Below are 56,599 nucleotides of genomic sequence, written 5' to 3' on the forward strand. Positions count from 1 at the left end.
TCAGGGCAAAGACAATCTGTTCTTCGGTGAATCGTGACTTTTTCATCGGCACAACCTCCACTCAGGGGGAGTGTTTATCATGCCGGAATTCTGTTTCTGAATGGAGCAGGATTTTGGGGTAGGGTCAAAGTGAAAGAGTTGTCCTTAGAAAAGGATGATTTGATTTTTATCCGCTCAAATGGAAGCCTTGGTATAGTTGGTCAATGTACTTTATTACGGCGAACTTTAGTTGATCATGCTTATGCTGGTTATTTAATTCGTGCAAGAATATTTAATAATGCTGTGTGTGCTGAATATATATCATTAATGATGAAGACAGATTTTATTCGCGATCAAATAGAGAAACCGATCAGAACAACTACGGGGGTTAAGAATATTAATTCTTCTGAATTATCAAATTTAAAATTAGTCCTTCCGCCTATATCAATGCAGAAGATGATTGTAGAAAAGATGGATGCTTTTTTGAGTTTTTGCGAATCACTCAAATCTCGCCTGCAATCCGCCCAGCAAACCTAGGCTCACCTAGCGGATGCGCTTACCGACGCAGCATTAAACTAAGGAACAGACGATGCCGGTTCATCATGATATCTGGCGGGTGGGGGAAAAACTCAGCCGCTAACCATCAGCAAGCTGCCTAGTGAGCAGTTGCTAGAGAAGATGATTTTAAACGATCCTACTACAATGGATTGCCGTACCGACAATAGGCAGTATGGTTCGTCCTTTAGCCTTACGGCATCAACCTTGTTTCACAGCCAGCATGGGTAAAATTCCGTTGGGTAAAATATTTTACTCGTTATTTACCCGCGATGGGGTGCGGCTGTCAACGAACTAATGCGAACTGCGGCGGACGATGATTTTAGATGAGCGCTGGAACCTAAGGGGGTTTGCGAACTAATACGGAAGGTGGCGAACTGTGAAATGGTGTCCCCTGCAGGAATCGAACCTGCAACTAGCCCTTAGGAGGGGCTCGTTATATCCATTTAACTAAGGGGACACGGCGGGCGCAGTATACCCATTTTTACGCTTGGGTTTAAGAGGTTATTGGCCTGATCGTCTGAAATGTAACCGGTTTTCTCTGTTTTTAGCCCATTTCTTGCCGTTAGCCGCCCATCAATGTGAGTTTGCGGCAGAAGCCAGGCGCTTTGGTGAAGGGCGAGCGGCAGGAGCGAGGTATGTCACAGTGCCCCACAGCTGCCGCCGTGGTATCAAGGAGTTGTCTGGTTCTAAGGGGTTAAATTAAAAAGTTTTGCTGCATCTTGCTAAAGTCGGCGTCGGTAAAGCCTAATTCCTGCTTGATGTAACCCGCAACGCTACCAGATTGTTGTTTCATGGTGTTGAACACCTCAACAATAAAGGATTCGCGCGTATCAATCAGCGTATGCAGGTAATCAAGTACATTTTGGTTGCCGGTTATTTTACGGTAGGCGGCCATTTTTACCTCGTTGCGCGCCATCCGGTTGGCCTGGGTTAGCATGTAATCGGCAATAATGTCATCCTCTGAAACCCCCAGCATGGATAAAACCAATAAAGCGCCATAGCCCGTGCGGTCTTTGCCCCCACGGCAGTGCTGAATATGTGGGCTGTTGTCTTTATCTAACAACACCTCAATCATGGTCTTAAACGCTGTTTTAGATTTGTCACTGGTCACGAAGTGTCTGTATTGTTCTAAAACCTGTGCGCCTTGCCCATTGATCAGTTCTGCAGGGATATCACGCATAACGCTTTCGATCAGCATGCGATCTTCGTCACTGGGCTCGGCGGAAAACTGGGCCGCCAGCTCTGCGGTTTGTGCCGCCGCATCCAGGTGATAGGTTCTTTTCTCACCAACTGAGTCGTTGGGGCTTTTGGCAATCTCATTGGCGCTGCGGTAATCAATAATGGTCTGAATCTGCAACGATTCGATGTATGCCACGGCCTGCGGGCTGAGATGGTGTAAATGGTTCGAACGGTACAGCATTCCCCATTTTACTTGTTTGCCGCCAGCACCCACGTAGCCGCCAAAATCCCGGAAGTTATTTAATCCGCCAACGGGAAGGGTTCTTTCTGCGGCAAGATAAGTTTGGCCTCCCTGCTCGATAATAAAATAAACGCGCTGTTCGGCCTTTAACGGATCGTCCAATAAATAGGGGCTAGTGGCATTGTCCGTAATTAAATAGCGTTCCTGACTGTTGGCATCATTATCTTTTGTCCAGTATAGCGACACCGGGCCTGCATCTGAATTAAAGCTTATCTCAAGTTGGGTCTTGTTTTTTCTGCTGACGGATAACTGAATCTTCGAATTCATCACTATTCCCTTTAACTTAAAATGCCAAACATGGAGCAAATGACGCCGAACACCATCATTGCAATGATGAGTGACACCGTATATTTTCCTTTAAACCTTTTGACCAGGAAGAATATGCCCAAGGAAAACAGTAACGTCAGCAGGTTAGGTGCAACCTTGTCAAACATCTCCTGGACTTTTATCGACTGCTCGCCAACGGCGATCACCAAGGGGGTCGATATCTTGACGGTGGTGGCTATCAGCGAGCCTAGCACCATCACGCCCACCACGTTGGCTACGTTTGAGATGCGTTGAATAATATTCGAGTTTTTCGACTGCTCGATTAAATCCACGCCCTTGTTATAGCCATAATGGATAAAGAAATATTTCGAGCCGATATTGACCAGGTTGAAGAGAATAAACATCAGTATCGGGCCGATAAGATTACCCTGCAGGGCAAATGCGGCACCGATACTGCCGCAGATCGGCAGCCAGGTGAATTTCAACAGGCTATCGCCTAAACCAGCCAGCGGGCCCATTAAACCTGCCTTAACAGAAACTACCGCTTCTTTCTCTTCTTCTGTGGTTTTTTCTTCCAGCGCGGCGGTAACGCCCAAAATTAGTGCGCCGGTGTTAATCTGTGAATTGTAGAATTCCAGGTGCCGCTTCATGGCCCGTACGCGCGTTTCTTTATCGGCATCGGCGTACAACTTGTCGAGCACCGGGATCATGCAATGCGCAAAGCCAATAGTTTGCAGCTTCTCATAGTTATATGAGAATGACATAGTCTGAATATTCCAGAAAATACGGTTTAAATCGGCCTTGGTCAGCTTTTTATCCTGAGTGGTGGGGCTCACACCATGATATGAAATTGTCTCGTTCATAAGTCATACTCTTCTTCAGTGTCCGTTGCGGTCGCTTTGCTCTTTTCTGGTGCTGGAGTATTCATGCCGTTGGTATAAGCCATGTCGTAAAGCACGGCAAAGGCCAGGGCGATAAAGGTAATCGGGATAATCGGCAGTTTTAAATAGGTGGTCAGAATAAAGCCCAGCAGGAAGAAGAACCACATCCGGCCCTTTAACAGCATCAGCAATAAGATACACACGCCGATGGCTGGGATCATTTTAGAGGCCACGCCCATGCCGGTTAAAATGCTGGCCGGTATGGCTTCTAACACTTTACTGACCAGGTCCCCGCCAAAGTAGATTGCCAGGAAGCAGGGAACGGCACGGATCAAGAACCACAGCGGCGTCGAGAAATAGTGGACCTTGACTAGGCCTTGATAGTCCCCCGATTGAATCGATTTCTCCGCCCAGACGTTTAAGAAGCTGGCAAAAGAACGCCAGACGATCAGTAGTTGCTGGCAAAGAATAGAGACCGGAACCGCCAGTGCGATACCCGCGGCAATACCGCCTTTGGAGGCGATACCCAAAGCGACACCGATGATCGATCCCGCAATAATATCGGGAGCTGAGTAGGCGCCTACGTTACCGATGCCCATCCACATCAGTTCAAGCGTGGCACTGATCGCCAACCCTTGAACCATGTCCCCCATGATGATGCCCGCTACCGTGCCGGTTAACAGCGGCCGCCGCAGCATTTGTGGCCCTACGTCATCCATTGAGCAGATACCTGCCCAAATGGCCACCAAGATTGCTTCCATTAACATCGTTGTATCCCCCAGCGATTACGTAAAATTTACCTAATCAATCGATCAATGTTTTCAGTTCCACAATGGGATCTTTCGGCACCATTTGTATTTCTACCGCAATATTTTTGGCAATCAGCGATTTAAACGCCTGCTCTTCTTCTGGTGTTACCGCAACGGCCCGTGAAAGGCTCTTTCTGCCTTCCTGCATTCTCATGCCACCCACGTTCAGCTTGTCGATTTTCAGCCCACCTTCTACCAGTGCGTGGACATCGACACTGTTGGTAAACAGCAGCATGGTGCGTCTTTTAATTTCTGCCTTTTTCAGTACATCGATAAACTTCTGTACGCCAAACACCTGAACCTTTAATTCAGGTGGTGCTGACATGGTGATCACCGATTGCTGAACGCTATCACCGGCAACCTTGTCATTAATAATCAGGATCTGTTCAATATCATGGTTTTTAACCCACGTGGTGATCACCTGGCCGTGAATAAGGCGATCATCAATTCTGGCTAAATTAATTGGCATGGTATTTTTCCTTAAAGTTCGGTTGACTGTTCCCGCTCAGCTTGTAAAATCTTCCCAACGTTGAAGCAACTATTTGGAAAAACCTCCTCGATAACGGTTCCAATCTCATTTAATGACAACTCGCGATTGCTGAAAACTTCAAGCAGGGTCGGAATATTAAAACCGCAGAATAACAACACGTCATCATGGGTTAACAACAGCTCGCAAGACAAATTACACGGCGAGCCACCCATCATATCCACCAGGATCACCACTCCGTTGCCCTGGTTAATCGATTTATAGGTATCAAATAGCGTGACGCGCGCATCACTGATATTGGTGTCTTCCTGAATGGAAACCACCGCAACGTTGTCTTGCTTACCGATCAGCATCTCGGCACAGGTCAGCGCACCTTGGGCAAAGGGGCCGTGGCTCACTAATATGACAGGGATCTCAGCTTGCATCGTCTCTCCTGGATAATTCTTTGTGTAACATTGTTACTTTGTGTGTTTTATTTTTTAGTAATACTATTACCTTTAAATTGAAATGGACACCATGAGAAGTGGATTTTCTGCGTTCTGAGAAGCCGATCACCCTTTGGTGGTTAATGCTGCCTGGAAGGCTGGCTTTGGCTTGAGGAGGAGATGGGGAGCAAAGATGAGGAATAGGCAGGGGCGAAAGTGCGGATTGTATGAGCGGGCGCAGCATGCAGCGCCCCGTTTTAATCTGGCGAGGGTATGTGACCTGGTTAAGGCTTGTTGTTTTGGTTGTAAAAACGTTCAGCGCGGGTTTGGGTTTGCTTTAATAAACGCTCGTCGTACTGCTGGATAAACAGGTTAGTCACCAGCATGTTGATCACCGAAAGCTGGGAAATCTTGGAGCGGATAGGGATCAGGCGGGAAACGCTTTCCGTGGAAATGGTATGCAATAACACATCGGCCAAGCCAGAGATGCGGCTTTGGCCCATTTTGGTGATGGCGATAGAAGGGACACCCAACTGCTGTGCCAAGGTCAGCAACTTGACCCCATCCTGATTTTCACCGGAGTGGGAGATAATGATCAGCAGATCGTGTTTATCCAGCGTATTGACGATGCTAAATTGAATGCTGTAGTCCAGGTGGCAGCTCACGTCTTTCTTTATCTTGATCAACTGGTATTCGAGCTCTTTACCTACCAGTCCGCTACTGCCTGCACCGTAGATCACCACTTTATTGCTATTTCTTATGAGCTCATTGGCTTTGGCCAACTGCTCGCTATTCATCATGGCGTGGGTTTCATCAATAGAGGATTTTTCTATCAGGTGAATTTTACCGTTCACCGTTTCTATTGAGTCATCCAGATTAATGTCTTCCTGCAACACGTTATCTTGTTTGCTGGAACCTGAGGCGGTGATCAAATCGATTTTAAGGTCGCTAAATCCCTGATACCCGAGCTTATGACAGAGACGTAGGATGGTGGTAGTGCTGACGTCGTTAGCTTTTGCCAGCGTCTGGATACTCATATTTTTTAGCGACTGTTTATTCGCAATAATATAGTCGGCTACGCCACGTTCTTTAGCCGATAATCCGTTGCTGACTTCTCTAAGTTTTAAGTCGAACATCTAACACCTTTCGCCGGGTAAGAATGTTATTCGTTGTTTATAATACAATTTCGCACCAACCTTATCAAACGGCGAATCGGTGCGGCGGCAAGTCTTTCTAGCTATCCGTATTCTCCTTGGGCTTTTTATCCTGCTGAGCCTTCAACCGTTCTGCCTTGGCCTTGTCACTCATATCGTTACGGATCTGCGCATGGCTGATCAGCGCGAAGATAAAGCTGCCGCCGATGATATTGCCCGCCAACGTCGGGATGGCGAACGGGTAGAAGAACTCCTGCCAAGGGAGTGCGCCGCTAAACACCAGGTACAGGATCTCGACGGAACCGACCACGATATGGGTCAGATCGCAAATCGCCACCAGGTAGGTCATCAGTACGATCACCCAGATTTTGGCAGCCCTGGCCGAAGGGAACATCCACACCATCGTGGCGATGATCCAACCCGCCAGGATGCCGTTGGCAAACATCTCTCCCGGGGTGTTATGCATGATTTCCTGTGACAAGCTGGTGAAGGCCGCACGGGTATTCTCATCAAAAATAGGCATATAGATAAATGCCAGCGCGGCCAGGCCACTGCCGAGCAGATTCCCCAACAGCACTATCCCCCATAGGCGGAACAGAATGACGAAGTTCTTCGGCGTCGGTTTATGCATGATGGGCAACACTGCAGTGACGGTGTTTTCCGTAAACAGCTGCTGGCGAGCCATGATGACGATGATAAAGCCGAAGGTATAGCCGATATTCTCGATAAAAAATCGGCTTGGGTCGTCCGGTAGCCGTGCGTGAAAAATTCCTTTAGCTGCCAGAGAAGCCCCCATCGACAAGCCGGCGGCCAAGGCTGACAGCAATAGCGCCAGCCAGTCACGCTCCAGTTCTTTCTCCCCCTCCATGCGGATTTGTTCATGCACGGCAGCGGCGCGCGAGGGCAGTTTTTCCTCATCGACCTCAATGGTGGATTTGCCCCGATCGTGCTCTTCGCTTTCGACCTTGACGCTGTTTTCATCGCTGTTGGCTGGACGATCTGGTTTTGTGCTCAATGGTCATTCTCCTATTGGCTGATAACTAAAGCGTAGTTGCTGATGGGGCGAAGGAAAGTGCGCCGGAAAAATGATGAAAAAGTAACGAAATTTTAACGTTGATGATTTTTTCTACGCAATTTTGATCTGATGCGCAATATTACCCCTAATGGAGTACATCCAAGCCAGGCTGCGGGCTACGAGCGCACTGTGGCTTATGCTATGATTCGCTATCCCAAAGAAAAATATGAGTCCTCCATGCTGGAAGCCAAAAATCTTAGTTGTGTACGAGATGAACGAACTCTGTTTGACAGGTTGAGTTTTTTGGTGAGCCCGGGCGACATTATTCAGGTGGAAGGCCCTAATGGCGCTGGCAAAACCAGCTTGCTGCGTATTTTGGCCGGGTTGGCGCAGCCAGACGCAGGCGAAGTGCTGTGGCAGGGCGAAAATACGCGCCATCGCCGTGAGCAATATCATTTGGACCTGCTGTTTCTGGGGCACCAGCCAGGGATTAAATCCATGCTGACCCCGTTTGAGAATTTGCAGTTTTACCAGGCGGTTAGCCAGTCATCCGATCGTCAGGCCATCTGGCAGGCGTTGGAGCAGGTAGGCTTGGTCGGTTATGAGGATTTGCCGGTGGCGCAGCTTTCCGCCGGGCAGCAGCGGCGCGTGGCGCTGGCACGGCTCTGGCTCAGCAAATGCCCGCTGTGGATCCTGGATGAACCCTTGACGGCCATAGACAAGCAGGGCGTGTTGGAGCTGACCGCGCTGTTTGAGCAACATGCGCAACAGGGCGGTATGGTGCTGCTAACGACGCATCAAGATTTAACCGGTACACGGCAGGCGGTAAGGAAAATTCGCCTGACACAGACCAGCGCGGAGATCGCCTGATGTTCTTCATCATACTGCGGCGGGAACTGAAAATTGCCTTTCGTAAAGGCTCCGAGATCGTCAACCCGCTGTGGTTCTTCCTGATCGTGATCACGCTGTTTCCGTTGGGCGTTGGGCCAGAACCACAATTGCTGGCGCGTATTGCGCCGGGGATTATTTGGGTAGCGGCGCTGTTAGCCTCGTTGCTTTCGCTGGAGCGATTGTTCCGTGATGACTATCTGGATGGCTCATTGGAGCAGCTACTGTTATTGCCAACGCAACTGCCAATGACGGTGTTAGGCAAAGTGTGTGCTCACTGGGTAGTGACCGGGTTACCGTTGTTGATCCTGTCGCCGTTGGTGGCGCTGCTGCTGTCGCTGGATGTGAATACCTGGATGGCGATGGCGCTGACCCTGCTGCTGGGCACCCCAACGCTGAGCCTGATTGGTGCTATCGGGGTGGCGTTGACGGTGGGGCTACGCAAAGGCGGCGTGCTGCTGAGTTTGCTGGTGCTGCCACTGTATATTCCGGTACTGATTTTCGCTACCGCGGCGATAGATGCCGCCTCGATGGGGATGCCGATCGACGGTTACCTGGCCATCCTGGGCGCGATGCTGGCGGGCAGCATCACGCTGGCACCTTTTGCCACCGCAGCTGCGTTGCGTGTAAGCGTACACTAGCTGGAAATTTAATCGCGGATGAATGCCTATAAGAGCTTTTCCGTGCGCAAGACTTTCGCCGTTCTGCCATCAGGGAGCGGTTACTGAATGATTTCTTACCGTGAGCAATGACGATAATGTGGAAATGGTTACATCAATTTGCCAAGCCGGAACGGCTGTACCATGTCTGTGGCCGCTTTGTCCCCTGGTTGGGGATAGCGGGCGCCATCTGTCTGCTGATCGGCTGGGTGTGGGGCTTCGGTTTCGCACCTAAAGATTATCAACAGGGTGACAGCTTCCGTATCATGTACATTCATGTTCCGGCGGCCATCTGGTCGATGGGCATTTATGGCTCGATGGCGATAGCGGCGTTTATCGGCCTGGTCTGGCAGATGAAAATGTCCGATACCGTGGTCGCGGCCATGGCTCCGGTTGGTGCGGTGTTCACTTTTATTGCTCTGGTCACCGGATCTGCCTGGGGCAAACCGATGTGGGGCACATGGTGGGTGTGGGATGCTCGCCTGACCTCGGAGCTGGTGTTGCTGTTCCTTTATATGGGCATCATTGCGTTGTATAACGCTTTCGACGATCGCCGCCTGGCCGGACGAGCCGCCGGTATTCTGGTGCTGGTAGGGGTGATCAACATTCCGATTATTCACTTTTCGGTCGAATGGTGGAATACCCTCCACCAGGGCTCAACCAATATGCAGCAGAGCATTGCGCCAAGCATGCGTTACCCGCTGCGTTGGGCGATCTTCGGTTACCTGTTGTTCTTTATTACGCTGACCTTGATGCGCCTGCGCAATCTGATCCTTTTCCAGGAACGTCAGCGCCCTTGGGTCGCCGAATTAGTTAGCAAGGAGCGTCAGTCATGAATGCTGCATTCAGTTCCTGGCAGGCGTTTTTCGCCATGGGCGGTTATGCGTTTTACGTTTGGTTGGCCGTGGCCGTAACCCTGCTTTCCCTGTTGGGGCTACTGGTCCACACCCTGTGGCAGCGTAAGCAGTTACTGGCCGAAGTCAGCCGCCAGGCGTCGCGTGAACGGCGGATCCGCCAGTCACAACAGTCAAAGCAATCCGCGGCCACACCGCAGCCTGTTAACTCGCGGGAGAAATCACAGTGAATCCACGTCGTAAAAGCCGCCTCTATCTGGTCATTGTCGTACTGATTGGTGTCGCGCTCACCGCCACGCTGATGCTGTATGCCTTGCGCTCCAATATCGACCTGTTCTACACCCCGAGCGAGATCCTGCAAGGCAAGGGTGAAAAGCATGAAAAACCGGAGGTGGGCCAGCGCCTGCGTATCGGTGGCATGGTGATGCCTGGCTCGGTCAAACGCGATCAGCAAAGCCTGCAGGTGAGCTTCAAGGTATATGACGCCCGCGGGGCCATCGAAGTAACCTACAACGGGATTTTGCCGGATCTGTTCCGTGAGGGGCAGGGCGTTGTGGCACAGGGCGTGCTGGGGGAAGGTAATGTGGTCAACGCGCGTGAAGTGCTGGCCAAACACGATGAAAAATATACGCCACCAGAAGTCGCGGATGCCATGAAAGAGAATCATAAAAGCCCGGCCGCTACCTATAGCAGTTCGCCGGACGGGGGCAACAAGTCATGATGCCGGAACTTGGAAGTTTTCTGCTGTGCCTGGCGTTGGCGATTTCGTTGCTGCTGAGCATTTACCCGCAATGGGGAGCGGCGCGCCAGGATACGCGCATGATGGCGGTAGCCCGCCCGTTAACCTATGGCATGTTTATCGCCATCGCCCTGGCATTTGCCTGCCTGGTGTATGCGTTTATTACCAATGATTTTACCGTCTCCTATGTAGCCGCCAACTCCAACACCAAGCTACCGGTGTATTACCGCATTGCGGCAACATGGGGGGCGCACGAAGGTTCCCTGCTGCTGTGGGTGTTGCTGCTGAGCTGCTGGTCACTGGCGGTTGCCATGTGCAGCCGTGCAATGCCGCAGGATGCCGTGGCGCGTGTGTTGTCGGTGATGGGGATGATCACCGCCGGGTTCTTGCTGTTCATCATTATGACCTCCAACCCGTTTACCCGCACCTTGCCGAGTTTCCCGATCGACGGGGGCGACCTTAACCCGCTGTTGCAGGATATCGGGCTGATCTTCCACCCGCCGTTGCTGTATATGGGCTACGTGGGTTTCTCGGTGGCCTTTGCCTTCGCCATTGCCTCACTGATGGCCGGGCGGCTCGATACGGCCTGGGCTCGTTGGTCGCGTCCGTGGACTACGGCGGCCTGGGTCTTCCTGACCATGGGCATCGTGTTGGGGTCAGCGTGGGCTTACTATGAGCTGGGCTGGGGCGGCTGGTGGTTCTGGGATCCTGTCGAAAACGCCTCCTTTATGCCATGGCTTGCCGGTACGGCCTTGATGCACTCGCTGGCGGTCACCGAAAAACGTGGGGCCTTCAAAGCCTGGACGGTGCTGCTGGCGATCACGGCCTTCTCCCTGTGTCTGTTGGGCACATTCCTGGTGCGTTCCGGCGTGCTGGTCTCCGTCCACTCGTTTGCCTCCGATCCGGCGCGTGGGATGTTTATCCTCGCCTATCTGGTGATCGTGATTGGCGGCTCGCTGTTGCTGTATGCCGTGAAGGGCGGGCAGGTGCGTAGCCGGGTGCAGCATGAAACCTTCTCGCGGGAAACCTTCCTGCTGGGCAACAACGTCCTGCTGATCGCCGCCATGCTGGTGGTGTTGCTGGGGACCTTGTTGCCGTTGGTGCATAAACAGTTGGGGCTGGGCAGTATTTCCATCGGCGAGCCTTTCTTCAACACCATGTTTACCTGGTTGATGGCACCGCTGGCGCTGCTGCTGGGCATCGGGCCGTTGGTGCGCTGGCGTCGTGACGAACCCACCAAGCTCTGGCGTCGCCTGGGCGTGGCGCTGGTGATCATGCTGGTGCTGTCAATCCTGCTGCCTTGGCTGCTGCAAGACAGTATCGTCGGCATGACGGTGGTTGGGCTGATCATGGCCATCTGGGTGATCCTGCTGACTCTGATGGAGCTGCATGAGCGAGCCACCCATCGCCACGGATTCTGGCAGGGGCTCAGGCACCTTTCCCGTAGTCATTGGGGCATGGTGTTAGGCCATCTGGGCGTGGCGGTCACGGTGATCGGGATCGCCTTCAGCCAAAACTACAGCGTTGAGCGTGATGTCCGCATGAAAGCCGGTGATAGCGTGGAAATTCACGACTATCGCTTCATCTTCCGCGACGTTCACGATATCCGCGGTTCAAACTACACCGGCGGTGTCGGGATTATCGATGTCACCCGCAACGGTAAGGCAGAAGCCACCCTGCATGCGGAAAAACGTTATTACAGCGTGGCGCGCAGCATGATGACGGAGGCCGCCATCGACGGTGGCCTGACGCGCGATTTGTACGCCGCGTTGGGTGAAGAGTTGGACGATGGCTCCTGGGCCGTACGGCTTTACTACAAACCTTTTGTCCGCTGGATCTGGTTCGGTGGGGTGTTTATGGCGATCGGCGGCGTGCTATGTATTCTTGATCCGCGCTATCGCATGAGCAAAAAACTCAAACGTGAAGCCAAACAAGGGGGGCAGGCATGAACCGCAAACTGTTATTTATTCCGTTAATCCTGTTCCTGCTGTTGGTGGTGGCTTTGTTGGTACAGCTGACGCGTAACGCCGGCGGGGAAGATCCCACCATGCTGGAGTCTGCGCTGATTGGTAAACCGGTGCCGACCTTCAAGCTGGAATCCCTGGAACATCCAGGTAAAACCTTCGATCAGGCGGTGCTGCGCACGGGCAAACCGATATTGCTGAACGTGTGGGCGACCTGGTGCCCCACCTGCCGGGCAGAGCACGAGTATCTCAATACTCTGGCGGCCAAAGGCATCCGCGTAGTCGGGCTAAACTATAAAGACGATCGCCAGAAGGCGGTGGTGTGGCTCAATCAGTTGGGTAACCCTTATGCGCTGAGCCTGTACGACGGCGACGGCATGCTGGGGCTGGATCTCGGCGTGTATGGCGCACCTGAGACCTTCCTGATCGACGGTGAAGGCATTATCCGCTACCGCCACGCCGGGGACATGAACGAGCGTGTCTGGCAGCAGGAAGTGTTACCGCTGTACCGTAAATATGGGGGCGACGCATGAGGCTGATAACCTTACTGGTGGCGGCATTGCTAAGCTGGAGTGCTGCTGCGGCTATCGATACCTACAAATTCAATTCGGTGGAGCAGGAACAGCAATACCGTGAGTTGACCGAACAGTTGCGCTGCCCTAAATGCCAGAACAACAGCATTGCCGATTCCAATGCCATCATCGCGGCGGATATGCGCACTAAGGTGTATGAGCTGATGATGCAGGGGCAAGACAAGCAGCAGGTCATCGACTATATGGTGGCGCGCTACGGTAATTTTGTGACCTATGAACCCCCGGTGACGCCAGCAACCTTGATCTTGTGGGTCGGGCCGCTGCTGTTTGTGCTGATTGGCGGGGCGGTGGTGATACTGCGCACTCGTCAACGGCGGGCGGGCGTAGTCAACGAGGAATTCTCCGAGCAGGAGCAGCAGCGTCTTGCGGCGTTGTTGAAAGAGACTGACAGGAAGAAACCCTAATGGCTTTTTGGCTGATAATTATAGTGCTGTTGGTCGGTGCGAGCGCGTTGCTGGTCGTGCCTGCGATGCGCCAAGGCAAAGAAAGTACGGCGGCCAGCCGCGATACGCTCAACAAGGCGTTCTACCAGGATCGTCTTGACGAGCTGGCACAAGATGAAGATCAAGGGGTAGTTGCGGAACGCCCGGAGCTGGTCAAAGAGCTGCAACAGAACTTGCTGAACGATATTCCTGGGCAACCGGATGAGCAGCCTGCACGGCCTATCAATCGTTGGGCTTTAGTGCCTGGCGTGATGGTGTTGGTGGTGGTATCGGTTGGCTTTTATCTGAAAACCGGCGGTTTGGCTCAGGTTATGGCCTGGCATCAGGTAGAATCCCAAATGCCGGAACTGCGTGCGCGGGTGGCGAATGAGCGTGCCCAACCGCTGAGTATGGAAGAGATCGCCCGTCTTGGCTTGGGTTTACGCACCTCGTTGCAGGACGATGACAGGAACCTGAACGACTGGATGATGCTTGGCCGTGTCGGGATGGCGTTGAATAATGCCACCACCGCGACCCAGGCTTTTGCTCGAGCTTACAGCCTGGATCCGAGCAATATGGAAGTGCGCCTGGGCTATGCTGAAGTGCTGACGCGCTCGGGCGATCCGGAAGACAACAAGCAGGCCACCGCAATGCTGCGCACCATGGTGGCAGAAGATCACACCAACGTGCGTGTACTGAGCCTGTTGGCGTTCAACTCCTTTGAGCAGGGCGATTACCAACAGGCGATCGGTGCCTGGCAGGTAATGTTGAAACTGTTACCTGCCGATGACCAGCGTGTTGCAGTGATAAAGCGCAGTATTGAACAAGCAAAAGTTCAGGTGGGCGCAGAAACTGTTAAACTCTCCGTCACTGTCACGCTGTCGCCAGAGGCGGCAAAAGCATTACCACAACAAGGAACGCTGATCGTTTCGGTTACCGATGGCACCAACCCGGTGCCGGTAGCGGTCAAGCAATTGCCACTGAGTCGTTTCCCGCTATCATTCACATTGGATGACAGCAACGCCATGATGCCTGAGCGGCTGCTCTCGGCTCAGCAGAAGGTGAAGGTGCACGTCAGGCTGTCACAGGATGGTTTGGCAACGCCACAGGCGGGCGACTGGTTTGGCGATAGTACGCTGCAAGCCTATAGCGGCAAGGAACAGGTCAGCGTTCAGATAGATAAACAGGTTCCCTGATAAAAAAGAATCCAAGGGTTTTCATGGAGATAAATATGAACTTTCGCCTGACTGGGCTGGCTTTCGCAACGGTGTTATTGGTAGGCTGTGCCAGCTCGCCTGGTGACGATCCGCAAGGGCGTTCCGACCCTCTTGAAGGGTTTAACCGGGCGATGTTTAACTTCAACTATAACGTGATGGATCCCTACGTGCTGCGCCCGGTTGCGGTGGCATGGCGTGATTACGTCCCGATGCCTGCGCGTAATGGCTTGAGCAACTTTACTTCCAACCTGGAAGAGCCGGCCAGCATGGTGAACGAATTTCTGCGTGGTAACCCTTATCAGGGCATGAAGCACTTCAACCGTTTCTTCCTCAACACCCTGTTGGGGATGGGCGGGTTGATCGACGTGGCCAGTATGGCTAACCCGAAACTGGCGCGTGAAGAACCACGCCGCTTCGGTGGCACCTTGGGGAACTACGGCGTAGGTTACGGCCCGTATGTCCACTTACCGGTCTACGGAAGCTTCACTATTCGTGAAGACGGTGGCGATTGGGCGGATAGCGTTTATCCGGTGCTGAGTTATCTCACCTTCTGGATGTCGGCGGGGAAATGGGTAGTGGAAGGGGTTGAAACCCGTGCTCAACTGCTGGATTCCGATGGGTTGCTGCGCAACTCTTCCGATCCCTATGCGATGGTGCGTGACGCCTATTTCCAACGCCATGACTTCCTGGCGAATGGCGGGGTGCTCAAGCCGCAGGAAAACCCGAATGCCAAGGCGATCCAGGGCGATCTGGACGAGATCGACTCCGCCAACTAAGGATTGTTCTTTCAAATTATCCTGTGGTGAATACCGTTTGAAAAAGGATCCCGGAAGTGTAGGGATCCTTTTTTATTTATGTAAATGATAATCATTTTTATTGATGATTTTCTGGGATGGCGCGGCAGTAAATGCTAAAATCTGCGCCAGGCGACTGCCGCTGGTGACTTGGAAGGCAGAGCCCGTGGCTTGGGAACCGGCTTGTGTGGCACAAGGAACGTTTATAGCGGATTGCAGCATCATCTTTACCGCGTTTTGTACCCTCTTTCCTGCCGGTTTTCTGCTGCCGCGATATTTTCGCTGTGATGCGCACGGAGAACGCCAATATGGACCTACTTTCTTCAGGCAATGCCCCTTTCTTGATCGCTCTGCTCCTGCTGCTGTTTATCGGTGTGCTGGAAACGCTGGCGGTGTTTCTCGGTGCTTCCCTTTCCAGCCATTTCGATGCGGCTATAGACTCCCATCCGGATATTACCCTGGGTGAGAACGTTTTCGCCCAGGGTCTGAGCTGGCTGCATATCGGGCGCTTGCCGCTGCTGATCATCATCGTGCTGTTTCTCGGCGGTTTTTCACTGAGTGGCCTGATACTGCAATGGCTGGCAGGCGGTGAACTACCGGTGTGGCTGGCGGTGATCGTTGCCTTTATCGTCGCTGTGTTCAGCGTACGCTGGTGTGGCCGCGGCATTGCTCGCTACTTGCCACGTGACGAAAGCAGCGCCGTTTCCACGGACAGCTTTATTGGCCGGATGGCAATCATGACTGGCGCAACGGCCACGGCTGGCTCCCCGGCAGAAGCCAGATTGACTGACGAGCACGGGCGTACCCATTATATTTTGATCGAGCCGGATGAGGCGGACGCCGCCTTTGTGCGTGGAGCCAAGGTGCTGGTTACGGCGCGCATCTCCGGTTCTCGCTTCAGCGGTAGCGCCAACCCTTGGCCGGACCTGCTGTGAACGCGGTTTTAACGGAATTATTTTGATAATACTGATGGAGAGGTAGCCCTAGTGATAATTAGTGATGGTCTTACGTTTTGGGGTTCGATTGCGGGTGGTATCTTTGTCGTCCTGCTGATTATCGGACTGATTTTTTCACGTCTGTATCGCCGCGCTTCGGCGGAACAGTCGTTGGTACGTACCGGTCTGGGCGGTCTCAAGGTGGTGCTGAGCGGTGGTGCCATCTCCCTGCCGGTGTTTCATGAGATTGTTGAAATCAACATGAAGACCCTGAAGCTGGAGGTCAGCCGTGCCATGCACGACAGCCTGATCACCAAGGACAGAATGCGCGTCGACGTGGTGGTGGCATTTTTTGTCCGCGTGCAACCGACCATTGAAGGGATCTCCACTGCCGCACAGACTTTGGGCCAGCGTACGCTGTCACCGGAAGATCTGCGCCAACTGGTGGAAGACAAGTTTGTTGATGCCCTACGCTCCACCGCAGCGCAGATGACCATGCAAGACCTGCAAGATACGCGCGAAAACTTCGTGCAGGGCGTGCAGAGCACTGTATCCGAAGATCTGGCGAAAAACGGCCTGGAGCTGGAAAGCGTATCGCTGACCAACTTTAACCAGACCTCGAAAGAGTATTTCGATCCTAACAACGCCTTCGATGCCGAAGGGCTGACCAAGTTGACGCAGGAAACCGAACGCCGTCGTCGCGAGCGTAACGAAGTTGAGCAGGACGTGGAGGTCGCCGTACGCGAGAAAAACCGCGATGCCATGGCACGCAAGCTGGAGATCGAGCAGCAGGAAGCCTTCATGTCGCTTGAGCAGGAGCAGCAGGTCAAGACCCGCAGCGCCGAGCAAAGCTCCCGGATCGCCACCTTCGAAGCGGAGCGCCGCCGCGAGGCCGAACAGAGCCGCATCTCCGCCGAGCGCCAGATCCAGGAGGCGGAAATCGAGCGTGAGCAGGCGGTACGGACCCGTAAGGTAGAGGCGGACCGTGAAATCCGCGTCAAAGAGATCGAGCAGAATAAAGTCACTGAAATGGCCGCCATCGAGCAGAAAAAAGTGACGGAAATCGCCGAACAGGATAAGGCCATCGCCATTGCTGCCAAGTCCGAGCAGCAGTCCCAGGCTCAGGCGCGCGCCAATGACGCGTTGACCGAAGCGGTGAAAGCGGAGCAAAACGTGGAAACCACGCGCCAGACTGCCGAAGCCGATCGTGCCAAACAGGTTGCTCTGATTGAAGCCCGTCAAGGGGCGGAAACCGAGGCGATGCAACTGACGCTGAAAGCCCGTGCGGAGAAAGAGGCCGCTGAACTGCAGGCCGCTGCCATCATTGAACTGGCCGAAGCCGCACGTAAGAAAGGCTTGGCAGAGGCGGAAACCCAGCGTGCGTTGAACGAAGCGGTCAACATGCTTTCCAGCGATCAGACCAGCCTGAAGTTCAAACTGGCACTGCTGCAGGCACTGCCGGCGATCATCGAGAAGTCCGTTGAGCCGATGAAGGCCATCGAAGGCATCAAGATCATGCAGGTGGATGGGTTGAACCGTTCTGGCGGTATCGCAGGGGCGACGGCGGCTTCGGTCGGCGGCGGCAACCTGGCCGAGCAGGCGATGTCTGCCGCGCTCGCCTACCGCACGCATGCACCGGTCATCGATTCCCTGTTACAGGAAATCGGTATCAGCGGTGGTTCATTGCAGGCGTTGACCGCTGCTTTGCCGCAGGCGCAGCCAGTTGCTCCGGTGGCGGAGCCTGGCGCTGTAGTCGTTCAAGAAGAAATTACGGAACAAAAGCCGGAGTCGTATGCTCCGTCGACTGAGCACAGCATCACGACGGTAAGCCTTTCCTGAGTTACGACTGGATGGGGTTAATAGAATAAAAAACGGCGGGATAATCCCGCCGTTTTTACGTTTCTGTCCAGGAAAACAGATTAGAAACGGTAGTTGAAGCCAGCACCGTACAACCAGGCTGAACCCTTCGATTCGAAGGTATATGGGCCTTCTTTGATGGTGACTTTCTGGCCGTGCATGTAGGACACACCCACGTCGACAGAAGCGTCTTTATTGAACGCGTAAGTGGTACCGGCGCTGATCCAGGTGCGATCCTGATCCGGGATTGAGATAGAGCGGTTTTGTGCCGGAACCGGGCTATCATCGAAGGCGATACCGCCACGGAAGGTCCAGTTATCGTCGTAGAAGTAGGTGGTACCCAGCGCGATACGGTAAGCGTCACGGAAGCCTTCATGCTTCTGGAACAGCGTTTTGCCGTTGCTGTCTGTTGCTTTCAGCTCCTGGAACTGGCTCCAACTGGTATAGGCCATGCTGTAGTGGATCGCCCACTGCTGTGCCACTCGGTTATACCCGGAGACCTCCCACATTTCTGGCAGGTTCAGGGTCAGAGAACCCGGGACGTTGTTACCGTCGGTCCCCATTGGCAGGCCAAACTGCCCCAGCAGGCCGTTATAGGCGGAAGGCAGGCTGCTGCGGTAGTCACCGTCAAAGTCGATTTTCACTTCAGAGCGGTAGGTGAAGCCGTAACGGTTTCTGTCGTCTACTTGATACAAGATGCCAGCGTTCCAGCCGTAGCCCCACTTGTTACCTTCCAGATGAGAGATCTGAGTATCGGCAGGGATCCTGGCTACCTGGCCAGCCAGCGCCGGAGGCAATTTGCCGGAGCCTGCCAGCAGCAGTGGTAAATCGCCGGCGAAGCGATCGATCTTGGCTTTGGCATACACTGCATCGAAGCCCAGACCGAAACTGAATTGTTGGTTCAGACGGTATGCGAGGCTCAGGTTGAGGTTTGCCGTGGTCAGGTCGGTAGTCCCGCCGACGGAGCCAGCGGTGTAGCCTTCGTTGTATTCGGTGGCCAGGCCATAGTTGCTGGTCACAGAACCGCCAACGGCCCATTGGTCATTCAGCGGTTGGATGTAGTGCAGGTTGGGTACCCAGGCGGTCGGGGCAATGTTCTTCGCATCCAGGCTGCGGCCTGAAGGTGAGGTGCCGGTAATGTTAACGTCTGGGTCAATAAAAACGGCGCCCGCAGAGAAAGAAGGGCGGTCAAACATCATCATGGTCGCCGGGTTACGGCTTGCTGAGGCTGCGGTATCCGCCACTGCGCCTTCGCCAGAATAGGCTCGCCCTAAACCAACTGCCGAGAACTCGTTCAGCTGGAATCCTGCGGCATACACGTTCGAAGAAATAATTGCCACTGCAGCTGCGAGAGCTGATTTAGTGAATAGGTTTTTCTGGCTCATGACCAAAACCTCATTTTATGTGTTTATTATTTAAACAATGTTACACAAAGTAACATGGAGCGCGCGATTGTAGGGTCCGTTATCAATCTGACAAATCAGACCAGTGGCTGAATTATAGGTCCGACCTGTTAAGATGTTGCAAGTTTGTTTTTGAAATATTTCCAAATTGATATCAGAAAAGAGATCCACATAACAAAAAACGACCGATACATAACAAAACTCTTATGTTTTTTTACCAGGTGGCGATTTAGTTATGTGATTTCCGTCACTTAAAATGCTTACAAAAAGTAAGGCTAGTGATTGGCAAGCCCGAGGAGTAAAATAAACACAGAATTTTGTTTATTTGCGCCAGATCATAAATGGCTATTTGGGCGAGCGTAACTGCGGCCCGTGAGGAGATTTCAACTATGTCAGATGCAATCAATAAATGTAACGCTCAGGAAACTGCGGCCTGCTGCTGTGTCGATGTCGGAACCGTGATGGATAACACCGATTGCACCGCTTCCTACAGCCGAGTGTTTGCCAATCAGCAAGATGCAGAGCAAACCCTGGCAGCACTGACTGAAAAGGCGCGCGGCGTGGAGTCCGATCCTTGTGACATCAGCAGTAGCATTAAACCGGTTGACGGCGGCGTGCAACTGGATGTGGATTTCACCTTCTCTTGCCAGGCAGAAACCATGATCTTCCAGCTCGGCCTGCGTTAATCCCGACCCGATCCCGTAGGGGCGTACTATGCGCCCCTGCTGGTATCCGCACCGCTTTACCCCCTACCAGAAAGTTGCTCCCGCTCTCAGTTTTCACTTCTGCCGGTTTGCCAAATGTAAACATTTGGTTAACAATGACCTCATCAGGTCAGACCTCTTTTTGTCCGTTGTATTGACGGCCTCTCTTCAGGAGCGTTTATGAGTAAGGCATTGCCGCTGGTTACCCGTCTCGGCGACCGTATCGCCATCGTTCAAGGGCTGCGCACCCCTTTCGCCAAGCAGGCTACCGCTTATCACGGTATACCTGCGGTCGATCTTGGCAAGACTGCGGTGAGCGAGCTGCTGGCGCGTAGCGGCATCGATCCCGCCCTGATCGAACAACTGGTATTTGGCCAGGTGGTGCAAATGCCTGAAGCGCCGAACATTGCGCGGGAAATTGTGCTTGGCACCGGCATGAGCGTGCACACCGATGCCTATAGCGTTTCACGTGCCTGTGCTACCAGCTTCCAGGCGATTGCCAACGTGGCGGAAAGTATCATGGTGGGCAGCATCAGTGTTGGCATTGCCGGTGGGGCGGATTCTTCCTCCGTGCTGCCGATTGGCGTTAGCAAGGCGCTGGCTCGTACGTTGGTGGACGTCAACAAGGCCCGCACGCTGTCGCAGCGCTTGAAACTGTTCAGCAAGCTTAAGTTCCGCGATCTGATGCCGGTTCCTCCCGCCGTGGCGGAATACTCTACCGGCCTGCGTATGGGGGATACCGCCGAACAAATGGCGAAAACCCATGGCATTACTCGCGAGCAGCAGGATGCTTTGGCACACCGCTCGCATCAACTGGCCGCCAAAGCCTGGGAACAGGGGCTGTTGCGCGATGAAGTGATGACCGCCTATGTGCCGCCCTATAAAACCCTGCTGGCCGAAGATAACAACGTCCGCAAAGATTCCAGCCTGGAGTCTTATGCCCGCTTGAAACCGGCATTCGATCGCCGCCACGGTACCGTCACGGCCGCCAACAGTACGCCGCTGACCGATGGTGCGGCAGCGGTGCTGATGATGAGTGAGTCCCGCGCGAAAGAACTCGGCCTGGAGCCTCTAGGCTACCTGCGCAGCTTCGCTTTTGCCGCCATTGATGTCTGGGAGGATATGCTGCTCGGCCCTTCCTATGCTACCCCGTTGGCGCTGGATCGTGCGGGTATTACCCTGGCCGATCTGACCCTGATCGATATGCATGAAGCCTTTGCAGCACAAACGCTGGCCAACCTGAAAATGTTCGCCAGCACCGAGTTTGCCCAGCAGAAGCTGGGGCGTGAGCAGGCGATCGGCGAAGTGGATATGGAAAAATTCAACGTGTTGGGTGGCTCTATCGCCTATGGCCACCCGTTTGCCGCGACCGGCGCACGCATGATTACCCAGACGCTGCACGAGCTTAAACGGCGCGGTGGCGGTCTGGGGCTGGCCACCGCCTGCGCGGCTGGGGGATTAGGTGCGGCGATGATTGTGGAGGTGGACAAATGAGTTTCGAGAACGCATTGCACGAACAGCGTGCCAAGCCTTCGGCATTTCATCTGACCTTGCGCCCGGACAATATTGGCGTGATCACCATCGATGTGCCGGGTGAGAAGGTGAATACGCTGAAGGCGGAGTTTGTTGAGCAGATCAACGACGTGCTGCTCAAGGCGCAGCAGCTTGCCACCCTGGAAGGCTTGGTGATCCTCTCCGGCAAGCCAGATTCCTTTATTGCCGGTGCAGATATCACCATGATTGCTGCGTGCCATACGGCCCAAGAGGCACAAACGCTGGCGAAGAAGGGGCAGAGCACGCTGGCACAGATTGCCGCGTTCCCAGTGCCGGTGGTTGCCGCCATTCATGGTGCTTGCCTTGGGGGCGGGCTGGAGTTGGCTTTGGCTTGCCATAGCCGCGTCTGTTCGCTGGATGACAAAACGGCGCTCGGCCTGCCGGAAGTCCAGTTAGGCTTGTTGCCTGGCTCTGGTGGCACCCAGCGCTTACCACGCCTGATTGGTGCCAGCAAAGCGTTGGATATGATGCTGACGGGCAGACACGTTCGCGCGGGTCAGGCGCTGCGTATGGGCCTGGTGGACGAGGCCGTACCGCAATCTATTCTGCTGCAAACCGCCATTGAGCGTGTGAAACAGGGCTGGAAGTCGCGCCGTGCGTTACCGTGGCAAGAACGCCTGCTCAACGGTCCGTTAGGCAGAAGCCTGCTGTTCAGCATCGTGCGCAAGAAGACCCTGGAGAAAACCCACGGTAACTACCCGGCAGCGGAGCGTATTATTCAGGTGGTGCGCACCGGTCTGGATCAGGGTAGTGCCAGCGGCTATGAAGCGGAGGCCCGCGCCTTCGGTGAACTGGCGATGTCACCACAGTCTGCTGCATTACGCAGCCTGTTCTTTGCCTCTACGGCGCTGAAAAAAGAGCGTGGCGGGGATGCTCAGCCCCATGAATTACAGCGCATCGGTGTTCTTGGCGGTGGTTTGATGGGCGGCGGTATTGCCTGCGTCACGGCGACTCGCGGTGGGTTACCGGTGCGCATTAAAGACGTGAATGAGCAGGGGATCAACCATGCGTTGAAATACACCTGGGATCTGCTGGGCAAACGGGTACGTAGCAAACGCATGCGTCCGGCAGAGCGTCAGAAACAGATGATGTTGATTTCCGGCAGCACCGATTACAGCGGTTTTGAACGGGTCGACATCGTGGTGGAGGCGGTATTTGAAGATATCGCGCTCAAGCAGCAGATGGTGGCCGATATTGAACGGTATGCCGCGCCGCATACCGTATTCGCCTCCAACACCTCATCATTACCGATCGGCCAAATCGCGGCGCAGGCAGCCAGGCCGCAGCAGGTTATTGGTCTGCACTACTTTAGCCCGGTGGATAAAATGCCGTTGGTCGAAGTGATCCCGCATGCCACTACCAGCGAACAAACCATTGCCACTACCGTTGCTCTGGCCCACAAACAGGGGAAAACGGCGATCGTGGTCGCCGATCGCGCTGGTTTTTACGTCAACCGCATTCTCGCCCCTTATATTAATGAGGCGGCGCGCTGCCTGCTGGAAGGCGAGCCGATCGAATCGGTGGATAAGGCTTTGGTCGATTTTGGTTTCCCAGTGGGCCCCATCATGCTGTTGGACGAAGTGGGTATCGACGTTGGCACCAAAATTATCCCGATCCTGACGGCGGAACTGGGGCCACGCTTTGCCGCTCCAGCGGCGTTCGACGCAGTGCTGAAAGACGGCCGCAAAGGGCGCAAGAATGGCCGTGGTTTTTATCTGTACCCGGCCGAGGGCAGCAGGGCACGCCAGAAGCGCAAGAGCGCAGACAGCAGCATCTATCCACTGCTGGGTATCACCGCCAAGGCGCATATTCAACATGCGGTGATCGCCCAACGCTGTGTGATGATGATGCTCAACGAGGCGGCGCGTTGCCTGGATGAGGGCGTTATCCGCAGCGCCCGCGACGGTGATATCGGCGCGGTATTTGGCATTGGCTTCCCGCCGTTCCTGGGTGGCCCATTCCGCTATATGGATGAGCTAGGCGCGGAGAAAGTGGTAAAAACCCTGCGCTATCTGCAACAGCAATACGGTGAATATTTTGCTCCTTGCGAACGCCTGCAGCGCATGGCTGAGCAGGGGGAACGCTTCTATCCGCAAGGCAGTTAACCAGCATAGCGGCCCGGTTTGCGCTACAGTTTGAGAAGGAGCCGCACTGTGATCGCCATCACTCCTTGCAATCAGGGTAATCCCGGAAGCTGTACAGGCAGATTGGGGAGGGGTAACGTAGCGTTTTGGTGGGTGGCTCACTCAGCGCTCCCAAAACTTCATAGCAACAAGGTTAAAATTTAACCCGTTGAATTGGTTGTTATGTCAGCGATGAATTTGTGTAAGGGCGCAAATGTTGTAAAAAACAGCGTTTTCTTTACGCGAACTTTCAGGCAAAATGCCCGGCCGCCATAGAGAGACGGCGCGTTATCGTTTGAAGCAGGCCTGTGTTCTTGAGTGCAACTCGGCGATACAGCACGCTCGGCGTTTCTGTATAGCGTTATTTTGTCAACAACAGCGGTGCAATATGCAAGTTTTGATTATGCGTCACGGAGAGGCGGCACTCGATGCAGCCAGCGATTCGGTAAGGCCTCTTACCGTTTGTGGCCGTGATGAGTCACGTCAGATGGCGGCCTGGTTGAACACCAAGTCTGTGGATATTGAACGAGTGCTGGTCAGCCCCTATTTGCGGGCCGAGCAGACGCTGGAAACGGTACGCGAAGCGTTAACGCTGCCGGAAGGTGAAGAAGTGCTGCCGGAGCTGACTCCAGGGGGCGACGCTGGGCTGGTCAGCTGTTATCTGCAGGCGCTGGCGAAAGAGGGCATCGGTGCGGTGTTAGTGGTTTCCCATCTACCGCTGGTGGGTTATCTGGTGGCCGAACTGTGCCCTGGGGAATGCCCGCCAATGTTTGCTACCTCCGCCATCGCTAATGTCGAGCTGTCCGAGGATGGCAGCATCGGCAAGTTTGAATGGCAGGTCAGCCCGTCACAGGTGATGGCCAAGGTCTAAGCTGGTTCTCACCTCAAAGGGCGATGATAAACATCGCCCTTTGTCATTAACGTCATCAAAATTGCCACTGTAACGTAAAGCCGAGGTTGACCGGGCTGGTGATGAAATTATCGGGCTTGGACAGCGGCACCCCAACGAAGGCGTCATAACCGACCGCTTTTACCTTCCCTCGAATACCGGCAACGCTACCGAGCAGGTGACCATCGGCAAAATCGTTACTACCGTCACCTTTCACCCGGCCATAATCCATACCCAGATATAATTGCTGCTCCAGTTTTGGCAGGTTCAGGTCATTGCGTAGGGAGTAGCCCTTGTTGGCCATCATATTCATTTCACCGTCAAATCCACGTACGGTCCAGCGGTTACCGATACTGAATTGATCCTGAGTGGTCAGGTGGTCCGGGCTATATTGCTGGCGAAAGCGGGATTGATAACTCATTGAGAGATCTTGCACGGTAAATGGCGTATAGGTGCTGATATCCAGGTTGACGATACGGCTTGACGGAGCGCTGTCCACTGGTCTTTCGGCACCAAACCAGGCGGTATCACGCTGATAGCTCAACATGGCGTCGACAATGGACTGGCCGACGTAGTGGCGGTGATTGAACTCAATGCTCCAGTTGGCCATATTACGCTGTTGTAACTGCAGTTCCGTATCGTTCAGGTAAAAATGCGAGTTACGCTTGAGAACCTGAAAACTGAGCGTGTTTTTTTGGCTTGCGTTGCGATACAACAGGCGATTAACTTTTAAGCTAAGGTTGCGATACTTGCCGCGGTAGGAAAAATCGGTATAGATGCCATGGATATTTTGCAAATACTCGCTGCGGCTGGCATATAAATCCACTGACCAAAAGCCGTAGGGCACCGAGTAGTACAACGAGCCATTATTAGCATGACGGGTCGATTGGAACTGCAAATCACGACCGGCAGAAACGTAGAACAGATCGTTCATCGAGGTCGGGTTATCAATATATAAAGCCAGGCCGCTTTGATAGCGGCCGGTTTGTTTACTGCCTGAGTCATCCAGCCAACCGCCCAAACGCCAGAATGAGGGTTGTTCACGGCTGATTTCCAGGTCGGATTCACCCGCATGTTTGCCTGGGTGGAGTGAAATATTGGCAACGACATCAGGAATGCGCTGCATGTTTTCCAACCCCTGCTCAATAGCACGCAGATCCAGCAGATCCCCTTGGCTGCCAGGGAAGGTGGTGTGCAAGTTGACGTACTTATCGCTGTCATCGGTTAGCCTGACGTTGCCAATGGTGCCGGGCAGGATCCCCAGGGTGAGAAGCCCTTCGGTCAAATTTTGCTGGGGGATCATGACCCTGGTAGTGATATAGCCATGCCCAATCAGGTCATTTTGTAAGGCAGTTGCGAGCGTTTTCACCCCCTGGATCCCCAGGCAGCGCCCTTGTGCTTGTTCTGTCAGTTTGTGCAAGGGTATCCAATGAGGGATCTTGTTGTCCTTATTCAGTTCAACCCGTTGAATGGTGAAGCAGGGTTGTTCTTCAGGAAAGTCAATGTGGGTACTTAGTCCAGCGTTGCCGGCGGAGCGCACGTCTTTACCTACGGTTTCCAATTGGTTGTAGCGTGCTTTTTCCTGTTCCTGCTGGTGGCTCATTTGCTGCTCAATAAACTGGCCATTTTCAGCTGCCTGAACCAAGGGGGTGAGAATAAGCAATAGCCAAGCATGGGGAGAGCGAAAACGCATGTTAACTTCCTTATTAATATGATTTTTCTTAAATCAGACGCGGTATGGATATAGGTAAAAAAAGAAAAACAGCTGATGGCCATTGTTAACATGGCTATCAGCTTGTAATTACCTATCTCGCGATGAATAGATGTGATAGGGGGGCAGCATTAGCACTGGATTAGCGCTTGCTATGGATTTCTACAGTATTGTCTGAGATCAGTTTGCCGTAATTACTGAATTTCCCATCAGTACTGACCTTGATCTTGTTTTTGCCAGCCAAGGTCCCTTGATTATAGAAGCTGCCATCGACCTGCTGACCGCCGGAAAGCGGGCCGCGCTTCATGTTGATCTCTAAAGTATCACCGGCCTCAATGTTTCCAGCAGTGCTGGCCGATGAGCCATTATCTAAACGTGAGGCATTAACCACCAGATTTTCGCCAGCAATCATATTGCCATTGTGATTGCCAATGTTGGCCGCAGTCAGCGTGATGTTTTTATCGCTCCCAATATGCCCATGCTTATTGGCTATGAGATACTTAGAGATAATGGTGATATCACCCTGAGAAGCGATGACACCATACTCATTATTGAGTGAGGAGCTTAAATTTAGGTTCATGTCACCACCGCTGAATATTCCGTATTCTTGGGTCGGATTGTGATAAGCACTATTAACCAGACGAGCGGCGTCGATATTCAAGGCTTCTTGAGCCATTATTTTACCTGAGTTGTTTTTAATCTCTGACGCTTTTATAGCTATGTTGCCTTCTGCCAGGATTTCACCCTGGGTGTTATTCAGTTCGGATGAGACGTTGATAACAACGTCATCCTTGGTTTGGATGAGGCCATATTGACTGCTTATCTTGTAGGCATTCAGCGTCACGCAGCAGTTAGCCTCAATAATCCCTCTGTCGTTGAAGAGCGTGTTAGCGGTATTAACCGTCACGCCACCGACATCTGATACAATTCTACCCACGTAGTTATTCACACCATACTTGGCGTCCAGGGTGACATCGTCCACGGCACTGATGATACCGCTGCTGTTTTTGATTGAGGATCCTTTGGTGCTAATCGTAATCCCCTTTCCAGCGCTGAGTTCACCATTATCATTATCAACCCCTACATTTGAAGATGAGGCTGCGGAAATGTCGATGTTGATATTGCCATCGGCCGCCATGGTCCCTTTGATGTTTCTCACGTAAGAGCTTTTAATATCAATATCATTGCCCGCTTCAAGATAACCATCTGGGCTGTTTATTACGTATGTATTGTTGTTACTGGGGGTCAATACCACCCTGAGATGTTTTTGGGCAGAAATAGTCCCCTTATTGGTGAGTGAACCATTCATGTTCATGGTCACATCACCAACAGAAGCGGCGAGGGTGCCAGCGTTATTTACACCCACGCCATTCCCGGTACCGATCAGCGTAATTTTGTTGGCGTACATGCCGCCCAGGTTGGAAACGTCAAGACCTATGCCAGACTGACGAGCAGCAGAGAGCAGGGTGGCTTTGGTGTTGTCGACATTAACGCGGTTTTGGCCATAAGTGACCCTTAGATCCTGAGCCTGCACGTCGGCGTTAATGGCAACGGTGTGGGCAATTAAATCGGTATAGTTGGCGCTGGAACTCTGCAAGCCATCGCCAGTAATGGTAATTTTACCTTTGTTGACAACGTAATCGAGGACGCGCCCATTAGCCACCGAGGCCTTGCCCGTGGTCAAGGTCGCACGATTGGCGTTGATGAAACCGCAGCCGTTACAGGTAATCCCCGATGGGTTGGCAATAATAACCTGTGCATTCTGGCCTGCTACCTCAATCATCCCGTTGAGTTGGCTGGCTTTAGCGGAGTTGACTTCATTGAGGATAACGTTAGCGGCCCCTTTGGCCATATTCTTGTTGCCGTTAATGGCACCCGCCACCTGGGTCGTCGAGTTTTGTGCGCTGTTATTTAGCACCACTCCACCACGGTCTACGTCAAACTGGTTATAGATATTGTGAGAAACGCCCCCTCTGCCGGGCTTATTAATCTCGATAACCGTACCGCCTTTGATGGAGCTGGCACCGAGCGATGGGCCACCTAGTGCGGAAACGATAGCGGCTTGGGTAACGGTGACTCCCTGTAAGGCCAGCAGGCTAAAGAAACAAATTGGCGAAAGTTTGGCAAGAAACGGCTTCTGTTTGTTTTTTAGGGTCATAATATTATTTCCTATAATATTTGAAATGCAAAGGCTATCAATATTGATAGCCGAACTGGTGGAAAAAGGCTTTGCAGCTAACTTCATTTCTGTCAACCATGAGGGATCATCCCCAAGTTGTGCAGGTGGTATATACTATTATTTGATTAACTTAAGGTGCTATATTTGCGATGCGGCTATTTGTAGCAGTTATTAACTGCGCATAACAATGTATACGCTTTATCTACGTATAACAAAATGCGCATTCTACTGACAATACTCCCCTTGTCTACTTTTTGGCGTTAATACAGGATCATTCTCGTAAATTTTAAATCACATCAATGATTTTTGTTTTAAGCATATTTAAAACAAATGTTTTATTTGAAATCCCAGCTTACAGGCGTTTGGTGTATTTAAGTGGATAGGGTACTGGGGAGGGGACTTAAGTTTTTGCCAGGATTGGTAGGGGCTATTTCGTCAAGGTGGTTCCCAACTCATGGCCCCTTTTGGACACCGTCACTGCGGATTGTTTGGCACCGCCAAGTGCCATTTTATTTCGCTATTCGGCTAGTTCGATCAACAGCAGTATGGCTGCGTTACCGCCCCATTCTTTGGGAGCCTGGTGGAACGCCAGCACGTCCGGATGTTGCGCTAGCCACAGCGGCGTTTGCTGCTTGAGGATGTGTTTACCGTGGCCGTGCATCACGCAGGCACAATGCACGTGCTCACGCTTGCAGGCGGCGATCATCGCCCCTAGCTCCTGCTTGGCCTGCATCTGCGTCAAGCCATGTAAATCCAGGAACAGATCCGGCACGTAATCTCCGCGGCGCAGTTTCTTCAACTCATAGTGGCTGTAGCCGGGACGCACATAGCGCGTTGGGCCCTCATCTTCCAACTGCGGTTGAAACTCATCGGAAAAGTAAAAGCTGGCATCCACCTGCTCTTGCAACAGGCGCTGCGGCGCGATCTGTTTGGTTTTCATTTTCGGTTTTGGGTGGACGATGGTGTCCTGCGGCAGCTTCTTTGCTCCCGCTACCGACTCTCTAAAGAGCAATAATTCATCTTTGCTCAGAGGGGGCTTATTCTTCATTATTCGCTCGTCGCCTATCATTTATCGCGCTAGTTTACCTGCTCGAAGGTTTCTGTCGACGCAAAACTGGCACTGAATGCCAACCAGAATGCTGCTACGCTGCTATTGCTGCTGATTTGTCGCAGGCTTCATGGCAAACTACGGGGCTAAATCATGAATCATCGTGCCTGCCGGAGGGCAAATTGGACAAAATTTTCGTCGAAGAAGCAGTGAATGAGCTGCACACCATTCAGGATATGCTGCGCTGGGCCGTAAGCCGTTTCAACGCCGCCAATATCTACTATGGCCACGGAACCGATAACCCGTGGGACGAAGCCGTGCAATTGGTCTTGCCCAGCCTGTTCCTGCCGTTGGATATTCCTGAAGATATGCGCACTGCACGCTTGACCTCCAGCGAGCGTCACCGCATCGTTGAGCGAGTGATCCGCCGTGTCAACGAGCGCATCCCGGTTGCTTACCTGACCAATAAAGCCTGGTTCTGCGATCTGGAGTTCTATGTCGACGAACGCGTGCTGGTACCGCGTTCGCCGATTGGTGAGCTGATCAACGATCGCTTCAGCGCGCTGATCCCACATCCGCCACGCCATATCCTGGATATGTGTACCGGCAGTGGCTGTATCGCTATCGCCTGCGGCTATGCCTTCCCGGAAGCGGAAGTGGACGCGGTAGATATCTCCACCGACGTGCTGGCCGTGACCGAGCGAAATATTCAGGCGCACGGCGTCGAACATCAGGTGATCCCGATCCGCTCCGATCTGTTCCGTGACGTCCCCGCGATCCAATACGATCTGATCGTCACCAACCCGCCGTATGTCGATGCGGAAGATATGTCTGACCTGCCGCAAGAGTTCCGCTTTGAGCCGGAACTGGGCCTGGCCGCAGGCAGCGACGGCCTGAAGCTGGTGCGCCGCATTCTGGCCTGTGCGCCAGACTTCCTGAGCGATGACGGCGTGCTGATTTGTGAAGTGGGCAACAGCATGGTACATCTGATGGAACAATATCCGGATATTCCGTTCACCTGGCTGGAGTTTGATAACGGCGGGGACGGCGTATTCATGCTGACCAAACAGCAGCTGATTGACTGCAAAGAGCATTTCAGCCTCTACCGCAGCTAACCAACAACCTGGGCTCACCATAGTGCGGGCCTGTATGCCCCGTTTGCACGCGAACGGGATGACAACCAACGGTAAGGAGCCGTGATGGCAGGGAACAGTATTGGGCAGTTTTTCCGCGTCACCACATTTGGTGAATCTCACGGTGTGGCGCTGGGATGTATCGTAGACGGTGTGCCGCCCGGCATTCCGCTGACAGAAGCTGATTTGCAGCACGATCTCGATCGCCGCCGCCCCGGCACTTCGCGCTATACCACCCAACGCCGCGAGCCGGATCAGGTGCGTATCCTCTCCGGGGTATTTGAAGGCGTCACCACTGGCACCAGCATCGGCCTGATGATCGAAAACACCGATCAGCGCTCGCAAGACTACGGCGCGATCAAAGATGTGTTCCGCCCTGGTCATGCTGATTACACTTACGAACAGAAATACGGCGTGCGTGATTATCGCGGTGGTGGCCGTTCTTCGGCGCGTGAAACCGCGATGCGCGTTGCCGCCGGTGCTATCGCCAAAAAATATCTGGCGCAGAAGTTTGGCGTACAGGTGCGCGGCTATCTGGCGCAGATTGGCGATGTGAGTTGCGAGCTGAAAGATTGGGATCAGGTTGAACAGAACCCGTTCTTCTGCCCGGATCCGGACAAGCTGGAAGCCTTGGACGAACTGATGCGCGCGCTGAAAAAAGAGGGCGACTCCATCGGTGCCAAAGTGACCGTAGTGGCGGAAAACGTCCCGGTTGGGTTGGGCGAGCCGGTGTTCGACCGTCTGGATGCCGACTTGGCGCATGCGCTGATGAGCATCAATGCGGTTAAAGGTGTAGAAATCGGCGACGGTTTTGCCGTAGTCACCAAGCGTGGCAGTGAAAACCGTGATGAAATCACCCCTGAAGGTTTCCAGAGCAACCACGCTGGCGGCATTCTTGGTGGTATCAGCAGCGGCCAGCCGGTGATTGCCCATCTGGCGCTGAAGCCGACCTCCAGCATCATGGTGCCGGGCCGTACGATCAACCGTCAGGGTGAAGCGGTGGAAATGGTCACCCGTGGCCGCCACGATCCGTGCGTCGGGATCCGTGCGGTGCCGATCGCCGAAGCGATGATGGCGATCGTGCTGATGGATCATCTGCTGCGCCAGCGTGCGCAAAACGGTGATGTGATTTCCGACGTACCACGCTGGTAAGGGACTACGATGAAAAAATGGCTGCTGGGTTTCGCTGCGTTGATCGCTTCCAGCTCTGCCTTGGCGTTAACGCCGTGGCAAAAGATTGACCACCCGGTCAGTGGCACTGCGCAGGCCGTTGGCGGTTTCGCCAATGGCTGTATCATCGGGGCGCACCCGTTGCCACTGAATTCACCGGATTATCAGGTGATGCGTACCGACCAACGGCGCTATTTTGGCCATCCTGACCTGCTGGCGTTTATTCAACGCCTGAGCAGCCAGGCCAACCAGAAAGCACTTGGCACGGTGTTGATCGGGGATATGGCCATGCCGGCCGGTGGGCGCTTCAGCAGCGGCCACGCCAGCCACCAATCCGGTTTGGACGTGGACATCTGGTTGCAGCTGCCGCGCCAACGCTGGAGCGCTCAGCAACTGTTGAAACCGCAGCCGATCGATCTGGTCTCTGGCGACGGTAAGCAGGTAGTGGATCGCCAGTGGCAGCCGCAGATCGAATCCTTGATCAAGATGGCGGCGCAGGACAGCGAAGTGACGCGGATCTTCGTTAACCCGGCGATCAAACAGCGTCTGTGCCAGGATGCCGGTGCCGATCGCGGTTGGTTGCATAAGGTGCGCCCTTGGTTTGGGCATCGTGCGCATATGCACGTACGCTTGCGTTGCCCGGCGGGGAGCCTGGAGTGTCTGGATCAGGATGCGCCGCCGGTGGGGGATGGCTGTGGTGCCGAGTTGGCCAGTTGGTTCAAACCGCATCAGCCGAATGCCAATCCGGTCAAGAAGGAGCCGCCGCCGCTGCCGCCAACCTGTCAGGCGCTGCTGGATAGCCACTTCGCCAACCGCTGATAGCCTGCTAAAAACGCCTCGAATGGGGCGTTTATTTTTTGAGTTTTAAGGCGTAGTGTGTGCGCAAATAAAAAGTGCGCAAATAAAAAAGTAGGCAGACGACTTATGGATGGGCTGGTGTTAGGTCCCGAATTGCTCGGGATACTGTTTTTGGTAGCAATGTTCGCCGGGTTTATCGATTCGATCGCCGGTGGTGGTGGGCTGTTGACCGTACCGGCTCTGCTGGCCGTTGGCGTTCCTCCCACGCAGGCGCTGGCGACCAATAAATTGCAGTCGGTGGGGGGATCGTTTTCCGCCAGCCTGTACTTTGTCCGCCGTCGCGCTGTCGATCTTAATACCCAGAAGCTGACCATCTTCCTGACGCTGGTGGGGTCGGTGATCGGGGCGATCCTGGTGCAGCATATGCGTGCCGATATACTGCGCCAGATGCTGCCGCTGTTGGTGATCGGTATCGGTGTCTATTTCTTGCTGACGCCACGGCTGGGGGAAAACGATCGTCAGCGTCGGCTGGGGGCGTTACCCTTTGGCCTGGTAGCTGGGGGCTGTGTAGGGTTCTACGACGGTTTCTTCGGGCCAGGAGCCGGTTCGTTCTATGCCTTGGCCTATGTGACGCTGTGCGGTTTTAACCTGGCTAAGGCAACTGCCCACGCCAAGGTGCTGAACTTCACCTCCAATCTGGCCAGCCTGGTGCTGTTTATTATTGGCGGCCAAGTGATCTGGAGCATTGGTCTGGTGATGTTGGTTGGGCAGGTGTTCGGAGCCCGTCTTGGGGCGCACATGGTGCTGACCAAGGGCCAGAAGCTGATCCGGCCGATGATCGTGATAGTGTCTCTGATCATGAGCTGCAAATTGCTGTACGACAATCACGGGGCGGAAATCCAGCAATGGTTGGCGTTGCATTTTTAACATTTCAAAGGGGCGGCAAGCCGAGAGATATCGGCTATAATGGCCTCCTTAATTTTGTGGTTATTTGAGTTTTTTTATGCCAAACACACACCAGTATCCGCAACTGATTGAAATCTTTAATCAGTGTTTTAGCGATGAGTTCAATACCCGCCTGGTTAAAGGCGACGATGAGCCTATCTATCTGCCTGCCGATGATGAGCTGCCTTATAACCGCATCGTCTTTGCACACGGCTACTATGCCAGCGGCATGCATGAAATTTCCCATTGGTGCATCGCCGGGGCCGAACGCCGCAAGCTGGTGGACTTCGGTTACTGGTATTGCCCGGATGGGCGCGATGCCCAGACGCAAAGTGAATTCGAAGCGGTCGAGATTAATCCGCAGGCGCTGGAGTGGATGTTCTGCGTGGCGGCGGGTTTCCCGTTCAACGTCAGCTGCGACAATCTCAGTGGAGACTGCGAGCCGGATCGCATTGGTTTCCAGCGTAAAGTCCGTACTCGGGTGCTGGAATTGCTGGAGCAAGGAATACCCACACGACCTGCGCGCTTTATTCAGGCGCTGCAATCGTTTTACAATACGCCTCCGCTGGCGGCCGAGCATTTTCCCTACCCGGAAGATCTCTGAGGCCAGAGTCTGTTTGTTAACGAGGAAATTTGATGATCGCAGAATTTGAAGCGCGCATTCTGGCGCTGATTGATGACATGGTAGAACACGCCAGCGATGATGATCTGTTTGCCGGTGGCTACCTGCGCGGTCATCTGACTTTGGCGGTGGCGGAATCGGAAGAACATGCCGAACACAGCGCCGAGCAGCTCAAGGTACGGGTGCAGAGCAGCCTGGATAAGGCCATCAAGGCCGGGGAACTTTCCCCACCGGATCAGGTACTGGTGCTGGGCATGTGGGAAAACCTGTATCAAACAGCGTTGCCGACAGAGTAATTGCTCTAAAGGGGACGGCATCACGCTGGCCCCTCAAGTGAACTATACCTCTCGTCCTTTCAGTAGCTTCCTGACCCACATGCGGTTTGGGTTCAACGCTGCCAACATCTCGCTATCCCCCGGTAAGGGCTCGCCAAACAGCTGAGCCGCTAAAATCTCCGCGGCCAACGGCGCTGAGCACAGACCGCGTGAGCCCAAGGCTCCGATCATAAACAATCCCGGATACATTGGCGCATCGGCAATTGCTTCGCCGCGCTGGCGTTGCTGCTGTAAATCGCCATACAGCGCCAGAGTGGCTTGATAGTCCGGTACGGCACCTACCATCGGCATGTGGTCGCGCGTAGCGCTGCGTACACCACAGCGTGCTTGCTGGCCGCTGATATCAACTTCTTGCGGCCAATCCTGTTCTGGCAGACAGCGCAGCAGGCGATCGCGGTTCTCTTCCTGCTCTGTCTGGCTATATTCAGTGCCTGATTCACCACGCTGGTAGCTGGCACCAATGCAGTGCTGCTGATTGCCAGGATTCACCGGCGTCAGGTAACCGTCGTAACACAGTACCTGTTTTAACTTACTCAAGATTGGCGTAGTAGGAATATGTGAAACCTGGCCGCGCACCGCATATGCCGGTAGTGCGGAGCTAGGTGCCAGAGTGGTGAGTTGATGCCCGTTAGCCAGGATCACCGTCGCATGTTGGTGAGTTTTTCCCTTAGCAAAATGCAACTGCCAACCTTCATCATGGCGGTTCAAATCGGAAAGCGTATGCAGATAGTGGCAAACCAATCCCTGCCGTTCGGCCAGGGCAATCGCGGCACGCGTCAGGTCGGCAGGGCACAGCCATCCCCCGAGCGAATAGTGAATGCCACCAAATCCCGTATCGATCCCACTCAGTGCGCTAAGCGTAGCGCGGTCGGCCGGATGTGCCAGAGTGTGCGGCCAGGCAACGGCCATGATCTTGGCTATCTTGCCTGCGCTTTTCTCGTCATAGGCCAGTTGGCTGACGCCACACCACTGGTGATCGAACTCAACCTGCTGTTGCAGCAAGGCGTCATACTGGCGCCGGGCAAAGGGGAAGGCGGCGCAGAAGAAGTTTTCCAACGCATCGCCCCGGCCATTCAGCAATGGGTACAGCGCCCCCTGGCGATTGCCGGATGCGCCCTCTGCGGGCTGTGCATCGGCGCAATACAAGGTCACCCTGGCCCCACGGCGCAATAAGGCCAACGCGGTGAGCGCACTGGCTACGCCGCCGCCAATAATGGCGACATCGTCGGTATTCTCCGCTGCCGGGCGCAGGAACCACGGGCTTGGATTGACGCTTGCCGGGGTGTCGGCAGGTAGCTGACCGGTGAGCATCTCGCGTTTCTGGCCAAAGCCTTTGCATTTGGTAACCTCAAACCCGGCCTGCTGCAATCCACGGCGGACAAACCCTGCGGCAGTGAAGGTGGCAAAACTGCCGCCTGGGCGGGCAAAACGCGCCATGGTGGCAAACAGCGGTTCGCTCCACATATCGGGGTTTTTGGACGGCGCAAAGCCATCGAGGAACCAGGCGTCAATTTGATCGTTCATGCTGGCGTCAAAGTGCGGCAGCAGGGTATTGACGTCACCGAACCATAAATCGAGCGTGATCTGCCCTTCGGCAAGCAGCAGGCGGTGGCACCCTGGCAGCGGCAAAGGCCACTGGGCGCGAAGCTCATCGGCAAAGGGAGCCAGTTCTGGCCATTGGGCATGGGCTGCCGCCAGATCCTCCAACTGCAACGGGTATTTCTCAAAGCTGATAAAATGCAGACGCTGCAAACTCGCCGCCGTTGTCTCCTGGCGAAAACGGGCAAAGGCCTGCCACAGAGTCAGAAAATTCAGCCCGGTACCGAAGCCGGTTTCAGCCACAATAAACAGTGAGCGAGGGTGATCGCTGAAGCGTTGTGGCAAGCGGTTGCCCCCCAGAAAGACGTAGCGGGTTTCCTCCAGCCCATCCTGGTTGGAAAAATAGACGTCATCAAACTGTTTCGAAACAGGTGTACCTTGTTCATTCCAGCTTAACGCTGCGGTTTGGATGGGGGCATTGCTCACGGTAGGTTGCTCGTAACTCAAGGGATAGCGCGATTTTAACGGGGGTAGTCCCGAGGTGCAAACTGGGTAAAGATAATGCAAAATTATTCTGATCGGACTTGTTCGGCGTACATCTGTACGCTAAAGTGCGTTGCAAAATCCCGAATGTAAATTGTGGAAGAGGTACTTGAATGAAACGTGCAGTGATTACTGGCCTGGGAATCGTCTCCAGCATTGGTAACAACCAGCAGGAGGTCCTGGCAAGTCTGCAGGAAGGCCGCTCTGGGATCACCTTCTCCCAGGAGCTGAAAGATTCCGGCATGCGTAGTCACGTATGGGGTGATGTCAAACTCGACACTACCGGTCTGATTGACCGTAAAGTGATGCGCTTTATGAGCGACGCGTCGGTTTACGCCTATCTCTCCATGGAACAAGCGATTCAAGATTCCGGCCTGGCAGCCGATCAGGTGTCCAACGATCGCACCGGTCTGGTGGTCGGTTCCGGCGGTGGTTCTCCACGTAACCAGGTTGCGGGTTCTGACGGTATGCGCGCCAAAGGCCTGCGTGGCGTTGGTCCCTACATGGTGACCAAGGCGATGGCATCAGGCGTTTCTGCCTGCCTGGCTACCCCATTCAAAATTCGCGGCGTGAACTACTCCATCAGCTCTGCCTGCGCAACTTCAGCACACTGCATCGGCCACGCCGTTGAGCTGATCCAACTGGGCAAACAAGACGTCGTCTTTGCTGGCGGTGGTGAAGAGCTGTGCTGGGAAATGGCCTGCGAATTCGACGCCATGGGCGCGCTTTCCACCAGCTACAACGACACGCCAGAAAAAGCTTCCCGTACCTATGACGCAGCGCGTGACGGTTTCGTTATCGCAGGCGGCGGCGGCATGGTAGTGGTTGAGGAGTTGGAGCACGCTCTGGCTCGCGGCGCACATATCTATGCGGAAATCATCGGTTACGGTGCCACTTCAGACGGTGCCGACATGGTGGCTCCATCGGGTGAAGGCGCGGTGCGTTGCATGAAGATGGCAATGCAGGGCGTAGACACTCCAATCGACTACATGAACGTACACGGCACCTCCACGCCGGTCGGCGACGTGAAAGAGCTGGGTGCGATCCGCGAAGTCTTTGGCGATAACACTCCGGCCATCTCTTCAACCAAAGCCATGACCGGCCACTCACTGGGTGCGGCGGGCGTGCAGGAAGCGATTTATAGCCTGCTGATGGTCGAGCACGGTTTCATTGCGCCAAGCATCAACATCGATAACCTCGATGAGAAGGCGGCAGGGATGAACATCGTGACCGAGCCAACCAAGCGTGAGCTGACCACGGTCATGTCCAACAGCTTCGGTTTCGGCGGCACCAACGCTACGCTGGTAATGCGTAAACTGCAGAAGTAAGCCTAAGGCGTTCTATTATCAATCGGGCACCGTAATAGGTGCCCGTTTTTTTATGCGTTTTTAACGCGTTACCTTATATCAGTGAAAATTAAGATTTCTCAGATCAAAAAACTGACAGCAGATAACTTAAACGGCGAGCGTTTTTTCGTTTAATTTAGCCGTGGCCTGACAGGATAATAAATTAACCCGGTTAATTTTTGTCCCAAAAAATAAATAATACCTCAACGAAATTACCATTTCTCCTATACGAATAATCAAACCAGTCATAATGCCCACGCTTTATCTAGCTTTACGATCTCGTTATGGCGAGGCTCCTATACGAACACAAGTTACCGCTCTAATGGCATCGAGAGAGGCCACCAAGGGTAAAACAAGCATTAGCCGAATCAAGGCATTGCTAAGGTAACTTCCCCCTGGGGATACGTTGTATAGTGCTAAACCCAAGACGTGGGGATCGGCTTTTGCTGTCCTGTCTTGTCGCCTCTATGAGACTCCATCTTTCAATCGGGAGTATCTAGAATGTCACATGTTGTATTGCAAGACCTTTACCAAAACGCCAACTTTGAAGACGACGCCATCGCGCGTTATATGAACAAAAAAGTCTCTGTTCTGCATCAGGATCTTTACGTTGGCGAAGCCAGGAAAATATTCGTTAACCAACTTTCCAACGACGATATTCCCGCACAAATCTTTATTGAAGATGGCACCAAACTGGTGGGCGTTCTTTCTGTTAAACGTTTATTGCAGGAAGAACATCATGGCGAGCGTATCAAGGATATGATGGAAACCACCTTCTTCCATGTAAAACCCACGGACGAACGTGAACATATCGCCAAACTGGTGGACAATAATAATTTAGATATTGTGGCGGTGGTGGATAATGGCCGTTTGGTCGGCTGCTTAACCGAGCGCGAAATCGCGCAGATTATCGAGGATGAAAACACCGAGGATGCCCATTTGCAAGGGGCAAGCCTGCCGCTTGATAAGCCTTACCTTGAAATGAGCTCCTTCGAGCTGTGGAAAAAACGTAGCGTGTGGCTGCTGTTGCTGTTCGTCGCCGAGGCTTATACCAGCACGGTTATTCAGCATTTTGAAGAGTCATTGGAAGCGGCGATTGCCCTGGCCTTCTTTATCCCGCTATTGGTGGGTACAGGTGGTAACAGTGGTACGCAAATCACCTCCACCATTGTGCGAGCGATGGCTTTGGGAGAGGTTCGCATGCGCGATTTGGGGCGCGTACTGAGCAAGGAAATGACGACTTCGGTCATGATAGCGTTAACGCTGGCCTGTGCTGGTGCGTTCCGTGGCTGGATGATGGGTATCGGCTATGAGATTACGCTCATTGTGAGCCTGACCCTGGTTTGTATCACGCTCTGGGCCGCGATTGTCTCTTCCGTGATCCCAATGGCATTGAAACGCTTCGGTGTGGATCCTGCCGTAGTCTCCGCCCCGTTTATCACTACGCTGATAGACGGCACCGGCTTGATCATCTACTTCAAAATAGCCCAGTGGACCTTGGGACTAAATTAATCATGGAAACCGGCGAAAGCCGGTTTTTGCTATGATTAACGGGATTTTTTAAGCAGCGTAGTTGACTGAAATCAAAGCATTTCCAGTTTACAGGATCGTTCCGAGGCGGCTTTGTCAGCGGGTGTAAATTCCGTTCCTGTGACGGTTTTCTGCCGATATACTCAGCACGGTTTCTTACTCTGGAATTTTTGCATGTCGGCTTTGGCGTCCATCTCATTATCTATGCACCGGTTGCGCTTCGCCAAGAAGCGGGCTGCAGCATGGCTATTGGCCGTCTGCTGGCTACTGCTCAATAGCCAACTGGCGATCGCCAGCCATCACTGCAACCTGCAACTCACCACCGTTGCGCCAGCCGCGCAGCATACGATGCATATGCAGGCCGCCGATGCGCTAGCCAATGAGATGATGCAGGCCGAAGGGCCGCTGTGTGAAAAGCACTGCGTCCCAGATTCGGCACAGCAAGACCACGGTAGCCTTGCCCTGGCGGCAGTAATACCTGCCAACAGTGAGCTGTTGGTTGCCGATCCTCAGCCCCAGGCGCAGTTCTCACACCTCGATTGGCAAACCCCTCCGATAGCAGGCCCGCCGGCAGAGATCGTCTTCTGCCGCTTCCGTGAATAGCCAAACCAACCGCTTTGCCGTCCAGCACGGTGACCTGAGTTGTTTTTGTCTATTCTATGGAGCTATCGTTATGCGTAATCTGATCACTGCCGTTTTCATCTCTCTGATGTTCTCTTCATTCGTCTCCGCTGCGGAGATGCAACATCACCAACATGCCAGCCAAGACGTCGCCGTCTATCACTCTAAAGGGACCGTTAAGGCCTGGGGTGAGCAGAAAGTATCGCTCGCCCACCCAGCCATCCCTGCCTTGAACTGGCCGCCGATGACCATGAATTTCCTTCAGCCACAGCCGCCATTGCCTGCTTTGGCTGCCGGGACTGCGGTGGAGTTCAGCTTCCGTCAGGTTGACGGCGGCTATCAGCTGACCGCCATCCGCGCCAGCCAAGACTAACGGGGGCACCATGTCCAGACTACTTTCTCACCCCTTGCGGGTGGGCTGGCTGCTGCTCGCCTGTTGGACGGCGAGTGCGCAGGCAACCGGCCTGACGTTGGAGCAATCGCTGGCGGCGGCCGAGCGCTATTCCGCCGAGCTCTCGGCCAACCAGCATCAGGTGAATGCGTTGCAAAACATGGCGGATTCGGCGATGGAGCTACCCGATCCCAAGCTGAAATTCGGCATTGAAAACGTGCCGGTACAAGGTGGTAACGCCCGGCGTTTGACCCGTGAAGGGATGACCATGGAGCGGGTTGGCATCATGCAGGATTACGTCAGCAGTACCAAGCGCCAGCGTAAGGCGGATACCCTGCGTGCCGAGGCCAGTAAAACCGAGGCCAACAGTGCGACAATCCGTGCCCGCTTGCAGCAGCAGACGGCACAGGCCTGGTTGGAACTGGCGTTGAGCCAGCAGACGCTGAAAGATGCCACGGCTTTGCTCAAAGAAAGTGAAAAGCAAATCGCCGCCCAACATGCCGGAGTGGCCAGTGGCAGTTCGCCCGCCGCTAACGTCATCGATGCTCGCCTGACGCTGTTGGCGATGCAGGACCGGCTCAGCGAGGCGCAGCGTGACGTCACCATCGCCCAGGCGCGCTTGACCCAGTTGACCGGGCAGCAGGTTGAGGGGATCGGTGGGCCGTTGCCACGTTTCGAGCGCCTGCCCGCCGAGAGCAACCTGTTGCGACAAGCGATCAAACAGCATCCGGAGGTAGTGCAGGCAAGCCGTGAGGCCGATGTGGCCAAGGCGCGATCGGCACAGTCCGAGGTGGCCGCCATTCCTGATGTGGGCATAGAGGTGTCGTATGGCAAACGGGCCGATGGCTATGAGGATATGGCGGGCGTGATGTTTACCGTCGATCTGCCGCTGTTCCGCTCCCAGCGGCAGGATAAGGACTATGCCGCCGACGTTTCCCGTTCGATGGAGGCCAACGATCAGTTGACGTTATTGATCCGCGACCATCAGGCCCAGCTAGATACTCTGTTGGCGCAGTATCAGGCTGCACAGGCGCAATGGCAGCGTCAACAGCAGCAAGCAATCCCACTGCAACAACAGCGCGTGGCACTGCAACTGGCGCAATACCGCAGTGGCAAAAGCGATCTCTCCTCGGTGTTGGAAGCGCGCCGGGCCTTGCTCGACAGCCGTCTGAGCGCCGGTAAGGCCGCGCGTGAATTGGCGCAGCTGTGGGCCGCTATCCGTTATCTCACCGTGCAGGAGGCAATCTGATGAAAATGCGTTTTAGCCTGACGCTGTTAGCCGCCTTATTGGGCGGTGCTATGGGCGGTTACTGGTTTGCCGGGGAAAAAACCGCGGCGCAACCTGCTAGCGGCGGTGCTGAACGGCAGGTGCTGTATTGGTACGATCCGATGGTGCCAGGCCAGCGTTTTGATAAGCCGGGCAAATCGCCGTTTATGGATATGGAACTGGTGCCACGCTATGCCGATGAACAGCAGGGTGACGGTGGTGTCACTATCAGCGCCCGCCAGCAGCAGAATCTGGGCGTCCGTACAGCGGCTGCACAACTGCGTGAATTGAATTTGCAGCTTGATGCCTATGGCAGCGTTGCCACCGATGAGCGCGGTGTGCAGGTGATTGCCGCTCGGGCCAACGGGCTGATAGACAAACTCTATGTGCGTGCCAGCCAGCAGCAGGTAAAGAAAGGACAAGCGCTGGCACAGCTGTGGATCCCGGACTGGAGTGCTGCACAGCAGGAATACCTGGCGATCCGCAAACTGGGCGATAGCGCACTGACCTCTGCTGCTCGCCAGCGTCTGGCGTTGCAGTTTATGCCTGAAGCCATCATTCGCCAGATTGAACGCAGTGGCCAACCCCAGACCCGCATTACCCTTACCGCCCCGGAAAGTGGATTTATCAACAAGCTGGACGCACGGGAAGGGATGCAGGTCACCGCGACGCAGGGCCTGTTTGAGCTGGCTAGTCTTGATCCTGTGTGGATGGTGATTGATTACCCGCAGGCGCAGGCCGGGCTGTTGCAGGTTGGCGATGCGGTGGCCGCCAGCTCCGCCAGTTGGCCAGGTGAACGCTTTACCGGGGAGGTTAGCGAACTGCTGCCTAATGTCGATCCGCTTACTCGCACCTTTAAAGCGCGTATCGTGCTGAAAAACCCGCAGCAACGTCTGAAGCCGGGCATGTATTTGCAGGTGCAACTGGCGCAAAATGCCGGGGCCAAGCCGGTGCTGGCTATCCCGCAGGAGGCGCTGATCGGCAGTGGCGATCGCAACCGGGTGCTGGTGGCGGAAGGGAACGGCCACTTTGCTCCGGTTGACGTGGTCGCCGGTCTGGCACAGGACGGCTGGGTAGAAATTAAACAGGGTCTGCAGGCCGGGCAACAGGTGGTCACCTCAGGCCAGTTCCTGATTGATTCCGAAGCCAGCATGCGCAGCGCCTTGCCGCAGATGGCCGCACAGGAGGGGGGAAAACAGTATCAGACTCTGGGCGTAGTCGAGGCGGTGGATAATGATACCGTCACGCTGTCGCACGATCCGGTCGCAGAGTTGCAATGGCCTGCGATGACCATGGATTTCACCTTGCCAGCGGGTGGCCTACCCGCAGGAATTGGCATCGGCAGCAAGGTGATGTTCCACTTTAGCGTGGATGAAAACGGTTCGCACATCAGCCAGATCATGCCGCAAGGAGGCCACCAATGATCGCCTCCGTGATCCGCTGGTCGATACGCAATCGCCTGTTGGTATTACTGGCTTCGATATTGCTGGCCGGGTGGGGCGTATGGGCGTTGCAGAAGGCGCCGCTGGATGCGCTGCCCGATCTCTCTGACGTGCAGGTGATCGTCCGGGCGACCTATCCGGGCAAGGCGCCGCAGGTAATAGAAGATCAGGTGACCTACCCGCTGACCACCACCATGCTGACGGTGCCGGGAGCCAGCACGGTGCGGGGCTTCTCCATGTTCGGCGATGCCTATGTCTACATTCTGTTTGCAGACGGTACCGATCCTTACTGGGCGCGTTCGCGGGTGCTGGAGTCACTCAGCCAGGTGCAGTCCTCGCTGCCGCCACAGGTTAAAGTGGCGCTGGGCCCGGATGCAACCGGCGTTGGCTGGGTCTATGAGTATGCGCTGGTCGATCGTACTGGTAAACACAGCCTGGCGGATTTACGCGCCTTGCAGGACTGGACGCTCAAGTTTGAGCTGAAAACCGTGCCTAACGTGGCGGAAGTGGCCAGCGTTGGCGGCATGGTGCGGCAATATCAGGTGATATTAAATCCGCAAAGTATGCGGGCGCTGAACATTACCCATCAGCAGGTGGTGAGCGCCATTCAGGATGCCAACCAGGAAGGCGGCGGTGCGCTGCTGGAAATGGGGGAGGCTGAGTATATGGTGCGTACCTCCGGCTACCTGAAAAAACTCGCCGACTTTAATAACGTGGTGATCACTGCGCGCGACGGTGTGCCGATCCTGCTGTCGCAGGTGGCAGAGCTACGTGAGGGGCCGGAAATCCGCCGTGGCGTGGCGGAGCTCAACGGTGAAGGTGAAGTGGCTGGCGGCATTGTGGTAATGCGCTACGGTAAGAATGCGCTGGAAACCATTAATGCGCTGAAGGCCAAGCTGCAACAGCTTCAGCACACCCTGCCGCCGGGCGTGGAGATCGTGCCGGTTTATGACCGATCGCAACTGATCGAGCACGCGATCGATACGCTGTCATTCAAGCTGTTGGAAGAATTCCTGGTGGTTGCGGTGGTGTGCGCCTTGTTCCTGTCCCACTTCCGTTCGGCGCTGGTGGCGATGGTGACTCTGCCGCTGGGGATCCTGGGCGCTTTTGTGGTGATGCACTATCAGGGCGTTAACGCCAACATCATGTCGTTGGGAGGGATCGCCATTGCCATCGGCGCGATGGTGGATGCGGCGATCGTGATGATCGAAAACATGCACAAGGTGCTGGAGCAGTGGCGGCAACGTCATCCCGGCCAGCAGCCCACCTCAAAAGATTACTGGCACATCTCAGAGCAGGCGGCGGTTGAGGTTGGCCCTGCGCTGTTCTGTAGTCTGTTGATCATCACCCTGTCGTTTATCCCGGTGTTTTCGCTACAGGCACAGGAAGGGCGGATGTTTGCGCCGCTGGCGTTCACCAAGACCTATGCGATGGCGGTATCCGCGGGGTTGGGCATCACGTTGGTACCGGTGCTGATGGGCTATTTTATCCGGGGCCGCATTCCGGACGAACATGCCAATCCGATCAATCGTTGGTTGATCCGTATGTATCAGCCGTTGCTGTCGGCGGTGCTGGCACGGCCTAAAACCACCCTGGGGATTTCCGCTCTGCTGTTGGTGCTGACCTTATTCCCACTCAGCCGTCTGGGCAGCGAGTTTATGCCACCGTTGGACGAAGGGGATCTGCTGTATATGCCTTCGACGCTGCCAGGGATCTCAGCCCGTGAAGCGGCACGGCTTCTGCAACTGACCGACCGCTTGATCAAAACCGTACCGGAAGTGGACACGGTCTTTGGCAAGGCCGGGCGGGCGGAGACGGCAACCGATCCGGCCCCGTTGACCATGCTGGAAACCACCATTCGCTTTAAGCCCCGCGACCAGTGGCGGCCCGGCATGACGATGGACAAACTGGTGGCCGAACTGGACAGCGTGGTCAAGGTGCCCGGCATTGCCAACGTCTGGGTGCCGCCGATCCGTAACCGTCTGGATATGCTGGCGACCGGCATCAAAAGCCCGGTAGGCATCAAGGTCAACGGCAGCAATATTGCCGATATTGAGCAGGCGGCCAGCCAGATTGAGCAGGTGGTGAAGCAGGTTCCGGGTGTGACTTCCGCGCTGGCGGAGCGCCTGGCCGGAGGGCGCTATGTGGATATCGATATCGATCGTCAGCGTGCAGCGCGTTACGGTGTTTCGGTGAAAGAGCTGCAATCAGTGGTTGCCACGTTGGTGGGAGGGGAAAACATCGCTGAAACCATTGAAGGGCGCGCGCGTTATCCGATCAACGTCCGTTACCCAAGGGAGATCCGTGATTCGCTGCAAAAGCTGCGTGAATTACCGGTGGTGACGGCGACCGGTGGGCAAGTACCTTTGGCAGAACTGGCGGATATTCGCATCACCGAAGGGCCACCGATGCTGAAAAGCGAGAATGCCCGGCTTTCCGATTGGATCTATGTCGATCTGCGCGGGCGCGATTTGAAATCGGCGGTGGAGGAGATGCAACAGGTGGTGGCGCAGCAGGTGAAGCTGCCCGCCGGGGTTTCCCTCAGTTGGTCCGGGCAGTTTGAGTATCTGGAACGCGCCAGCGCCCAGTTGAAGATTGTGCTGCCGGTGACGCTGGCGATCATCTTTGTGTTGCTGTTTGTCACCTTCAACAGCGTGAGCGATGCGCTGCTGATCATGGCGACGCTGCCGTTTGCGCTGATAGGTGGGGTCTGGCTGCTGTATCTGCTCGATTACAACCTGTCGGTGGCGGGGGCGGTGGGCTTTATTGCCCTTGCCGGGGTAGCGGCAGAGTTTGGCGTGATTATGGTGCTGTACCTTAATCAGGCGTTGGCGAAACATCGTCAACCGGGCCAGCCGTTAAGTCATCAGCAACTGATGGCGGCGATTAGCGAAGGCGCAGTGTTGCGCGTCAGACCCAAGGTGATGACGGTGGCGACCATTATGGCCGGTTTGCTGCCGATTATGTGGGGCGGTGGTGCAGGTTCAGAGGTGATGCAGCGGATTGCCGCACCGATGATTGGCGGTATGGTGAGTGCGCCATTGCTATCGATGCTGGTGATCCCGGCGGTGTATTCGCTGCTGCACAGAAAGGATGAAAAATCCGGTGAGAAAGTAGAGTAAATTCACCGATAACGAGCGTAAATCCCCCCTGCTGGGGGGATTTCACAGGGTTACTGCACTAAAAATGCCTTAAACTGCGGAGTCATCACCGCGCTGAAGCCGTCATCGGTTTTGCTGATCAAATACACCGCCAGTCCTTTTTCTTCGGCCAGTTTCAGCGCTTTTTCCGTACCCAGCACCATCAACCCGGTATCCCAACCGTCGGCCTCCAGCGCCGTAGGGGCAATCACCGTAACGGAAACCAGCTTATGGGTGATCGGCCGCCCGGTGACGGGATCGATCACGTGGGAATAGCGCTGGCCGTCCTGTTCGAAGTAGTTACGGTAACTCCCCGCAGTGCTGATGCCGTAGCCTTGCAAATCCACCAGCGCCTGCACCGCATTTTCGCGGTCGGTGGGCTTTTGGATTGCCACCCGCCAAGGCTTGTTCTGGCCATTCACGCCGCGTGATGAAACGGCTCCGCCCACCGATACCAGATAGTTGGTGATGCCTTTGCGCGCCATCAACTGGACCAACTGATCTACCCCGTAGCCTTCGCCCAGCGTGGAGAGGTCGACATACATCTCAGGGAGATCTTTTTGCAGCCATTCTCCTCGGCTGTCGCTCAGCAGTTTCAGATGCTGCAAACCAATATGCTGACGGGCTGCATCGATCTGCTGCTGGCTGGGGACCTTGACGGCCCGCTTATCCGGGCCGAAACCCCACAGGTTAACCAACGGGCCGACGGTGATATCCATCGCGCCCCCGGTATCACGGCCAATGCGCTGAGCGGTGAGAATGATATCGGCCATTCCACGGGGGATGGGCTGTGGCTCGGCAGTGGTGTTCTGGTTGAAGCGGGATAACGCCGAATCGGGGCGGTAAGTGGAAATATCGTCGTTGGCCTGTTCCAGCAGCGCATCGATCTCCTGCTGCAATTGTTGTTTGCTCTCGGTGATAGTACCGCTGACCTTTACGCTATAGAACGTCCCCATGGTTTTGCCTTCGATGTCGATCTGGGGGCGGGTGTTGGCATCGTTACAGGCGGCTAGCAGCATCAGCGCCGCGCTGAGCAGCAGCCTTTTGGCAATGGAATTGGCCATAGAAAATCCTAAAAGCAGGGAAAGACGACGGGTATAAAACAAAATACGATAAATGGAAAGGGCAACGTGCTTTTTTACTGGCGTAATTCAAGAGCTTCGGCTAACGTCGTTTTCCAGCCTTAGCTTGAAAAATAAGAGTAAATCCATGAGTTCAAATGCGGTGACCAGTTTGTTGAGGCCATTTTTGCATGATCGCTTTCTGCATGCGTTGTTGCTGATGGGGATGCTGCTGTACGCCATTGGGCCACAGTCGCTGAGTGTACTCTCTGGCTTTATCGATTGGCGCACCATCATGACCCTGCTGGGGTTGATGCTGCTGACCAAAGGCGTTGAGGTGAGCGGTTATTTCGATTTTATCGGCCGCCAGATCGTGAACACCCTGCAAAGTGAACGCTCACTGGCTCTGTTTCTGGTGTGTGCCGCTGCGGTGCTGTCGTCGTTTCTCACCAACGATGTGGCGCTGTTCATCGTGATCCCGTTGACCATTACGCTGAAAAAGCTCTCTTCACTGCCGATAAGCCGCCTGATCATCTTCCAGGCACTGGCGGTTAACGCCGGGTCGTTGCTGACGCCGATTGGCAATCCGCAGAACATATTGCTGTGGAGCAAGTCTTCGCTGACCTTTATGGAGTTTATCGGGCGCATGGCACCGTTCGGCATTATCATGATGCTGAGCCTGCTGGTGGTCACCTGGTTCAGTTTCCCGGCGCGGAAAATTGTCAAAGCCCCGAACACCCAACCTTATCCTTATCAAATGCGCCTGTTGCTGGCCAGTGTCGCGCTGTATGTGGCCTTTCTGATCTGCCTGGATTTGGACGTGCCGTTGTATGGCATGTTACTGGTGTTTGCCGGTTTTCTGCTGTTGGCTCGCCAGGTGCTGCTGCAGATCGACTGGAGCCTGATCTTTGTATTTCTCGCCATGTTTATCAATATTGGTTTGCTGACCCAACTGCCGGCGGTGCAACCGCTGTTTGACCAGATTGCCTCGCTGGCGGATGGCAGCGTGTATGCGTTGGGGATTGCGCTATCCCAAGTGATCAGCAACGTCCCGGCGACCATTTTGTTGCTGAACTATGTGCCGTCCAGCGCCTTGGTGGCCTATGCGGTAAACGCCGGGGGATTTGGCCTGGCGATCGGATCGCTGGCGAACCTGATCGCCCTGCGGATGGCGGGAGAACGCCAGATCTGGCTGCAGTTCCATTACTATTCGATACCGTTCCTGGCCTGGGCTACGTTAGTGGGTTGGCTGCTACTGGGTTAATTTGACTCAAGCACTTTGTCATCACTCTTAATGCATTGGAGTTCTATTATGAGCATCTCTTCATTGGTATTGGCCTATCCCCCGGCTACGGCGGCACAAAGCCTGGATTATCTGGCGGCAAAGCTCGCCTTCTACGCCGACTCGGCGGATGTGGCGGAAGATTTGCGCAATGGCGTCAACGAGATTGTGGTGATCGATACCCGTGCCAGTACGTTGTACGCCGCCGGGCACATTCCTGGCGCGGTGAGCTTTCCCCATCGTTTAATGGATGAAAGCAGCACCTCATCTCTCGATCGCGACAAGGTCTATGTCACCTACTGCGACGGTATCGGCTGTAACGGTTCCACCCAGGGGGCATACAAGTTGGCCAAGCTTGGCTTTCGGGTCAAAGAGCTGATTGGCGGGCTGGATTTCTGGCTACGCGATGGCCATCCGGTGGCCATCGGTGTTGAGCTGGGTACGATGCAGGGGCGGGATAAAGCACCGGAGTGCGGCTGTTAAAACAGCGCCCACAGTACCAATATCAATACGATAACGCCGACAACCAGCGCCAGAGGCTTACTGAACATCGACTGTAAAGGCTGCGGCAGGGCGGCGATTAGTGGGTTAAGCAATGGCTGTGGCTGTTGGACGTCACTGTGTAATGACGGAGCGTGGCCAGCCTTGTCCAGACGGCGGGTAAACAGCTGCTGGATCACGTCGTTTAACTGTGCGTGGGTCAGCGGCGTATTCAGGTTGCCGTTAAAGCGGCTCTGGCAATAGTCATTGAGCTGTTGCTGCTCTTGCTGGTCTGCTGGCTGTTTCAATACCGCCAGCAGGTTTTGCAGCGTCGGCGCCGTTTGCGGGCTGAGCGCCAATTTCACCTGCATAAACTGACTGAGCAGTTGGAAGTGGCGTGCGGGCAACGGATCGTTGATTTTTACCCCGACCAGATCGAACAGTGCCTGCCAGAGTTTGGCCGTTGTCTCACCGGTGGCCGCGCTAAGCTTGGTGACCTGCAACTGCAAGTGCTGATGTTCCGCAGGCAGCAGCGAACGATCGCTGGTGGCCGTTTGTTGCGGGTGAGGGATTGTCAGTTCGCCGGTTTGCAGCAGGTTCAACACTTGCTGGAGCTGTGGATGGCTCAACTGGCTTAACACCGTATGGCCAAACTGCTGGCGGATAAAGTCGCTGACCGCCTGGCGGTTATTGCCTTGTGGCAACAGTTCGGTGAGCTGTTGCAGCAGTTGGCGGCTGGCATGGCTCTGTTGTGCCACGCCAAGGCGGTTTTGCAGTAGCTGCTCCGCCGGTTGAAAATGGCGCGCCAACAGTTCGCTGTGGTTATCCGCCCCTAATTCATGACGCAGCGTGGCCCAGATCTCGGCGGACTTGGCCGGGCTGAGGGCCATGATCTTGACGATCAGTTTTTCCAACTGGGTGCGTTGGGCTGGGGAGAGCGGTTGATCGTCGGCAGGAGGGATTTTGCCAGCGGTTGGAGGGTGATCGGCTGCGCCAGGAGCGCCAGGTCCACTTAACGGTTGCATATCACCAGTCCTTCGCAGTGTATAAAGTCGACATACCCGGCGAAAAGCACAGGCTTAATCGCTTATGATACCTGTAATTTCGTGCCATCAATACCGCCGCCAGACATTTCTTTACAGGCCAATCGTTGCTTATCCTGTTTGCGCCGCTAAGATAGGCGCAGATACGGCATTGAGGGCGTGATGATAAATCGGCAGCGGATTGCAAAATGGTTTTTAACCCTGGCTTGCCTGGTGGTACTGACGTGCCTCACCCAGCGCATGGCGGGCTTGCATACCTTGCAACTGGCCCTTGGCCTGCCCTCTGTCAGCGTTAGCCAATCCGTGGCCAGCGGTGATGAAGAGTCCACCACCACGACCCCCTGTGAGCTGAGTGCCAAATCGTTGTTGGCCTCTCCACCGGTGATGTTTGAAAACGTGCTGTTTGGCCTGGGGATGTTACTGGTCCTGTTGACCCCGATCATCGCTCCACGCTTGTCGTTCCCTCCTGTACGCGTTATTTCCCCCACCACCCTCAGGGTGCATCTGCGATTATGCGTGTTCCGTGAATGAGTTAATCCCTCGCCAAACCGAGTGACTAATTTATTTATGGAGAATAACTATGTGGAATATCATCAGGCTGGCATTGGCTTGCCTGTTATTGCTTTGGCTACCTGCGACACAGGCGGCGGATAGCGGCTGGCTGCAAAGCCCGCAGAACGATCATGCAAAAGTCAGGCTGCGTGCCGACACCAGCAACGGGGACGAAACCCGTGTGCTGCTCGCTGTTGAGCTGGAAAAAGGATGGAAAACCTACTGGCGCTCTCCAGGGGAAGGAGGTATTGCGCCAGCAATCACCTGGCAGGGCAACCCACCACCGGCAACCTGGTTCTGGCCAACGCCGCAGCGCTTTGACGTGGCAGGGATCTCGACGCAGGGCTATCAGCAGCGGGTAACAGTGCCCATCGTATTGAAGGGCGCTGCGCCGCAGCAACTGGCGGGTACGCTTACCTTATCCACCTGTAGCAACGTCTGCATCTTGACCGATTATCCGTTCAAACTGGATCTCACCACCCCGGCTGATCCAAAGTTCAATCACGACTTTGCTCAGGCGATGGGGCAGGTGCCGATTGCCAGCGGGCTGGTGGACAGCCTGCGTGCCGGTTATCACAACGGTGAGTTGCAGATTAGCGCGCAGCGTACCGCGGGCTGGCAACAACCTGAGCTGTTCTTTGATACGGTGGCAGGAGCCGATCTGGGCAAGCCAACGGTCAGCAGTGATGGCGAGAGTCTGCAAGCGCGAGTTCCCGTGAGTGATGGTTGGGGAGACGCAGCACCGGATCTGCATGGTAAACAGCTGCGGCTGGTTCTCAGCGATGGAGGGATAGCTCAGGAGGCTACGCTGACCATTGGCGGGCCGCTTGCATTGCCTTCCACCGCGGCTTTCCCCCTGTGGCAAGCGGTATTGATGGCGTTAGCGGGCGGTTTCATTCTTAACCTGATGCCTTGCGTGCTGCCAGTGCTGGGGATGAAGCTAGGTTCCATATTGCAGGTCGAACAGCGCGATCGGCGTAGCGTGCGTTGGCAATTTCTGGCCTCTTCCTTGGGGATCGTGGTGTCCTTCATGGCGCTGGCCTTGCTGATGACGCTGTTGCGCCTGAGCAATCACGCGCTGGGCTGGGGGATCCAATTCCAAAACCCGTGGTTTATCGGCTTTATGGTGCTGGTGACGCTGCTGTTCAGCGCCAATCTGTTCGGCCTGTTCCACCTGCAACTCTCTTCCTCGTTGAATACCAAGTTGGCTACTCATAACGGGCATGGCTTGAGCGGTCATTTCTGGCAGGGAGCGTTTGCCACGCTGCTGGCGACGCCTTGCTCGGCGCCTTTCCTGGGAACGGCGGTGGCGTTTGCGTTGGCGGCTCCGTTGCCGGTGCTTTGGGGCATGTTTGTGGCACTGGGAATTGGCATGAGCCTGCCCTGGTTGCTGATTGCCGCCTGGCCTGCGCTGGCGTTACGCCTACCACGTCCTGGCCGCTGGATGAACGGGATGAGGTTGGCGCTGGGCTTGCTAATGCTGGTTTCTTCGCTCTGGCTGCTTAGCCTGATGACCAACCATATCGGCGTGAAGCCGACTCTGATTGTCGGTGCCATCTTGCTGCTCGGTTTATTGCTGGCGGTGTGGCAACAGTTAGGTGCCCGGTCAGCGGGGATCGCGACGGCCAGCGTGCTGGTGGTAGGTGGTTTGGCATTGCTGGTGGGATCGTTGACCGCCAACCAGTGGCGACAGCCGTTACACGACAACATCGCCTGGCAACCGCTTTCTGAACAGGCGATTCTGCAGGCGTTGGCCGACAACAAACGGGTGTTTGTCGATGTGACCGCCGACTGGTGTGTGACCTGCAAGGCGAATAAATACAACGTATTGCTGCGTGACGAGGTGCAAAAAGCGCTCAGCGCTGATGATGTAGTGGCGCTGCGCGGTGATTGGAGCCGCCCGTCTGAAAGCATCTCGGCCTTCCTGCAACAGCGCGGCAGCGTTGCCGTTCCCTTTAACCAAATCTATGGCCCCGGCACGCCAAATGGCGAAGTGTTGTCACCGCTGCTCACTCGCGAAGCCGTACTGCAAGCTCTGTTTACTGCCAAAGGAAACCAATAATGAACAAGTTACTGATGTTACTGCTGCTGATTGTCACCCCGGTCTGGGCTGCGGCCCCTTTCACCGCCGAGCAGGAAGTGCGGATCAAAGAGCTGATCCGCGAAACGCTGGTCTCTAACCCGGATATTCTGGCGGAAGCGGTTAATGCTTGGCAGCAGCAAACCAACGGCCAGCAACTCGGCCAGGCGATTGAGCAAAATAGCAAAATCCTGTTCGACGATCCTGCCAGCCCAAGGTTGGGGGCCAAGAATGCCAAGCTGACGCTGGTGGCCTTCACCGATTACAACTGCCCGTACTGTAAGCAGTTTGATCCGATGTTGGAGAAGATCGTCAACAAATATCCCGATGTGGCGCTGGTGGTGAAGCTGTTGCCGTTCAAAGGAGAAAGCTCGATCGCCTCATCGCGGGTGGCGTTGACGGCTTGGGAGCAGCATCCAGAACAGTTCTGGCCGCTGCATCAACGCCTGATGGCGAAAAAAGGCTTTCATGACAACGCCAGCATCGCCGCAGCGCAAGAGAAAACGGGCGTTAAGCCGGTGGCACCTAGCGAGCAGAGCATGACCACGCTGCGTACCAATATGCAGTTGGCTGAACAGTTTGGCGTGCAGGGAACGCCTGCCACCCTGATTGGCGATCAGATGCTGCCGGGCGCGGTGTCTTATGAGGATCTGGAAGCGTTAGTGAAGCAGCAATTGGCGAAGGTGAAAAATGGCTAGGTTACGGCGCTGGACGCGCGAACTGCTGATTCTGCTGTTGCTCGTGCTGGGCGTGACGTTCGCCATGGACTGGTGGCGAGCTCCACAGGCTCCCTTGACCTTTGAGCAGCAAATGCTGGAAACCCTGGACGGAGAGCCGGTGTCGTTGGCGCAGCTCAGCCAGGATAAGCCTTTATTGGTCTATTTCTGGGCCAGTTGGTGCGGAGTTTGTCGCTTTACCACGCCTTACGTGGCCAAACTGGTGGCAAACGGCGGGAACGTAATGACCGTGGCGCTGCGTTCGGGCAATGACCAGCAGGTTGAGCAATGGCTGGCGGCCAAGAAGCTGCAACTGCCGGTAGTTAACGATGAGCAGGGCAAGCTATCGGCGCAGTGGCAGATTGGCGTAACGCCGACCATCGTGGTGATCTCTCAGGGGAAGGTGGTGCAAAGCACCACCGGCTGGACCAGCTATTGGGGCATGAAACTGCGGCTCTGGTGGGCCAGCGTTTAATTCCCCGTCACCTCAACAATCGCCCGGCAAAGCCGGGCGATCCCTTCGGTAATCAGCTCCGGCGTATTGGCGGCAAAATTCAACCGCAAGCCATGTGCGCCGTGCTGCTCCTCAACATAAAAACATTCGCCACGGGCAAAGGTGACACCCTGTTGCCACGCTATTGGCATCAAGGTTGTGGTGCTTACGGCAGGTGGCAATTCCAGCCAGATAAACAGCCCTCCCGCAGGGATTTCAAACCGACAGCCCGGCGGCAGGTGCTCGCTTAATGCAGCCACCATAGCATCTCGGTGCTGGCGGTATATCCTTCCCGCCCGGCGCAGCTGCTTGTCGTAGCTGCCAACGGTGACAAAGGCGTCCAGCGCGCGCTGGATCAGGTTAGAACTGGTAAAGCTGTCGACGTGTTTGAGCCGTGAGAATTGCAGATACTGTTCGCTGTCTGCCACCAGATAACCGATGCGCATACTGGGCAGCAGCATTTTGGAGAAGGTACTGACATAGATCACCGTGCCAGCGGGAGCCATGGCGCGCAGTGACGGCAGGCTTTTACCGTTGTAACGCAGATCGCCAACAAAATCGTCCTCCAGGATCACTATCCCGGCCTGTTGCGCCAACGCCAGCAAGCGGCTGCGGCGGACTTCGCTCATACAGCGCCCGGTGGGGTTATTGAAATTGGGGATGGTGTAGATCATTTTGGGCTGATGCCGGGCGATCAGCTCCGGCAGTTGCTCAACGCACATGCCATGACGATCGCTGGGCACTGGAACAATGTTGATCTGGTGCAGGCGCAGCAGTCCCAGAGCTTCGGCATAGGTGGGCTCTTCGACAATCACCGTATCCCCTGGGCGTAATAGCGTCTGGAAAATCAGGCTGATGGCATGTTGCGAGCCGTTGGTGATCAGCACCTGTTCGGCTCGGGTGGGGATACCTTGTGCGGTCAGGATCCGGCTTAGCGTGTCGCGCAGCGGGTAGTAACCACAATAATCACCATAGCTGAAGGCCTCTTCCGCATGACGGCTGAGGATCGACAGCAGGATCTTGCGGAACGCCTCCAGCGGGAACACCTTGGGGCTGCCGACGCCAGCGGCAAAGTTGATGATGTGCTCCGGCAAAGGAATATCCGGATAACCGTCCAGCCGTGACGTGGTGGTGGTGAAGCGATCCGCAGGGAATAGCTCGCTGGATGCTGGCCGTTGCTGCATGGGGGCCGGTTGCAGGTGGCGGACATAGGCACCGCTGCCACGCCGCTGTTGTAACAATCCTTTGGCCGTCAGTTCGGCGTAGGCACTTTCCACCGTCAGGCGGCTGACCGAAAGCTCGGCGGCCAGGCTGCGCGTTGACGGCAATTTATCGCCATCGGCAAAGGTGCCGCCAAGAATGGCGCGGCGCAGCGCTTCTTCGATCTGCAGATACAGCGGAATGTCCTGCTGACGATCCAGTGGAATGTGCATGAAATTGGCCCGGTCAAAAAAGTCTGTTTTCACTATATCCCAGAGTAACAAGGCTTGGCACCGATAAAAGTGGCCTGCACAACATCGTAGCAAAGTGGCTATGGTGGCAAAATTTGGCCGCGTTAAAATCTCCGCCAGAGAATTAAGCGGTGGAATTTTGAGGGTGTTATGTCGTTACCGTCGGGTGTTGTAGCAGAACCAGTTGTGGTCAGTGGCGGGATCCTGCGGGGAACCAACCAGGGTTACGTGATCGCCATAATCAGTGCCATGCTGTTGGCCTTTACCGCCATCATCATCCGCGCGCTGACCGAGTATTACCATCTACCGACGTTTGTGCTGGCCTTCTGGCGTGCGGCCCTGGTGGCCTTGGTGTTGTTACCGTTATTGCTGCTGTTCAAACCACAATGGACCTATCTGCGCCGTGAACAGGTGCCGTTCTACGCGGGCTACGGTTTGCTGTTGGCGTTGTTTAACAGCTTATGGACGCTGTCGGTGGCGCTCAATGGCGCTTCGGTGGCGACTATTTTGACCTACTGCTCGGTCGGTTTTACCGTATTCCTGGGCTGGATGATGTACAACGAACGCCTCAGCCTGCGCGAATTGCTGGTGATCGTGGTCAGCCTGGGTGGCTGCTTCCTGGTCAGTAACGGCGACAGCATGGGCAACAGCCGTTTTGATCTGTTGGGGCTGATGGTCGGCATGCTGTCCGGCATTGGTTACACCCTGTACACCCTCGGCGGGCGTATCGCCAGCGAGCGGCGCTACCCGGTGTGGAATACTATCCTGTACGTATTCGGTTTTTCCGCCGTGTATCAGTGGTTGTTCAACACCTTGCTGACATTTTTCCCCTTGGCGGCATTTCACGGCATGGCGGGGGACCTGTGGTTTCTATCCCAGGGAGTTCAAGGCATTCAGTGGAGTGGCTGGCTGTTGCTGCTCACGCTGGCCGCAGGGCCAACGCTGCTGGGGTTTGGCCTGTACAATATCAGCCTGAAAACCCTGCCGCTGGCGGTGGCCAACCTTATCCTGTCGCTGGAGCTGGTGTTTAC

At 54.9% G+C, this 56,599-nt stretch carries 53 protein-coding genes, 1 tRNA gene, 1 pseudogene and 1 riboswitch (1 of these 56 cut by a window edge); of the genes and pseudogenes, 38 read left to right on the forward strand and 17 right to left on the reverse strand.

Annotated elements, in window-relative coordinates; genetic code table 11:
• The first annotated feature begins 129 nt into the window (after positions 1 to 129).
• The gene (locus tag ACMV5H_RS19340) at positions 130 to 516 is read left to right on the forward strand and encodes a restriction endonuclease subunit S (protein ID WP_258557432.1); all 387 of its coding nucleotides are present in this window, start codon (positions 130 to 132) and stop codon (positions 514 to 516) included.
• Between the two features lie 52 nt (positions 517 to 568).
• Positions 569 to 684, forward strand: a pseudogene (locus tag ACMV5H_RS19345) (nuclease); the annotation flags it as partial.
• Between the two features lie 235 nt (positions 685 to 919).
• On the opposite strand, the gene ACMV5H_RS19350 reads toward ACMV5H_RS19345, so the two are convergent.
• The 8 genes from ACMV5H_RS19350 to ACMV5H_RS19385 form a co-directional block, all read right to left on the reverse strand.
• A tRNA-Arg gene (locus tag ACMV5H_RS19350) sits at positions 920 to 994 on the reverse strand.
• A gap of 237 nt (positions 995 to 1,231) precedes the next feature.
• On the reverse strand, positions 1,232 to 2,284 hold the full coding sequence (locus ACMV5H_RS19355; RefSeq protein WP_115158248.1) for a tyrosine-protein phosphatase: 1,053 nt from the start codon (positions 2,282 to 2,284) through the stop codon (positions 1,232 to 1,234).
• An 11-nt stretch (positions 2,285 to 2,295) separates the two neighbouring features.
• Positions 2,296 to 3,147: a PTS system mannose/fructose/sorbose family transporter subunit IID gene (locus tag ACMV5H_RS19360; protein WP_115158247.1), complete on the reverse strand. Its 852-nt coding sequence runs from the start codon at positions 3,145 to 3,147 to the stop codon at positions 2,296 to 2,298.
• Positions 3,144 to 3,932 carry a PTS mannose/fructose/sorbose/N-acetylgalactosamine transporter subunit IIC gene (locus ACMV5H_RS19365; protein ID WP_071684095.1) on the reverse strand — a complete coding sequence of 263 codons (789 nt, stop codon included), beginning with the start codon at positions 3,930 to 3,932 and terminating at the stop codon, positions 3,144 to 3,146. Before ACMV5H_RS19365 ends, ACMV5H_RS19360 begins: the two co-directional genes overlap by 4 nt.
• A gap of 37 nt (positions 3,933 to 3,969) precedes the next feature.
• Positions 3,970 to 4,443: a PTS system mannose/fructose/N-acetylgalactosamine-transporter subunit IIB gene (locus ACMV5H_RS19370; protein WP_024485100.1), complete on the reverse strand. Its 474-nt coding sequence runs from the start codon at positions 4,441 to 4,443 to the stop codon at positions 3,970 to 3,972.
• An 11-nt stretch (positions 4,444 to 4,454) separates the two neighbouring features.
• Complete coding sequence (locus ACMV5H_RS19375; protein WP_414822299.1) at positions 4,455 to 4,886, reverse strand: PTS sugar transporter subunit IIA; 432 nt, start codon at positions 4,884 to 4,886, stop codon at positions 4,455 to 4,457.
• A gap of 284 nt (positions 4,887 to 5,170) precedes the next feature.
• Positions 5,171 to 6,022, reverse strand: a complete 852-nt coding sequence (locus ACMV5H_RS19380; RefSeq protein ID WP_024485098.1) for a MurR/RpiR family transcriptional regulator — start codon at positions 6,020 to 6,022, stop codon at positions 5,171 to 5,173.
• 97 nt (positions 6,023 to 6,119) lie between these two features.
• Positions 6,120 to 7,055 (reverse strand): formate/nitrite transporter family protein, encoded by a 936-nt coding sequence (locus ACMV5H_RS19385; RefSeq protein ID WP_414822300.1) that lies wholly within the window; start codon positions 7,053 to 7,055, stop codon positions 6,120 to 6,122.
• 237 nt (positions 7,056 to 7,292) lie between these two features.
• Between ACMV5H_RS19385 and ccmA the strand changes: the two genes are divergently transcribed.
• From ccmA to mlaA, 10 genes are all read left to right on the forward strand, one after another.
• The gene (ccmA, locus tag ACMV5H_RS19390; RefSeq protein WP_037375630.1) at positions 7,293 to 7,925 is read left to right on the forward strand and encodes a cytochrome c biogenesis heme-transporting ATPase CcmA; all 633 of its coding nucleotides are present in this window, start codon (positions 7,293 to 7,295) and stop codon (positions 7,923 to 7,925) included.
• Positions 7,925 to 8,584, forward strand: a complete 660-nt coding sequence (ccmB, locus tag ACMV5H_RS19395) for a heme exporter protein CcmB (RefSeq protein WP_021806074.1) — start codon at positions 7,925 to 7,927, stop codon at positions 8,582 to 8,584. Before ccmA ends, ccmB begins: the two co-directional genes overlap by 1 nt.
• Positions 8,585 to 8,700: 116 nt before the next feature.
• Entirely contained in the window at positions 8,701 to 9,438 is a 738-nt protein-coding gene (locus tag ACMV5H_RS19400; RefSeq protein WP_021806073.1) for a heme ABC transporter permease, read from the forward strand.
• Positions 9,435 to 9,686, forward strand: coding sequence for a heme exporter protein CcmD (ccmD, locus tag ACMV5H_RS19405; RefSeq protein WP_021806072.1), 252 nt, complete (start codon positions 9,435 to 9,437; stop codon positions 9,684 to 9,686). The genes ACMV5H_RS19400 and ccmD overlap by 4 nt, the downstream gene beginning before the upstream one ends.
• Positions 9,683 to 10,177, forward strand: coding sequence for a cytochrome c maturation protein CcmE (gene ccmE, locus ACMV5H_RS19410; RefSeq protein ID WP_179251728.1), 495 nt, complete (start codon positions 9,683 to 9,685; stop codon positions 10,175 to 10,177). The genes ccmD and ccmE overlap by 4 nt, the downstream gene beginning before the upstream one ends.
• A complete protein-coding gene (locus ACMV5H_RS19415) occupies positions 10,174 to 12,144 on the forward strand; it encodes a heme lyase CcmF/NrfE family subunit (RefSeq protein ID WP_414822301.1) in 1,971 nt (656 codons plus the stop codon). The genes ccmE and ACMV5H_RS19415 overlap by 4 nt, the downstream gene beginning before the upstream one ends.
• On the forward strand, positions 12,141 to 12,692 hold the full coding sequence (locus ACMV5H_RS19420) for a DsbE family thiol:disulfide interchange protein (protein ID WP_021178627.1): 552 nt from the start codon (positions 12,141 to 12,143) through the stop codon (positions 12,690 to 12,692). Before ACMV5H_RS19415 ends, ACMV5H_RS19420 begins: the two co-directional genes overlap by 4 nt.
• Positions 12,689 to 13,156 (forward strand): cytochrome c-type biogenesis protein CcmH, encoded by a 468-nt coding sequence (locus ACMV5H_RS19425; protein WP_021178626.1) that lies wholly within the window; start codon positions 12,689 to 12,691, stop codon positions 13,154 to 13,156. The genes ACMV5H_RS19420 and ACMV5H_RS19425 overlap by 4 nt, the downstream gene beginning before the upstream one ends.
• Positions 13,156 to 14,370: a c-type cytochrome biogenesis protein CcmI gene (ccmI, locus tag ACMV5H_RS19430; protein ID WP_021178625.1), complete on the forward strand. Its 1,215-nt coding sequence runs from the start codon at positions 13,156 to 13,158 to the stop codon at positions 14,368 to 14,370. Before ACMV5H_RS19425 ends, ccmI begins: the two co-directional genes overlap by 1 nt.
• Positions 14,371 to 14,405: 35 nt before the next feature.
• The gene (gene mlaA / locus ACMV5H_RS19435) at positions 14,406 to 15,167 is read left to right on the forward strand and encodes a phospholipid-binding lipoprotein MlaA (protein WP_021178624.1); all 762 of its coding nucleotides are present in this window, start codon (positions 14,406 to 14,408) and stop codon (positions 15,165 to 15,167) included.
• 72 nt (positions 15,168 to 15,239) lie between these two features.
• Here mlaA and ACMV5H_RS19440 read toward each other — a convergent pair whose 3' ends face one another.
• Positions 15,240 to 15,410 (reverse strand): hypothetical protein, encoded by a 171-nt coding sequence (locus ACMV5H_RS19440; RefSeq protein ID WP_021806069.1) that lies wholly within the window; start codon positions 15,408 to 15,410, stop codon positions 15,240 to 15,242.
• Between the two features lie 83 nt (positions 15,411 to 15,493).
• Between ACMV5H_RS19440 and ACMV5H_RS19445 the strand changes: the two genes are divergently transcribed.
• Complete coding sequence (locus tag ACMV5H_RS19445; RefSeq protein WP_166733048.1) at positions 15,494 to 16,120, forward strand: OB-fold-containig protein; 627 nt, start codon at positions 15,494 to 15,496, stop codon at positions 16,118 to 16,120.
• 51 nt (positions 16,121 to 16,171) lie between these two features.
• Positions 16,172 to 17,959, forward strand: a complete 1,788-nt coding sequence (locus tag ACMV5H_RS19450; RefSeq protein ID WP_414822302.1) for a flotillin family protein — start codon at positions 16,172 to 16,174, stop codon at positions 17,957 to 17,959.
• A gap of 80 nt (positions 17,960 to 18,039) precedes the next feature.
• Here ACMV5H_RS19450 and fadL read toward each other — a convergent pair whose 3' ends face one another.
• Entirely contained in the window at positions 18,040 to 19,362 is a 1,323-nt protein-coding gene (gene fadL, locus ACMV5H_RS19455) for a long-chain fatty acid transporter FadL (protein ID WP_021806066.1), read from the reverse strand.
• Positions 19,363 to 19,769: 407 nt separating this feature from the next.
• Here fadL and ACMV5H_RS19460 point away from each other — a divergent pair, with 407 nt between their 5' ends.
• The 4 genes from ACMV5H_RS19460 to sixA all read left to right on the forward strand — a co-directional run bounded on the left by ACMV5H_RS19460 (position 19,770) and on the right by sixA (position 24,632).
• A complete protein-coding gene (locus tag ACMV5H_RS19460; protein ID WP_021806065.1) occupies positions 19,770 to 20,066 on the forward strand; it encodes a YfcZ/YiiS family protein in 297 nt (98 codons plus the stop codon).
• Between the two features lie 198 nt (positions 20,067 to 20,264).
• On the forward strand, positions 20,265 to 21,578 hold the full coding sequence (gene fadI, locus ACMV5H_RS19465) for an acetyl-CoA C-acyltransferase FadI (RefSeq protein WP_414822303.1): 1,314 nt from the start codon (positions 20,265 to 20,267) through the stop codon (positions 21,576 to 21,578).
• Positions 21,575 to 23,743 (forward strand): fatty acid oxidation complex subunit alpha FadJ, encoded by a 2,169-nt coding sequence (gene fadJ / locus ACMV5H_RS19470; RefSeq protein ID WP_414822304.1) that lies wholly within the window; start codon positions 21,575 to 21,577, stop codon positions 23,741 to 23,743. The genes fadI and fadJ overlap by 4 nt, the downstream gene beginning before the upstream one ends.
• 406 nt (positions 23,744 to 24,149) lie before the next feature.
• Positions 24,150 to 24,632 (forward strand): phosphohistidine phosphatase SixA, encoded by a 483-nt coding sequence (sixA, locus tag ACMV5H_RS19475; RefSeq protein ID WP_021806062.1) that lies wholly within the window; start codon positions 24,150 to 24,152, stop codon positions 24,630 to 24,632.
• A 55-nt stretch (positions 24,633 to 24,687) separates the two neighbouring features.
• Here sixA and ACMV5H_RS19480 read toward each other — a convergent pair whose 3' ends face one another.
• From ACMV5H_RS19480 to smrB, 3 genes are all read right to left on the reverse strand, one after another.
• Positions 24,688 to 26,343, reverse strand: coding sequence for a ShlB/FhaC/HecB family hemolysin secretion/activation protein (locus ACMV5H_RS19480; RefSeq protein WP_414822305.1), 1,656 nt, complete (start codon positions 26,341 to 26,343; stop codon positions 24,688 to 24,690).
• Between the two features lie 160 nt (positions 26,344 to 26,503).
• Entirely contained in the window at positions 26,504 to 28,606 is a 2,103-nt protein-coding gene (locus ACMV5H_RS19485) for a filamentous hemagglutinin N-terminal domain-containing protein (protein ID WP_414822306.1), read from the reverse strand.
• 451 nt (positions 28,607 to 29,057) lie between these two features.
• Entirely contained in the window at positions 29,058 to 29,588 is a 531-nt protein-coding gene (smrB, locus tag ACMV5H_RS19490) for an endonuclease SmrB (protein ID WP_021806058.1), read from the reverse strand.
• A gap of 182 nt (positions 29,589 to 29,770) precedes the next feature.
• Here smrB and prmB point away from each other — a divergent pair, with 182 nt between their 5' ends.
• The 6 genes from prmB (at position 29,771) to ACMV5H_RS19520 (ending at position 34,552) form a co-directional block, all read left to right on the forward strand.
• Entirely contained in the window at positions 29,771 to 30,703 is a 933-nt protein-coding gene (gene prmB, locus ACMV5H_RS19495; protein WP_021178614.1) for a 50S ribosomal protein L3 N(5)-glutamine methyltransferase, read from the forward strand.
• 84 nt (positions 30,704 to 30,787) lie between these two features.
• On the forward strand, positions 30,788 to 31,873 hold the full coding sequence (gene aroC / locus ACMV5H_RS19500; protein ID WP_021806057.1) for a chorismate synthase: 1,086 nt from the start codon (positions 30,788 to 30,790) through the stop codon (positions 31,871 to 31,873).
• Between the two features lie 9 nt (positions 31,874 to 31,882).
• On the forward strand, positions 31,883 to 32,710 hold the full coding sequence (mepA, locus tag ACMV5H_RS19505) for a penicillin-insensitive murein endopeptidase (RefSeq protein ID WP_021806056.1): 828 nt from the start codon (positions 31,883 to 31,885) through the stop codon (positions 32,708 to 32,710).
• Positions 32,711 to 32,815: 105 nt separating this feature from the next.
• Positions 32,816 to 33,616, forward strand: coding sequence for a sulfite exporter TauE/SafE family protein (locus ACMV5H_RS19510; RefSeq protein ID WP_021806055.1), 801 nt, complete (start codon positions 32,816 to 32,818; stop codon positions 33,614 to 33,616).
• Between the two features lie 76 nt (positions 33,617 to 33,692).
• Positions 33,693 to 34,238 carry an elongation factor P hydroxylase gene (locus ACMV5H_RS19515; protein ID WP_021806054.1) on the forward strand — a complete coding sequence of 182 codons (546 nt, stop codon included), beginning with the start codon at positions 33,693 to 33,695 and terminating at the stop codon, positions 34,236 to 34,238.
• Positions 34,239 to 34,270: 32 nt separating this feature from the next.
• Positions 34,271 to 34,552: a YfcL family protein gene (locus ACMV5H_RS19520; protein ID WP_021178609.1), complete on the forward strand. Its 282-nt coding sequence runs from the start codon at positions 34,271 to 34,273 to the stop codon at positions 34,550 to 34,552.
• A gap of 42 nt (positions 34,553 to 34,594) precedes the next feature.
• Here ACMV5H_RS19520 and mnmC read toward each other — a convergent pair whose 3' ends face one another.
• Positions 34,595 to 36,616: a bifunctional tRNA (5-methylaminomethyl-2-thiouridine)(34)-methyltransferase MnmD/FAD-dependent 5-carboxymethylaminomethyl-2-thiouridine(34) oxidoreductase MnmC gene (mnmC, locus tag ACMV5H_RS19525; protein WP_414822307.1), complete on the reverse strand. Its 2,022-nt coding sequence runs from the start codon at positions 36,614 to 36,616 to the stop codon at positions 34,595 to 34,597.
• A 170-nt stretch (positions 36,617 to 36,786) separates the two neighbouring features.
• On the opposite strand from mnmC, the gene fabB reads away from it, so the two are divergent.
• The 7 genes from fabB (at position 36,787) to ACMV5H_RS19560 (ending at position 46,392) form a co-directional block, all read left to right on the forward strand.
• Positions 36,787 to 38,001: a beta-ketoacyl-ACP synthase I gene (gene fabB / locus ACMV5H_RS19530; RefSeq protein ID WP_021806051.1), complete on the forward strand. Its 1,215-nt coding sequence runs from the start codon at positions 36,787 to 36,789 to the stop codon at positions 37,999 to 38,001.
• Positions 38,002 to 38,290: 289 nt separating this feature from the next.
• A riboswitch (M-box (ykoK) riboswitch) is annotated at positions 38,291 to 38,461 on the forward strand.
• 59 nt (positions 38,462 to 38,520) lie between these two features.
• Complete coding sequence (locus ACMV5H_RS19535) at positions 38,521 to 39,531, forward strand: magnesium transporter (RefSeq protein WP_021178606.1); 1,011 nt, start codon at positions 38,521 to 38,523, stop codon at positions 39,529 to 39,531.
• Between the two features lie 192 nt (positions 39,532 to 39,723).
• Positions 39,724 to 40,152 (forward strand): hypothetical protein, encoded by a 429-nt coding sequence (locus ACMV5H_RS19540; RefSeq protein WP_414822308.1) that lies wholly within the window; start codon positions 39,724 to 39,726, stop codon positions 40,150 to 40,152.
• Between the two features lie 70 nt (positions 40,153 to 40,222).
• Positions 40,223 to 40,543, forward strand: a complete 321-nt coding sequence (locus tag ACMV5H_RS19545; protein ID WP_021806049.1) for a copper-binding protein — start codon at positions 40,223 to 40,225, stop codon at positions 40,541 to 40,543.
• Positions 40,544 to 40,553: 10 nt separating this feature from the next.
• The gene (locus tag ACMV5H_RS19550) at positions 40,554 to 41,810 is read left to right on the forward strand and encodes a TolC family protein (RefSeq protein ID WP_261244860.1); all 1,257 of its coding nucleotides are present in this window, start codon (positions 40,554 to 40,556) and stop codon (positions 41,808 to 41,810) included.
• Complete coding sequence (locus tag ACMV5H_RS19555) at positions 41,810 to 43,252, forward strand: efflux RND transporter periplasmic adaptor subunit (protein ID WP_414822309.1); 1,443 nt, start codon at positions 41,810 to 41,812, stop codon at positions 43,250 to 43,252. Before ACMV5H_RS19550 ends, ACMV5H_RS19555 begins: the two co-directional genes overlap by 1 nt.
• On the forward strand, positions 43,249 to 46,392 hold the full coding sequence (locus ACMV5H_RS19560; RefSeq protein WP_414822310.1) for an efflux RND transporter permease subunit: 3,144 nt from the start codon (positions 43,249 to 43,251) through the stop codon (positions 46,390 to 46,392). Before ACMV5H_RS19555 ends, ACMV5H_RS19560 begins: the two co-directional genes overlap by 4 nt.
• Positions 46,393 to 46,442: 50 nt before the next feature.
• Here the strand turns inward: ACMV5H_RS19560 and apbE are convergent, their stop codons facing one another.
• Complete coding sequence (gene apbE / locus ACMV5H_RS19565) at positions 46,443 to 47,474, reverse strand: FAD:protein FMN transferase ApbE (protein WP_115158233.1); 1,032 nt, start codon at positions 47,472 to 47,474, stop codon at positions 46,443 to 46,445.
• A 145-nt stretch (positions 47,475 to 47,619) separates the two neighbouring features.
• On the opposite strand from apbE, the gene ACMV5H_RS19570 reads away from it, so the two are divergent.
• A complete protein-coding gene (locus tag ACMV5H_RS19570) occupies positions 47,620 to 48,735 on the forward strand; it encodes an SLC13 family permease (protein ID WP_021806044.1) in 1,116 nt (371 codons plus the stop codon).
• A 48-nt stretch (positions 48,736 to 48,783) separates the two neighbouring features.
• A complete protein-coding gene (locus ACMV5H_RS19575) occupies positions 48,784 to 49,236 on the forward strand; it encodes a rhodanese-like domain-containing protein (protein ID WP_115158231.1) in 453 nt (150 codons plus the stop codon).
• Here the strand turns inward: ACMV5H_RS19575 and flk are convergent.
• Entirely contained in the window at positions 49,233 to 50,258 is a 1,026-nt protein-coding gene (gene flk, locus ACMV5H_RS19580; RefSeq protein ID WP_115158230.1) for a flagella biosynthesis regulator Flk, read from the reverse strand. The genes ACMV5H_RS19575 and flk overlap by 4 nt on opposite strands.
• A 180-nt stretch (positions 50,259 to 50,438) precedes the next feature.
• Between flk and ACMV5H_RS19585 the strand changes: the two genes are divergently transcribed.
• From ACMV5H_RS19585 to ACMV5H_RS19600, 4 genes are read left to right on the forward strand one after another with little or no spacing between them, the layout of a single operon-like run.
• Positions 50,439 to 50,807 (forward strand): copper resistance protein, encoded by a 369-nt coding sequence (locus ACMV5H_RS19585; protein WP_115158229.1) that lies wholly within the window; start codon positions 50,439 to 50,441, stop codon positions 50,805 to 50,807.
• 49 nt (positions 50,808 to 50,856) lie between these two features.
• Positions 50,857 to 52,890, forward strand: a complete 2,034-nt coding sequence (locus ACMV5H_RS19590) for a protein-disulfide reductase DsbD family protein (RefSeq protein ID WP_414822311.1) — start codon at positions 50,857 to 50,859, stop codon at positions 52,888 to 52,890.
• The gene (locus ACMV5H_RS19595) at positions 52,890 to 53,606 is read left to right on the forward strand and encodes a DsbA family protein (protein ID WP_021806039.1); all 717 of its coding nucleotides are present in this window, start codon (positions 52,890 to 52,892) and stop codon (positions 53,604 to 53,606) included. The genes ACMV5H_RS19590 and ACMV5H_RS19595 overlap by 1 nt, the downstream gene beginning before the upstream one ends.
• Positions 53,599 to 54,099 (forward strand): protein disulfide oxidoreductase, encoded by a 501-nt coding sequence (locus ACMV5H_RS19600; protein ID WP_021178592.1) that lies wholly within the window; start codon positions 53,599 to 53,601, stop codon positions 54,097 to 54,099. Before ACMV5H_RS19595 ends, ACMV5H_RS19600 begins: the two co-directional genes overlap by 8 nt.
• On the opposite strand, the gene ACMV5H_RS19605 is transcribed toward ACMV5H_RS19600, so the two are convergent.
• Entirely contained in the window at positions 54,096 to 55,550 is a 1,455-nt protein-coding gene (locus tag ACMV5H_RS19605; protein ID WP_021806037.1) for a PLP-dependent aminotransferase family protein, read from the reverse strand. The genes ACMV5H_RS19600 and ACMV5H_RS19605 overlap by 4 nt on opposite strands.
• Before the next feature lie 168 nt (positions 55,551 to 55,718).
• On the opposite strand from ACMV5H_RS19605, the gene ACMV5H_RS19610 reads away from it, so the two are divergent.
• Positions 55,719 to 56,599, forward strand: partial view of a DMT family transporter gene (locus ACMV5H_RS19610; protein WP_115158226.1) — the 5' portion only. The gene runs 106 nt beyond the window's last position; 881 of the gene's 987 nt are visible here — the first part of the coding sequence; it begins with the start codon at positions 55,719 to 55,721; the stop codon falls past the right edge of the window.

The organism is Serratia sp. N21D137 (assembly GCF_047530005.1).
GTDB lineage: Bacteria > Pseudomonadota > Gammaproteobacteria > Enterobacterales > Enterobacteriaceae > Chania > Chania fonticola_B.

Coding starts and splice junctions, on each gene's coding strand:
- ACMV5H_RS19425 (WP_021178626.1), top strand. CDS start 12,689: ATGAGGCTGATAACCTTACTGGTGGCGGCATTGCTAAGCTGGAGTGCT.
- ACMV5H_RS19355 (WP_115158248.1), bottom strand. CDS start 2,284: ATGAATTCGAAGATTCAGTTATCCGTCAGCAGAAAAAACAAGACCCAA.
- smrB (WP_021806058.1), bottom strand. CDS start 29,588: ATGAAGAATAAGCCCCCTCTGAGCAAAGATGAATTATTGCTCTTTAGA.
- ccmB (WP_021806074.1), top strand. CDS start 7,925: ATGTTCTTCATCATACTGCGGCGGGAACTGAAAATTGCCTTTCGTAAA.
- ccmI (WP_021178625.1), top strand. CDS start 13,156: ATGGCTTTTTGGCTGATAATTATAGTGCTGTTGGTCGGTGCGAGCGCG.
- ACMV5H_RS19515 (WP_021806054.1), top strand. CDS start 33,693: ATGCCAAACACACACCAGTATCCGCAACTGATTGAAATCTTTAATCAG.
- ACMV5H_RS19360 (WP_115158247.1), bottom strand. CDS start 3,147: ATGAACGAGACAATTTCATATCATGGTGTGAGCCCCACCACTCAGGAT.
- ACMV5H_RS19560 (WP_414822310.1), top strand. CDS start 43,249: ATGATCGCCTCCGTGATCCGCTGGTCGATACGCAATCGCCTGTTGGTA.
- ACMV5H_RS19540 (WP_414822308.1), top strand. CDS start 39,724: ATGTCGGCTTTGGCGTCCATCTCATTATCTATGCACCGGTTGCGCTTC.
- ACMV5H_RS19440 (WP_021806069.1), bottom strand. CDS start 15,410: ATGATGCTGCAATCCGCTATAAACGTTCCTTGTGCCACACAAGCCGGT.
- fadI (WP_414822303.1), top strand. CDS start 20,265: ATGAGTAAGGCATTGCCGCTGGTTACCCGTCTCGGCGACCGTATCGCC.
- fabB (WP_021806051.1), top strand. CDS start 36,787: ATGAAACGTGCAGTGATTACTGGCCTGGGAATCGTCTCCAGCATTGGT.
- ACMV5H_RS19365 (WP_071684095.1), bottom strand. CDS start 3,932: ATGTTAATGGAAGCAATCTTGGTGGCCATTTGGGCAGGTATCTGCTCA.
- ACMV5H_RS19480 (WP_414822305.1), bottom strand. CDS start 26,343: ATGCGTTTTCGCTCTCCCCATGCTTGGCTATTGCTTATTCTCACCCCC.
- flk (WP_115158230.1), bottom strand. CDS start 50,258: ATGCAACCGTTAAGTGGACCTGGCGCTCCTGGCGCAGCCGATCACCCT.
- ACMV5H_RS19555 (WP_414822309.1), top strand. CDS start 41,810: ATGAAAATGCGTTTTAGCCTGACGCTGTTAGCCGCCTTATTGGGCGGT.
- ACMV5H_RS19545 (WP_021806049.1), top strand. CDS start 40,223: ATGCGTAATCTGATCACTGCCGTTTTCATCTCTCTGATGTTCTCTTCA.
- ACMV5H_RS19415 (WP_414822301.1), top strand. CDS start 10,174: ATGATGCCGGAACTTGGAAGTTTTCTGCTGTGCCTGGCGTTGGCGATT.
- ACMV5H_RS19510 (WP_021806055.1), top strand. CDS start 32,816: ATGGATGGGCTGGTGTTAGGTCCCGAATTGCTCGGGATACTGTTTTTG.
- ACMV5H_RS19605 (WP_021806037.1), bottom strand. CDS start 55,550: ATGCACATTCCACTGGATCGTCAGCAGGACATTCCGCTGTATCTGCAG.
- ACMV5H_RS19535 (WP_021178606.1), top strand. CDS start 38,521: ATGTCACATGTTGTATTGCAAGACCTTTACCAAAACGCCAACTTTGAA.
- ccmD (WP_021806072.1), top strand. CDS start 9,435: ATGAATGCTGCATTCAGTTCCTGGCAGGCGTTTTTCGCCATGGGCGGT.
- ACMV5H_RS19585 (WP_115158229.1), top strand. CDS start 50,439: ATGATAAATCGGCAGCGGATTGCAAAATGGTTTTTAACCCTGGCTTGC.
- fadL (WP_021806066.1), bottom strand. CDS start 19,362: ATGAGCCAGAAAAACCTATTCACTAAATCAGCTCTCGCAGCTGCAGTG.
- apbE (WP_115158233.1), bottom strand. CDS start 47,474: ATGGCCAATTCCATTGCCAAAAGGCTGCTGCTCAGCGCGGCGCTGATG.
- ACMV5H_RS19375 (WP_414822299.1), bottom strand. CDS start 4,886: ATGCAAGCTGAGATCCCTGTCATATTAGTGAGCCACGGCCCCTTTGCC.
- ACMV5H_RS19445 (WP_166733048.1), top strand. CDS start 15,494: ATGGACCTACTTTCTTCAGGCAATGCCCCTTTCTTGATCGCTCTGCTC.
- ACMV5H_RS19460 (WP_021806065.1), top strand. CDS start 19,770: ATGTCAGATGCAATCAATAAATGTAACGCTCAGGAAACTGCGGCCTGC.
- ACMV5H_RS19590 (WP_414822311.1), top strand. CDS start 50,857: ATGTGGAATATCATCAGGCTGGCATTGGCTTGCCTGTTATTGCTTTGG.
- mepA (WP_021806056.1), top strand. CDS start 31,883: ATGAAAAAATGGCTGCTGGGTTTCGCTGCGTTGATCGCTTCCAGCTCT.
- mlaA (WP_021178624.1), top strand. CDS start 14,406: ATGAACTTTCGCCTGACTGGGCTGGCTTTCGCAACGGTGTTATTGGTA.
- ACMV5H_RS19600 (WP_021178592.1), top strand. CDS start 53,599: ATGGCTAGGTTACGGCGCTGGACGCGCGAACTGCTGATTCTGCTGTTG.
- ccmA (WP_037375630.1), top strand. CDS start 7,293: ATGCTGGAAGCCAAAAATCTTAGTTGTGTACGAGATGAACGAACTCTG.
- sixA (WP_021806062.1), top strand. CDS start 24,150: ATGCAAGTTTTGATTATGCGTCACGGAGAGGCGGCACTCGATGCAGCC.
- ACMV5H_RS19595 (WP_021806039.1), top strand. CDS start 52,890: ATGAACAAGTTACTGATGTTACTGCTGCTGATTGTCACCCCGGTCTGG.
- ACMV5H_RS19550 (WP_261244860.1), top strand. CDS start 40,554: ATGTCCAGACTACTTTCTCACCCCTTGCGGGTGGGCTGGCTGCTGCTC.
- ACMV5H_RS19575 (WP_115158231.1), top strand. CDS start 48,784: ATGAGCATCTCTTCATTGGTATTGGCCTATCCCCCGGCTACGGCGGCA.
- ACMV5H_RS19420 (WP_021178627.1), top strand. CDS start 12,141: ATGAACCGCAAACTGTTATTTATTCCGTTAATCCTGTTCCTGCTGTTG.
- ACMV5H_RS19400 (WP_021806073.1), top strand. CDS start 8,701: ATGTGGAAATGGTTACATCAATTTGCCAAGCCGGAACGGCTGTACCAT.
- ACMV5H_RS19370 (WP_024485100.1), bottom strand. CDS start 4,443: ATGCCAATTAATTTAGCCAGAATTGATGATCGCCTTATTCACGGCCAG.
- fadJ (WP_414822304.1), top strand. CDS start 21,575: ATGAGTTTCGAGAACGCATTGCACGAACAGCGTGCCAAGCCTTCGGCA.
- ACMV5H_RS19520 (WP_021178609.1), top strand. CDS start 34,271: ATGATCGCAGAATTTGAAGCGCGCATTCTGGCGCTGATTGATGACATG.
- aroC (WP_021806057.1), top strand. CDS start 30,788: ATGGCAGGGAACAGTATTGGGCAGTTTTTCCGCGTCACCACATTTGGT.
- ACMV5H_RS19485 (WP_414822306.1), bottom strand. CDS start 28,606: ATGAAGTTAGCTGCAAAGCCTTTTTCCACCAGTTCGGCTATCAATATT.
- ACMV5H_RS19380 (WP_024485098.1), bottom strand. CDS start 6,022: ATGTTCGACTTAAAACTTAGAGAAGTCAGCAACGGATTATCGGCTAAA.
- ACMV5H_RS19570 (WP_021806044.1), top strand. CDS start 47,620: ATGAGTTCAAATGCGGTGACCAGTTTGTTGAGGCCATTTTTGCATGAT.